This is a genomic window from Streptomyces sp. NPDC046303, from assembly GCF_055588085.1.
In genome coordinates this window covers 1-54,485 of the sequence record NZ_JBVJFA010000041.1, presented here as the reverse complement: position 1 = coordinate 54,485, position 54,485 = coordinate 1, and the positions used below count along the sequence as shown (strand labels likewise).

Genomic DNA, 54,485 nt, shown 5'->3' with positions numbered 1-54,485 from the left:
TCCCCCCCCCCCCCCCCCCCCCCCCCCCCCCCCCCCCCCCCCCCCCCCCCCCCCCCCCCCCCCCCCCCCCCCCCCCCCCCGCCGCGCCGGATCGTAGGGTGGGGCGCATGGAGATCGAGCTGCGCGAGACGCGGGACAGCGACCTGGACGTCTTCTGGGGGCAGTTGACCGACCCGCGGCTCCAGCAGATGACGGCGATCACCCGGACGTACCACTACGACCGGGCGGCCTTCGACACGCAGTGGGCGAAGGTGCGCAACGATCCGGCCGTGACGCTGCGCACGATCCTCGCCGACGGGGTCGTGGCCGGGCACGCCGCCGTGTTCGGACCGCCAGGCGAACGCGAGGTCACGTACGTGATCGACCCCGCCCACTGGGGGCGGGGCACGACGTCGTCCTGCTCACCCTGGGCTGAGGCCGCGGCCGGCGGACTCCCAGCGGATCTCGCCGTCCTGGCGGTACGGGGTCGGGCGCAGCCCGCAGGCCGCCGCGACGGCCGCCGAGGCGGCGTGGTCCGGGTGCACGTGAGCGACCAGCAGGCCCACGGGAAGCCGCGTCAGCCAGTCCGCGAGGGCCCGCGCCGCTTCGGTGGCGAACCCGTGCCCCTGCCAGGGCGTGCCGACGGTCCAGGCCAGCTCGGCCCGGTCCAGCGCCGGGACGATCGTGGCCTGCACGGTGCCCACCAGCCGCCCCTGTGCGCGCAGCCGCAGCGCCCAGTTGGCCCAGACGACCGCGGGATCGGGAGAGCCGGCGGCGAGCCGCTCGTAACGGACGCGCAGCGCGCGGGGCGACAGCGGCGCCCCGCCGGTGAAGGCGTGCAGTCCCGGGTCGGCCAGGACCAGGGCCATCTCGCCGGCGTGCGAAGGGCGCAGCGGGACCAGGTCGAGACGCCGTGCGGGGAGCACGGGCGGCCGCAGGGGGGACCGGCGGACCTTGCCCGCCGCGCCCGGGCGGGGGACGCCGTCCACGGCCAGGCAGATCCCGAACACCCGGTCGTGCCCGGTCCAGCCGTTCACGCGGCCCCGGTTGTTGCTGATCTGCACGCGTCGGCGGGCGCCGTCCACGGCCGACACCAGATGGAGGTACACCGCGCCCGAGACGCGGGCCAGGACGATGTCGCCGGCCTCCAGCAGCACGGGGTCGGCCGGCGCGACCCGGACGAGCTGACGGCTGCGGATCAGGGGCGCCATGGATCCGCCGGTCGGCCGGAACTCCACGGTCTCGCCCCGGCCGATGCGGTCCGCCAGTGCGTCGAGCATGCCCATCCGGAGAGTGTCGCGGTCCCGGGCGGCGCGGACCACCGGATTAACCGGCCGACGGCATCGGGTCAGCCTAGGCACCGGCGGTCAGCGCGGGGGTTCCACCTCGAGGAAGCGGCGCCGGCGCGGGCCCCGGTAGAGGAGGCAGACCCAGCCCAGTCGTTCCAGTACGGCCGCGCACGCCGTCAGCCGCTCCTGTTCCTCCTCGGCGGCGCCGCCGCCCTTGGGGCCGACCCAGGTCACCTCGACCCGCCCCGGCTCCGGGCCGGACGCCACCCGGTAGCCCGTCCGCGTCGGCCGGCCCTCCGCATCCGCCGCCGACGGCGTGATACCCGACGCCTCCAGTACGAGGGCCACGGCGCGCAGCGGCTGCCGTACCTCCCACGGCGCGGGAACCCCCTCGCCCGCCGGGCCGTTGACCAGACGGCGGATCTGGAGCAGCCCCTCGTACGCCGTACGCAGCTCCGCCGCCCGGCCGGCGTCCGGCGCGGCCGGGCCGTCACCCGTCGCGGGCTCGAAGCCCCGGCCGGGAACCGCCATCACCCCACCCCACCATCCCTCCGCGCATCCCGCGTCTGAGTACGTTGTGCCCAACGGCCTGAGTATCCGCGCCGATTCCCCGACGCGCCGCCGCTGGTCGAATGGGACCATGATCTCCGAGGCCCCCCGCACCGCGCCCGCCCGCCCGCGCATGCAGCACGTCACCACCGCCGGTTCGGCCCTGGCCGTCGCCCTGGTCCCGCTCGTCGTCGGGGTGCTGCTCGCCAAGGCCATGGCCGCCGACCCGATGACCCCGGTCAACGCCCTCATCGCGGGCGGCGGCCAGCGGGCCGCGCTGCCCCGCGGCGAATGGCGCCGCCGCGGCCGCAGCACGGTGCACCGGTTGCGCACGGCCCGCCGTGACACGGTCCGCCGGTGCGCCGCCGCGTGCGGCCGCCGCCCCTGAGCCGGTCAGCGGCCGTACTGGCGCAGGCACAGATCGACGATGGACGGCGGAACAGCTCCCTCCGCCGCCGCGCACAGCTCGTCCACGCCGGGGGGCGGGGCAGGCCGCCGCACCGGGTGGGGAAGCGCGGGCTTGGCGGAGCGCGGGCGCCGGGCGGGCGCCGCCGGTTTCGCCGGCCGGGAGGCGGGCGGCCGGGCGGCCCTCGCCGGAGGCCGCGCCCCCAGGGGATCCGGAGCCGGGACGTCCGCCGCGGCCGCCGGCAGCTCACCCAACGGCAACGGCAACGGCAGGGGCGGCGGCAGGGGCGCGAGCGGTGGTGCATCGGGCGCGCCGGCGGGCGGTACGGAACCGCGCGACGGCCCCGGAGCCGAATCCTGCGGGCCGACGGAGACGCAGCCGGCGGTCGCCAGGAGCGCGAGGAGGGAGAGGGGCACGGCCCGGCGTAACTGCATCCGACCACCTTGCCGTACGGGCAGGCCGGCCAGGCCCTCCGCCTCACGCGTCCGGGTGACGGCGGCGCCCGGGAATGAGCGGGGCCGCCGGAGGATTGGAACGGCAGTGCGGGTGACGGAGGAGGCGCGACCTCCGGCGCCCCGCGCCGCCGAGTCCTGCCCGCCGACCAGCCCGTACGGAGAACCGATCCATGAGCTCAGCCGCCGCGCCCGGCACCCCCGCGTCGAACCCCGGCCCCGAAACCGGGCCCCGTCCGTCCCCGGACCTCCGGCCGCCCGGCGGCGGGCCCGCCTGGAAGGGCTGGGCGGCCGTCTGCGCCGTCGCGCTGGGGATCTTCTGCCTGATCACCTCCGAGCTGCTGCCCGTCGGCCTGCTCACCCCCGTCGGCGCCGATCTCGGCGTCTCCGCCGGGACCGCGGGGCTGATGGTCACCGTGCCCGGGCTGGTCGCCGGTTTCTGCGCGCCCCTCGTCACCGTCGGCGCCGGCCGGCTCGACCGGCGGCTCGTGCTCTGCGTGCTCATCGCCCTCATGGCCGCCGCCAACCTCGCCGCCGCCCTCGCCCCCGGCTTCACCGTCGTTCTCGCGGCCCGCGTGCTGGTGGGGGTCGGCGTCGGCGGGTTCTGGGCCATCGCGGGCGGGCTCGCCGTACGGCTCGTCCCCGGGCACCACGTCGGCCGGGCCACCGCGCTGGTCTTCGGCGGCGTCCCCACCGCCTCCGTGCTCGGCGTACCCGCCGGGACCCTGCTCGGGGAGCTCGGTGGATGGCGCACCGCCTTCGCGGCCGTCGGCGCCCTCGGCCTCGTCACCCTGGCCGCACTGATCCTGCTGCTGCCCCCGCTGCCGCCGACCGGGCACCTCACCTTCGCCCGGCTCCCCGCCCTGCTCCGCGCGAACCGCGGGGTCCGCGCCGGGCTCGTCGTGACCTTCCTGGTCGTGACCGGGCAGTTCGCCGCCTACACCTTCGTACGGCCCGTCCTCCAGGACGTCTCCGGCATCGACGCCGCGTACGTGAGCACCCTCCTCCTCGGGTACGGCGTCGCGGGCGTGGCCGGCAACTTCCTGGCCGGGGCCCGCGGGGCGCACCGTACGCTGCTCACGGTCAGCGCCTGCCTCACCGTGATCCTCGCGCTGATCGCCGTCCTCCCGGGAGCCGCCGCCGGGACCGCGCTGCTGCTCGCCTGGGGGCTCGCGTACGGGGGTGTCTCGGTGAGCCTCCAGCGCTGGATGCTCACCTCCGCCCCGGCCTCGGCGGAGGCCGCCACTTCGCTCATGGTGGCCGTGTTCAACCTGGCCATAGCGGCGGGGGCGTTGTTCGGCGGCCTCGCGGTCGACGGGCTCTCCGCCCCCGCCGCCCCGCTCGGCGGAGCCGCCCTGATGCTGCTGGGCGCGTGCACCGTCTGGGCCACGTCGATCCGCCCGCAGTCCGGCAGAAAGGATGCACAGGGGCAGAGCGGACACCAGGCTTGACCTGGGCCGTCGTGGAGGGCGAGAGTGCGCCGATCGGAACCACCGCTCGAGCAGCGTTTCGGAGAGGCCTCAGATGTCCCAGCCGGGCAGACACCACGCCCACGCCTCCGACGAGAGCGCGGGCGGCCCCGATGACCATCTGTTCGTACGCCCGTACGTGATCTCCTCCGGCGGGCCCTCCCCGTCGACGGCGACACCCGCCTGGCCGCAGTCGGGGCCGCTCCCGTTCCCGGCCCCGGCACCGTCCTCCCGCACCGCCGCGCCCGCCGCCCCGCCCGCTCCGGCCCCTGCTCCCCGCGGCGGCGACAGGAGCGGCGGCGGGCGGGTGGCCGCCCTCGGCAGCCTGCTCGTGCTGGCCGCGGCCGGCGGGATGGTCTTCCTGCTGACCGGCTCCGACGAGGAGCCGCCGCCCCGCTCGGGGCGGCCGCCCGAGCTGTCCGTACCGGTGCTCCCGGCACGCAGTCCGGGCGCGGGCGAGCCCGGGCCCGACGCCTCGGCACGGTCCGGCGCGCCCTCGGCCAAGGCCTCGGCGTCCGCCTCGCCCACGGCCTCCGCTCCGTCCGCCGGCCAGAGCACGAAGCCGCCCTCGCCGAGCACCTCGGCGGCGCGGCTGTCGGTCCCCGCGGCGACGCTGCGCATGGGCGACCGCGGGCCCGAGGTGCGGGCCCTGCAGGAACTGCTCTTCGGGCAGGGGTTCACGTACGTCTCGGTCACCGGCGTGTACGACGGCCAGACCAAGCGCGGTGTCAGCCAGCTCCAGCGCGACCGGGACATCAAGGGCGACCCGGCGGGCGTCTACGGCCCGGCCACCCGGGCCGCGCTCGGCTGACGACCCCGGACGGCGCGAACCCGACGACACACCCCGCCCCATGCTGCCTCGGGGAAAACCGCTGGACCAGTGGAAAGGGCGGCGCCGAGAGTAGCGGTCAACGCGACATCCGCACGTCCGAGGGGGACCTTCCATGTCGACTTTGCGCGTCACCGTCGAAGAGCTGACCGTCCACGAGCATCCGAACGCCGATGCGTTGGAGCTGGCCCAAGTGGGCCTCTACCGTGCCGTGGTCGCCAAAGGCGCCTACCGCAGCGGTGACTTCGCCCTCTACATACCCGAGCAGGCGGTGCTGCCCGCCGTGTTGATCGAGGAGCTGGGCCTGACCGGGCGGCTCGCCGGGAGCTCCGCCGACCGCGTCAAGGCGGTCCGGCTGCGCGGGGAGCTCTCGCAGGGGCTGGTGTGCCGGCCGCGCGCGCTCGCCGGCGTCGACCTGGTGCAGGCGGCCAAGGAGGGCAGGGACTTCGCGGAGCTGCTCGGCATCACCAAATGGGCGCCGCCCGTCCCGACCACGATGAACGGCGACGTCGAGTCGGCCCCGGACCTGATGCCGTGGGTGGACATCGAGAACCTCCAGCGCTATCCGCACATCTTCGAGCCCGGCGAGCCCGTCGTCCTCACCGAGAAACTGCACGGCACCGCCTGCCTGTTCACGTACGTCGCCGAGGACGAGCGGGTGCTCGTCTCCTCGAAGGGCTTCGGCGCGAAGGGGCTCGCGCTGACGGAGGACGAGCGCAACGTGTACTGGCGGGCCGTACGCGGTCACGGCGTACCGGCGGTCGCGGCCCGGCTCGCCGCACGGCTGGGCGCGTCGCGAGTCGGGATCTTCGGTGAGGTGTACGGGGCGGGCGTCCAGGACCTGGCGTACGGGACCGACGTGCGCACCGCCGACACACCGCCCGGGTACGCGGTCTTCGACGTGTCCGCGGAGATCGACGGGCAGGTGCGGTGGCTCGACCCGGTGGCGGTGCTCGCGGACGGTGAACTGCCGGTCGTGCCGCGCCTGTACGAGGGCCCCTACGAGCTCGACAAGGTGCTGGAGGTGGCCAGCGGACGCGAGACGGTGTCCGGGCGGGGCCTGCACCTGCGCGAGGGGGTCGTCATCCGCCCGGCGGCGGAGCGCTACAGCCCGGTCGTGGGCGGCCGCGCGATAGCCAAGGCGGTCAGCCCGGCGTACCTGACCCGCAAGGGCGGCACCGAGTACGAGTGACGGCCGCCCGTCGCTCCGTCACTGGAGGTTCAGACGCACCGGGTGGTCCTGGTCCTCGGGACAGCGGAACACCCGGAGCTCTCCGTGCCGTCCCACGCCGAGCCCCGGGTCGCCGCCGCTGTCCACGGTGAGCAGCAGCCGCATCCGGGCCCCGCACGAGCAGTCGAGGGGCGTGAAGTCGGTGAGGTGCCAGCTGGGCCACCCGCCGGCCTTCCAGCCGGGCAGGCAGCCGAGCACCCGGTGGTAGTCGGTCTCCCGCTCCTCGGCCCATTCCTCGACGTGCTCGAACAGCTCCGCCGGCAGCTCGTCCTGTTCGGGCAGGTCGAGCACCTCCACGGGGTCGAGCCGGCACGGCGCGGGGAGGTACACGCCCTTGGCGCCGTCGGGTGCGGACGGCGCCTCGGCCGGGGCGCCGGTCTCCGCGGAATCCCGGTACCGCAGCTCCACCACCGGACCCCAGTACCGGGGCTGCCCCTCCGGTTCGGCGTGATCCTGCGGGCACCACAGGAGCTGCAGCAGGTCGGTCCCGGACGGCCAGGGGAATGCCGGCGCGTCCCGGGCGTAGAGCTGGAGCACCGGAACCATCGGCAATCCGTCGCCGTCCACAGGCCGCGGCACCAGCCGGACCCGTTCCCAGGCGACCGCGTCCAGCGATCCGCCGTCCATGATCCGCGACTGGGCCTCGGCCTCCTCGGCGGTCAGCACGTGGGCGTCCCCCGGCCGGTGGCGCCGCCTGCGGTTCCGCTCGATGCTCTGCCACAGCTCCCGCTCGGCGTCGGTCAGCTTCTCCCGCACGTACACGAGGTGTGGTTGCCGGCACCGCGGCCAGGGCTCGTCGGCGGGCCACAGCGGTGCCCCGCCCACCGAGCTGTCGTACGGGCCGGGGCTTCCGGCAGAGGGCCTGAGGAGGGTCGCGGGGCGTACGTACGACGCCAAAGAGGGGAACCGGTTCAGAAGTTCGGCGACGGTGACGGTCGGTGCGCTCATCCAGGCAGGCTAGGGGGTGTCTGGTGGATCGGGGTCGGAGGGGCCGCCGTGATCCGCCGGACAGGGCCTGGTGGGAACCCTCCAAGCCCGGCCGGACATGATTGTGCCGCTCAAGATCACCGTGTTCCTCCGCACGGCCGCAGACTTGCCGGACGGGGCGGCCGAGGCGGCCGCCGCGCCTTGTCCGTGACGACACCTGGGGCACCACACCGTGAGCGAACGCGTCATCGCACCGAAGAGCCGGGGCTTCCTCTTCCTCGACTCCCACCCCGGCGGCTGCCGACAGCTGGTGGACGACATGTGGCGGGCCGTCCCCGATCCGCTCGCGGCCGGGGGCGATGGGCCGGTGGCCCTGGTCATCGGCTCGTCCGCCGGGTACGGCCTGGCCGCCACGATCGCGGGCCTGGCCCGTGTCGGCATCCGAGGCATCGGCGTGTGCTTCGAGAAGGCGCCCGCGCGGCGCACCGGCACGGCCGGCTGGTACCGCACGGCCGCCACCGCCCGGCTCGCCCGGCAGCACGGCCGGGACATGGTCTTCGTCAACGGCGATGCGTTCAGCGACACGATGAAGGAGCAGGTCGCCGGCCTCCTCGCCGAACGGTTCGGGGGACGGCTCGACTTCCTGATCTACTCGGTGGCCGCGCCTCGCCGCACCGACCCGGACACCGGCAGCGTGTACGCCTCGGTCCTCAAGCCGATCGGCTCGCCGCACACCACCAAGACCCTCGTCTTCGACGAGCACGGCGCCCCGGAGGTCAAGGAGGTCACCTCCGCGCCGGCCGGGGGCGACGACATCGAGCAGACCGTGGCGGTGATGGGCGGCACCGACTGGGAACGGTGGATCACGTTCCTGGCCGACCGGTCCCTGCTCGCCGACGGCTTCGCCACCGCCGCCCTGTCCTACATCGGCTCGCCGCTCACCGCGGCGATCTACCGGCAGGGCACCATCGGTGCGGCGAAGTCCCATCTGGAAGCCACCGCACGCACGCTGGACGAGCGCCTCGGCAAGACCCTGGGCGGCCGGGCCGTGACCTCGGTCAACGCCGCCGCCGTCACCCAGTCCTCCACCGCCGTCCCCGGCATCGCCCTGTACGCCGGGCTGCTGCGCGGCGTCCTCGGCGACGCCATGGTGGCTCCGATCGGTCAGCTGGTGGAGCTGTGGGACCGGCTGACCGGTGCCCGCCCCCTCGACCCCGACGACGAGGGCCGGATCCGCCTGGATACCTGGGAACTCGCCCCGGCCGTGCAGGACGCCGTCGCCGAACGCTGGACCACCGCCACCAGCGAGACCATCGCCGAACTCGCCGACCTCGACTGGTTCGGCGACGAAGTCCGCCGCCTCTACGGCTTCTCCGTCCCCGGCGTCGACTACACCGCCGCCGTCGAAACCGACGTTCCCTGGCCCGCCGACTCCGTCGCGTGAGCCGGGAGCGGGCCGTCGCCCGTCCGCCCGCTTCTGGGACCACGTCCTGCGCGCTCTGCCCGCCGGAACCAGCCCCTGGATCAGCCCCGGAGCCGTCCCGGGCTGCCCTGGTGGCCCGCGCTGCGGACCTCCAGGGCCGTGCGCCAGCCCGGCGGCTCGGTCCGGGGTCCGGGGGCGGCGCGGCGGCCGCCCGTGGCGAAGAAGGCGGACAGGGGGAGGGTGGCGGCGCCGACCGTGACCGCGTCGGGCCCCAGGGAGCCCAGGCCGACGGTGACGCGTCCGGCCGGGTGGCGCAGCGCGTGCCGGGTCGCGTGCTCGCGTACCGCCGGAAGGATGTGGGGGCCCAGCATCACGCCCGCCCAGCCGCCGATCAGGATGCGCTCCGGCTGGAAGAGGTTGATCAGGTCCGACAGCCCGGCGCCCAGGTACTCCGCGGTCTCCTCCAGGACCTCCCGCGCCACCGGATCCCCCGAACCGGCCGCCGCCAGCAGGGCCGAGAGGGCCTCCTCCTCGTCCACGGAGCCCACCGGGCTCCCGTCCGCGACGCCGCCCCGCTCCGCCCACCGCGCCAGCAGGGCCCCGGCCCCCGTGTACGCCTCCAGGCAGCCCAGCGCCCCGCACCGGCAGCGCCGGCCGCGCACGGAGACCGTCAGATGGCCCCACTCCAGCGGGGTTCCCTCCGTCGTCCCGCCCTGCGGCGAGCCGTCGGTGATCAGGCTCGCGCCGACCCCCGAGCCGAGGAGCACGACGACCGCCTCACGGGCCCCGCGCCCCGCCCCGAACCACATCTCCGCCTGGCCGAGCGTCCGCGCGCCGTTGTCGATGATGTACGGGACCTCCGCGGGCAGGGCTCCGGTGGCGCGCAGCAGTCCCTCGAGCGGCACCGCGTTCCAGCCGATGGTCTGACCGTGCACCACGGCCCCGCCGGGCGCGTCGCGGTCCACGATGCCCGGTACGCCGACGCCCGCGCCCAGCAGCCGCTCCGTTCCGACCCCGGCCTCGGCGAGCACGGTGGCGATCCCGTGGCGGACGTGGTCGACGATGGGGCCGACGTCGTAGCAGCGGCGCGGCAGCAACGGCATGTCGGTGCGCGCCAGTTCGGTGAGGGTCAGGTCGAACAGCTCGACGCGGACGCGGGTTTCGCCGACGTCGACGCCGATCATGTGGGCGCTGCCGGGCGCGACGCGCAGCAGGGTGCGGGGGCGGCCGCCGTCGGAGTCGACGATCCCGGCCTCCTCCAGCAGTCCGTCCGCGACGAGTTCGCCGACGACGTTGCTGACGGATCCGGAGCTCAGTCCGGTGACCGGCCCCAGTTCCTGGCGGCTCATCGGCCCCCCGAAGTACAGCCGTTGGAGGACGGCGCTCCGGTTTCCCCGCCGCAGGTCCCGCACCGTTCGTCCGCTACGCCCCGTGGTCATCCGGCCCCTTCCGCAGTGACACCGCCCGCAACATACCCTCGCGCCACCCTTTCCCGAGGCTTGACTCACGTCCTGATTCAAGGTCTGGACGGCCCCGCTTCTCGGGCCGGGCGCGCCCTGCGTGGTGGGATGGCCCCCGGGGGCGGTCCAGCAGCTCACGGAGAGGTCGGGTACATGCCGCAGGACACCATGCGAGCGATGGCGTACGAGACGTACGGCGGAACGGAGGTGCTGAAGGAGACCCGGCTCCCGGTGCCGAAGTTCGGCCCGGGCGAGCTCCTCGTCCGGGTGAAGTACGCGTCGGTCAACCCGGTCGACTGGAAGATCATGGGAGGCGGGCTCGACTCCCTGATGGACGTCGTCTATCCCGTGGTGCCCTGCTGGGACGTCGCCGGGACCGTCGAGCGGGTCGGGATCGACCTCCCCGAGTTCGCCGAGGGCGACGAGGTCATGGCCTACGCCCGCAAGGACTACGTGCACGGCGGGACCTGCGCCGAGTTCGTCACCGTGCCCGTACGGGCCCTCGCGCACAAGCCCGCCTCGCTCGGCTGGGCCGAGGCGGCCGCCCTCCCGCTGGCCGGACTGACCGCCTACCAGGTGCTGACCCGCCTCGGCACCGGCAAGGGCGACACCGTCCTCATCCACGGAGCCGCGGGCGGCGTCGGCTCCTTCGGCGTGCAGATCGCCCGCGCCCTGGGCGCCCGGGTCATCGGCACCGCCTCCCCGCGCAACCACGACCGCGTACGGGAACTCGGCGCCGAGCCCGTCGCGTACGGGGACGGGCTCGCCGAGCGGGTCCTCGACCTCGTCCCCGGCGGTGCGACCGTCGTCGCGGACTTCGTCGGCGGCGTCCTCGACGTCACCCGCGAGGTGCTGCACGACGACGGCCGGCACGCCTCCATCGCCGACCCCACCGTCACCGGCTCGGGCGGCGAGTGGATGTGGGTGCGCCCGGTCGGCAGCGACCTGGCCGAGCTGGGCCGGCTCGCCGATGCGGGGCAGCTCACGGTGCCCGTCGCGCGGACCTACCCGCTGGCCGAGCTGGCGGCGGCCTTCGAGCTCAGCCAGGGCGGACACACGGCGGGCAAGATCGTCATCGAGGTCTGAGCGCCGGGACCGGGCACCAGCCGCACCCTGCGCGGCCGCGCGCCGCCCGGGGAGGAGGGCGACGCGTGGCGCGAGCCAGGGGGATCAGGCGTGGGTCAGGGGAATGAGACGACCGTCGAGGGGATGGTCGAGGTGCCCGAGGTGGGGGCGCCGACGTCGTTGATGACGTGCTCGTACTGGCCGTTGCCGCCGAGCGAGACGACGAGGAGGCCGTGGAACCTCACCCCCGGTTTCACGGGTGCCTGGAAGCCGTGGTCCTGGCGGATCGCCGGGTTCACGTTGTAGTAGCAGTAGCTGCCCAGGCCCCAGCCCTCGTGGGTGGTGACGGAGTCGGCCACCTTGTAGGCCGCGTAGCCCTTGACCGGGCCGTTCTGGATGGCGGCCTGGTCGGGTGCGTCGTACGCCTTCTCGTTCTGGAAGAAGATCGTGCGCCCGCGCTCGCCGTTCCACTCCACGTCGTACTTGTTGAAGTGCTCGACGAACAGCCCGGTGGCCAGGACGTCGTCGCCGTTCACCCGGAACCCGTAGTCGGAGCGGTTGGTCTCCCAGCCCACCCCGTCGCCGTGGTCGGCCCGCCAGATCCAGGTGTGGTCGACGATCGTGTCGTGGTTGTTGACGACCATGCCCAGCGTGGCCTTGCCCGCGCCCGCGCCGCCGACCCGGAGGAACACGTCCTGCACGGTGGTCGGGTTCGCCGCGTGGTCCGCGGAGGCACCGGCCGGGCCGACCTCCAGCAGGGTGGGCGAGTTGACGGCGCCCGCGTCGATCAGGAATCCGGCGAGCCGTACGCCGTCCACGTCGGCGACCCGCATCGCCGTCACCCCGTTGTCCGGCACGAGCGTGGCGAGGCCCAGCCCCAGCACCACGGTGTCCGGGCGGGTGACCTGGATGGTCCGGTCCAGGTGGTAGACGCCGGGGGTGAACAGCAGGTGCAGGCCCTGGGCCAGTGCCTCGTTGATCGTCGCCGCGCTCGCGCCCGGCTTGACCACGTAGAACCGGCTGAGCGGGATCGAGCCGCCCTGCGGTGCGCCGTCGCCCCACGAGGTGCCGCGGGCGTTCGTGCGCCGGGCGGGGACGAACACCTTGTAGTCGCTGCCGTCCAGGTACAGGAAGGGCTTCTCGCGGGAGACGGGCGTGGTGTCCAGGGTGGTGTAGGGCGGGTTCGGGTACGTCTGCGCCGGCGCGCCCAGGGTCCCGGAGAACACCTGGTTCCAGACCGCGTTGGACCAGCCGCCGATCGAGCTGTCACGGGTGTACCACTGCTGCTGCGAGTGGTTGCCGATCTGTCCGTCGATCACGGAGTCGGCGATGTAGCCGCCGGAGGCCCAGCCGTAACCGTTCGGTGCCAGGTTCAGTCCGCCCTTGACGTGCATGCGGCGGAAGGGCGCCGCCTGGGAGACCGCCCAGCGGTTGGTGCCGCTCACCGGGTTCAGCGCCAGGTTCTCCGCCGAGCGCCAGAAGTTCTGGGTCGCGTTGCCGCCGAACCAGCCGGCGTCGACGGTGATGTCACCGTTGATGGTCGTGTCGTCGGGGCTGAGGCCGAGCCCGGACACCGAGGTGTAGAAGCCGATCTGGGCGTTGAGGCCGTGGTACGTGCCCGGCTTGAACAGGAACTGGTAGCGGCCGGACCCGAACTGGGCCGACTCCTGCTGCCGGAAGACCTCGTCCAGCCTGGCCTGGATGTTCGGGGTGGACGGGTCGAAGACGATCACGTTCGGGCCGAGGTCGCCGCCGCCGGGGATGACCGGGCCGGTGCCGGTGGTGCCGTAGACCTGGAACTCCCAGAGGGAGTACCCGTATCCGGTGGTGCGCTGGGTCCCGTACACGCGGACGTGGCGGGCGGTGCCGGTGATCTCGTGGGTGACCGTGCCGCCGGTGCCCGTGGTGGTGGAGTGGGCGGTGGACCAGTGGGTGCCGTCCGTGGACGTTTCGATCCGGTAGGCCTTGGCGGCGGCCGCCTCCCAGCGCAGCACCACCTGGCTCAGCCGGGCCGGGGCGCCGAGGTCGACCTGGATCCACTGCGGGTCGGCGAACTGGCTCGACCAGCGGGTGCCGTTGTCGCCGTCGACGGCCGCGGCGGCCGGTGTCCCGGCGCCTTCCACGCTGGAGGCGGTGGCCGGTTTGCCCTGCGAGAGCAGTACGGGCGCCGCCTGTGCGTCGGTGCCCGGCAGCAGGACGAGGAGGGCCGCGACCAGAGCGGCGGCGAGCGCCGCGACCATGAGCCGCGGCGGGCGATCGGAGAGGAGACGCATGCGGGGTGCTCCTGACGTCATGGATCCGGGGGGATCGAAGCGTGAGTGAACTGCCCGCCGACGGGGACCGTCAAGGGTTCCGGCGTTCATGAAGTGAACACCCAACGGCACGCCAACTCGCCACGAGGGCCCTGAACTTGGGGTTCTTTCAATCCTTGTGAAAAGCATTGACGGAAAAAAGTCGCGCGGCTCTACTGAGGCTCTGACCGGTCCGTCCCGGCCTGCCCGCCGCGCGGGGCGGAGTCCGGTCCGACTTCGGGACGTGTCTCCTCGGGGAGGTGCGCCGCCGCTGTGCGTTCGTTATTCGTCGGAGGCCGGGTGTAGTTCCGGTACCCCCAGATCCGGTACCTCACCGCAGGCCGCCCAGGTGACCTCCACACCCGCCAGACCGTGCGACCAGGGCCCTGTGACGGCCGCCAGGCGCGCCGCGTCCGGCGGGGCCGCACCGAGCCCGACCGCGTACCGGGCGAGGCCCGGGCCCGTCGCGAACGGCCGCGGCCAGGCGTGTGCGTCGGCGCAGCCCGCCTCCTCCAGCGCGCTCAGCAGCGCCCGCATCCGGCCGCGCATCCGTCCCAGCGCGGCGGCGAACTCCCGCTCCGCGGGCGCCCGTACGGTCACCACCGCCCAGGCGGCGTGCCGCCGGTGCAGCGGCGGGGCCGTCAGGACCGCGCCGAAGGCCGCGGGATCGGCGTCCAGCAGTTCCCAGGCCCGGTACAGCTCCCGCCCGAGCAGATCGCGCAGGCCGGGGCCCACTTGGGCGGTGCAGCTGCGGACCGGCTGGGAAGGGGTGAGCACGGTCACCGGGTCGGGCCCCGGCGGTGCGGTCGGCCCGTGCGGCCCGTGCGGCCCGGGCGCCGCGGACGGCGGAGCCGTGCCGAGGCCGACCGGGTCGCGCCAGTCCCAGGCCGCCCAGGTACCGAAGAACTCCGACAGCAGCGCCTGCGGGGACAGATCGGCGGCCGCCCGGACCGTGCGCGCCGCCAGTACCGCCCAGGCCAGCCCCGGCAGTCCGCCGAACGGCGCCGAGTCCAGCCCCCGCACCCGCGCCCAGACCTTGACCTGCCGCGCCAGCCGGGTGAAAGCCGCGTGCTCGGCCCCCGTGAACCGCCGTACCGCGTCGGCGTCGCTCACCGCGCTCAGCGCGACCGCCGCCCGCTCGCCCAGTTCCGCCCGGCGCGCCACCGCCTGCGCGGGGTCCAGCGCGCCGGTGGGGACGACCACCAGGTCCACGTCCAGTCCGGCCGCCCTCAGCCGCAGCCCCGGCACCCGGGCGCCCGTGACCTCGCGCACCCGCACCGCCTCCGGCAGCGCCGCCGCGACCCGCTCCCGCACCTCCGCGATGTCCGCACCGCCCTGCACCGCCGCCACCAGGTCCAGGTCCGCTCCCGGCAGGGCGCAGCCCATGCGGCGGGACCCGGCCTCCCACACCGCCGTCCCGTCGCCCAGCGCCTCCGCGATCCGGGCGGTGATCGAGGCGGCCGGGTCGGTTTCGACAGGATGTGCTGCGACGCCGTGCGGTCCGCGCCCCTCCGGGGAGGAGTACGCGGGCTCCGGCAGCCACCGGACCCGGCCGGTCCCCAGCTCCACGACCGCCCGCGTCCGCATCGGCCCGTCCCCGCGCCGCGACAGCACCGCCAGCTCCCCGACCCGCGCCGGCACTCCGGCGCCAAGGCGCGCCGTGAACTCGGCGAGCGCCCGCTGCGGATCGCGGCTGCGCCCCAGCGTCAGGTGCGGGGTGTAGCCCGCGGCGCGCTCCCGGCAGCCGGGGAACCGCCGTACGAGTGCCTGCCGCAGCTCCTGCCACGGCGCCTCGCCGGCCGCCGCCGGATCCAGCCAGAGGGTCGCGTCCTCGCGGTGCCCGAAGCTGTGCACCCCTTCCAGCCGCACGGTGAACGCCGGGGTGTCCGCCGCGACTCCGGACAGCAGCGGCACGGCCTCCTCGAACGAGGACTCGGGTACGAAGCCGAAGAGCAGGTTGACGTGCGCGGGCCAGCGGCCGGCCTGCGGGTCGTGCTCCCGCCGCACCGCGTGCACCGCTTCCGGAAGGCGGGGCGGCAGCCAGGCCACCGCCGTGCGCGCCGTCGCCGCCGTGGCGAGCTGCGCCGCGGGCCCCGCGCCCCCGAACTCCACCGTGGCCTCCACCCCGTAGTGGTCCGAGATGAACAGCCCGTCCGGGCCGGGTACGTCGCCGCGCAGCGCCGCCCGCGTCACCCGCGCCGGCCCGGACGCCCGCAGCAGGATCCGGTCCAGCCGCCCGGGCCGCCCCGACAGCGAGCCCACGGCGGCCAGCGGATTGGCCACCGGATCGAACGTGGGCGTCGCGTCGGCCGCCCCGTGCACCTCGCTCCACGCGTCGCGCATGCCCAGCGCGGCGGCCGGCCCCTCGGGTCCCGAGCTGCCGTCGTTGAAGTCGCCGAGCAGTGCCACCGCGGCCTCCACCGCGCCCAATCCCTCCGCCAGCCGGGCCAGTTCGGAGCGCCGGTGGACGTCTCCGTTGTCGGTGTGATCGCTCGTCAGGTGGGTGGCGGCGACGACGAGAGGCCCGGCCGCGGTGTCCACCGTCACGGCGGTGACCGCCTTGTGCGGGCCGAACGCGTGCAGCCCCGCCTCCCGCACCGGCAGCCGGCTCAGCACCAGCAGCCCGCACTCGGCGACGTCCCGGCCGCCCGGATCCGTGCCGAGCGTGTACCCGGCCCGGACCCAGTCGGCGGCCAACAGCATCCGGAGCAGCTCGGGTTCGGCCTCCTGGAGTGCGATGACATCGGCGTCGGCGGCCGCCAGGTCGGCCAGCAGCAGCGGCCTGCGCCGCGCGGTGGCGATGCGCGGGCCGTCGTACCGGTCCCAGAGGGTGTTCCAGGTCAGCAGCCGCACCGTGGCGGGGGCCGCGGCCCCGCTGTCGCCCGCGGCGGGTACGGCCCGCACGGGTCGCCAGGCGCCGCCGTCCGCCGGATCCCAGGCGTGCGGGGTGCGGGCGGTGAAGAAGGGCGCCCGCAGCAGGCGCGGATCGCGGACCCGTCCGGCGTCGGTGACGTCGATCCGGTCCACCCCCGTGGCCCGGTCCCACACCAGCTCGCCGTCCGCCTCGACGAACAGCACCCGGTGCCAGGGGATGTCGCCGCCGGGTACGAAGGACGGCAGCGGTACGCGCTTGGGGGCGGCTCCGCGCTGCAGCAGCCCGAGGACGAACCGGGAGGGGTCGAACCGCGGGTCCCAGCGGACCTGGTGGTAGAGCTGCTCACTGGTGCGCATCACAGCTCCCCGCCCCGCGGCCCGGCCAGGGTGCCGGCCGTGTCCTCGACCGTCCCGCCCGCGCCGATGTACCAGGTCCGGTGCGCCTGACCGGGGTACGGGGGGCTGAACCGGTGCAGCTGCGACTCCAGCACGTGCGGCGGAACCGGGTGCGCGCGCACGCCGTTGCGCCGCCCGAGCTCCTCCTCGTCGACCAGTACGACGGCATGGGTGACCAGCGCGTCGTGGCGGCGGGCGACCGATCCGGCCAGTCCGCGCTGCTGATCGGTGAGCGAGGTGGCGTCCCACACGACCGTGCCTCCGCGGGCCAGGGCGGCGTCGAGCCGGTCGAGGCCCTCGCTCAGCACCTCCGCGTTCGCCCGCTGGTCCGCGCGGGAACCCCGGGCGGTACGCAGGTCGTCGAGACTGATACAGACGTCCACACCGGGCAGGGCGCGGCCGAAGGTGCTCTTGCCGCTGCCCGAGGGCCCGCACAGCTGCACCAGCCGGGGAAACGTTCCCTCACGCCACCGCCAGGTCGCCGCCACCGCCTCCTCCGCCGTGGCGATCCTGCCCTGCGCGAAGGCCCGGCGCGCCTCGGCCCAGCAGCGGTCGGCCGCGTCCGGATCGAGCGGGGCCAACGGCTCGCGCAGCTCCGTGCGCAGGGCGCCGAGCGGGTCGGGGCCGAGCAGCCCCGCCTCCTCGGCGCACAGCGCGGACCACTCGACGCATTCGCGGGCCTGCGCGTCCCCGGCTGTCGCGGCGGCGAGTGCGTGCAGCACCCCGGGATCGACCGCGGCGGCCATCCGCACCAGCCCGGCCCGCCGCTCCGCGTCCGGGAACGGCCGCTGGAGGTACGGGTACAGCCCGACCAGGTCCGACACCCGGCGCGCGAGCCCCATTCCGAGCGGCCCCGCCGCGAGCCGCGCCATGATCCGGGCCCGCGGCGCGCGGTGCAGTACGGCGGCCAGTACTCCGGCCAGCCGGTCCTCGCCGGTACGCCCCAGCTCATCGACGCGGGCCGCCATCCGGGCGCAGACCTCGGCCTCGGCTTCGGCTTCGGCCTCGGCCTCGGCCGTGGCTTCGGCGGTTTCGGCCTTCCCGCCGGCCCAGGAGGCATCCGCCACCCCGGCCGCGGTCAGCAGCTCCGCCGCACCGGCCCCGGCCCCCGACCGGACCGCCCACAACGGGGCCGCCGGACCGAGCCCGTTCGGCACCACCGGTGCGAACATCCAGTGCGTGTCCGTCTGTACGTGGCCGCCGCGCACCCACTTGGCCACGCACCGGCCGAAGTCCGCGTACGCGAATCCGTCCACCGTCCGTACCACGTACCCCTCGTGGCGCGTGGTGTCGAGCTTCAGCCTGCGCAGCGCACGCTCGTCGAAGGTGCCCCGCCACAGCACGCGCGGCGTGGGCACGCCGAGCCCCCGCAGGAACCGTACCGTCGGGTCCCAGTCCAGGCAGCGCTCCCCGTCCCACACCGAGAACCCGTAGAACCAGCTGTCGAGGTCCTCATAGGCGAGCGAGTGCCGGGCGTACAGGTTCTCCCCGCACACCCGCACGCCGTCCGGGATGCGCGCGGCGATCCGGCCCTGCAGGCCCTTGACCCACGCCCGGGAGGGATGGTGCGCGGAGTCGAGCGACCGCGCGTGCAGGCCGTCCGCGTACAGGGTGGTGTTCTCCCCGTCGAGCTTCTCGGTCACCACGACCTCACGCCCGGCCAACCCGGCGAACGCCCCGGGCCCGCCCACCCGCACGTCGTCCGCGGCCGCCCCGGGCGACCAGGGCAGATGGGGCGTACGGGGATAGTGCGTGCGCATGATCCGCTCCTGCTCGACGACGTGCTCCCCGTCACTCTAGGTATCCGGCGCGGCCTCCTCCATCGAATAACGGGGCCGGGGCTACCAGGGGCACAGGGCCGCGATGGACGGGGACACCGTGCCGTGGGCCGCCTCGCACAGCGGTGCCATGTCGTACGTGCGCTGCGGTGCGGCGGGTCTGGCCGCGGGTGGTGCCGCGGGGCGCTTGCGGGGCTTGGCCGGTGCGGCGGGGCGAGGCGGACGGGCGGGATGGGCGGGGTGGACGGGGTGAACGGGGCGTGCGGGCTTCGCCGCCCGGGGTGGTCGCACGGGTCGGTCCTGGCGGGCCGCCGCCGGTTCCGGCAGGGGTGGTGCCGCGGGTTCCGGGGTGACCGGGAGGTGGCCTAACGGCAGTGCGGCCGGGGCTGCTTGGCGTGGTTCGGGGTGGACCGCCGCGGGGCGTGGGCGGGGTGTGTCCGGCTGAGCGGCAGGACGTACCGTCACGCATCCGGTGGCCACCGTGAGCGAGGCGAGGATCAGGGTCAGGGCCCGGCGCAGTTGCATCCGCCCACCCTGCCGCACCGCCCCCGCCGAAGCCGCCCCCGTCACCCGTACGGGTGCGCTCGGAGACGGCCCGGGCGGCGTCGCGTCAACGGGTCAGGGAGTGGAGCGCGGCGCCGGCAGGACGGGGCCCCGGCCCGGGCCACCAGCCTGGGTCGCCAGGCGCAGGGCGTGTTCCAGGGGGCCGCGGCGGAGGGGGCTGTCGGCGCAGGCGCGTTGCCAGGCCCAGGTCAGGGCGAGGGCGGCGGCGCTGAAGCCGAGCCAGGCGGACCAGGACGAGGCGCCGTGGGCCGGGCCGGCCAGCACGAGGGCGTGGACCACGTACGCGCTCAGTGCCATGGCCCCCAGCACCGTGAACGGCCGCAGCAGGCGGGCGCCCAGCCGGTGCCGGGCGGCGAGGGCGCACAGGCCGATGAGGGCGCAGCCCACGCCCGCGTTGCCGAGGGTTTCGGGCGGGGTCTGGCTGTACGGGTCGGCCACGAGGAGCCAGTCCCAGGAGGTGCTGGGCACGGCGCCGTACTGTCCGCGCAGCACCTCGCGCACCGGGTCGGCGGCGGACAGGGCTTCGGGGTGGTGGACGGCTATCGCCTCCAGGAGCCGCTCCCGGGCGCCGAACACGTGGGTGGCGAGCCAGGCGGAGCCGTAGCCCGCGGCGGCCGCGGCCGTGCCCCATACCGTCATGCGCAGTGCCGTCGTCTTGTCCCGCACGTCGCACAGGCGGGCCAGCGCCATACCGGCCAGGACGTACGGGAGGTAGGTGGCCAGCGGGTACGCGCCCGTGAGCAGCAGCTCGCACAGCACCGTCCCGAGCCCGGCCCAGCTGGTGAGATCGGCGGCCTCGGGGACCTGGCCCCGCCCGGAGGCCTCGTACCCGAACACCGGCCCCAGCAGGAAGGACAGCAGCGGGCCCGCTGCCACCGAGATCCCCGCGACGGCCGTGAGCACCGGGGTGGAGAGCCGGGTGAACGGCTCGGCGGCGAGGAAGTAGACGGCGAAGAACGCCAGGATGACCAGGATCCCCGGCCACATCGAGGCCAGGAACACGCCGAGCACGGCCAGGACGGCGCAGCGGATCAGCAGCGGACGGTAGCGGGCGGCCCAGCCGGCGGGCCCCGCCGCCGGGTCGAGCCCGCGCTGGGCGAGGACCAGCGAGAAACCGGCGAGGAGGGTGAAGAGCGCCGGGGCGCGTCCGTCGGCCGCGACGATCACGTAGCCGGCGCCTTCGGGCTGGGGGCTGGGGCCGACGTGCACGGCGAACATGCCGAGGACGGCGAGGCCGCGGACGGCGTCGACTCCGGCCAGCCGGCCCGAGCCGGCCTTCACGGGCCCCGCGTCGCCGTGCCCCGGGTTGCCGGGACCTGCCTTCCCGGGACCTGGGTCCCCGCCGGGCGCGTGCCCGTCGGCACCCTTCTCCGAACCGGCCTTCCCCGGAGGCGCGTTCAGCCCCGCGACATGGCCGGGGCCCGTCCGGGTGCCCGTCCGGATGGCGCGTCGCATGAAGGGGTCTCCTCGGTCCGGTCCGGTGACGTGGTCGGACCGGCGGTTTTCATGCCGCCAGTCCGCCCCCGGAACCTAGCAGGGAACGGATAACCAGGTAATAAGGAGGTAGGGGCGCGGCAAAAGCGGAGGGTGCTCCACCGAGGGCTGGGGGCCGCCGTGACGCCGTAACCAGGAGGCCGCGACCGCTGTTGCACAGTCGGCGGGTCCACCCACGGTGAACGGAGTTCCGATGCGGCAGCTGACCGACGAGGCCGCGCCCGACGAGGCCGCGCCCGAGGAGGTCGCGCCCGAGGAGGTCGACTCCGTCGGGTCCGCGCCGGACCGGGACGAGCCGGCGCCCGGGACCTGGATGACCCCGGAGGCGTACGGCGCCTCGCGCGCCGCGCTGTGGACCGGAGCCGTGGTCCTCGTCACCGACACGGACGGCCGGGTCCTCGTACAGAGCGTCGACTACCGGCCCGACCGCCTCCTGCCCGGCGGGGCCGTGGACGCGGGCGAATCGCCGTCCGCGGCGGCGGCCCGCGAGGTGCGCGAGGAACTGGGCGTCGACGGCCGCTACCCGCGCGGTCTCGCCGTGGACTGGATCCCGGCCGACACCCCCGGCATCCCGGCCGGGATGCGGTTCCCCGGCGAGATCCTGCACGTCTACGACGGCGGCACCTGGACACCGGAACGGATCAAGTCCGTCCGCCTGCCCGCCCAGGAGGTCACCGGCATCCACTTCGCCGAGCCTGCCGACCTGCCCTCCCTGATGGACGCGGGCGACGCCCGCCGCGCCCTGTCCGCGCTGCGGGCCCGCATCAACGGCTCCGGAACCGCCCTGCTGGAGGACGGCCGCCCCACCGTGCCCACCGCTCTGGACCGGCTCGGGGTGCTGCGCACTCGCCGGACCGCGCAGCACGGCGCGTGGCACGCGGGCCCGGTCCCGGCGCAGCTGCCGGTACGGGACCACCGGGGCTGGCTGTTCGCTCCCGACGGGCGGGTGCTGCTCCTGATCACCCGCGCCACCGGCGCGGCCCACCTCCCGGCCCCGACGGCCGGACCCACGGCCGGTGCCTTCCCGCTCGGCTACCGGTACGGCGACGGCGGCGACGGGAGCCGCGGCGCGAGCCGCAGCGAAGGCCGCGGCGGCGGGGAACAGGCCGCCCACGCCCGCACCGCGGCTCGCCTGACCGGCCTTCCGGCGGCCGCGGACCCGGCGTACGCCCGCCTGCTCGCCACCCCCGAGCAGGTCCGCGAACTGAGCGACTGGGGCCCGGCCGGCGTCCACGAACTCGCCGCGGTCCACGCCGCCCGCATCCGCCTCTCCCTCCCCGCCCCCACCCGCACTCCGCCCGTCGAACTCCCCGAATCGGCGGTCCGCTGGTAGCCGGCCCTCCCGGCCGCGGCCGCCGCCATGATCGGGAAATCCGGCGTCCGGCGTCCGCGGTCCCGCAGCATGGGGCCATGAGCGACAGTGCGATCACCTACACCCTGTACATCCAGGCCGACCCCGCCCGGGTCTGGCAGGCCCTCACCGAGCCGGCCTTCACCCGCCGGTACTGGGGCCTGAGCTTCGAGACCGACTGGGCGGTGGGCTCGCCGATGGACTGGGTCGAGCGCGGGGCCCGTACCAGCGACCCCGAGCAGGTGGTCCTGGACTGCATCCCGGACCGCCTGCTCTCCTACACCTGGCACACCTTCTCCCCGCAGTGGGCGGCTGCGGTCGGGATCGACGAGGAGTTGCGGGCCCAACTGGCCGGGGAGCGGCGCACGAAGGTGACGTACGAGATCGAGCCGGTCGGTGACACCCTCGCCCGGCTGACCATCCTGCACGAGGGCTTCCAGCCCGGCGGCACCCTGTTCGGCATGTGCGGGCGGGCCTGGCCGATGCTCGCCTCCAGCCTCAAGACCCTCCTGGAGACCGGCGCCCCGCTGCCCGAGCCGGAGGAAGAGCCCCGCGAGACCGACGTCCCCTGACCCCCGCCCCTGACCCCCGCCCCTGACCCCCGCCTCTGCCCCCGCCCCTCCGCCCCCTCACCACCGTCCCCGGAGAGCCGGTCCGCGCCCCGCGCCGCACCGGCTCCCACCGGCCGGCCGAACGCGCGTACCCCGCACCTGAGATCATGTGTCCTACACGTGAATCAGGAGCACCGCCATGTCACTTGAAGAACTCCGCGTCGGCGGCACGCTGGCCGAGATCCTGGAGGGCGCCGCGCACGGGCGGTTCCCGCCGCCCGACGGCGGGACGACGGTGGTGCGCCAGCACAGCCGCCGCGACGCGGGCGTCATCGCCTTCACCGCGCATTCCGTGGTGTTCACCGACGAGGACCCGCAGTGGGTGCGCTCCACCCTCGCGGCCGTGCAGTGCGACGGCCTCGCCGCCACCATGAACGCGCGCTTCCTGGCCGCGCTGCTGGACCGTACCGGGCGCACCACCGACACCATCGACCTGCTCACCGTCGCGGGCCCGCTGCCCGGCGGACCTCCGGTGGAACTCCGCGAGATCGCCGACCCCGAGCATCCCCGGGTACGGCGCGCCCTGGGCCGCCGGGACGACGTACGGGTCTGGAAGGCCGACGGGGGAGTCCTCGTCCTCGGCCGCGGTGTCGCGGGCCGCTGGGAGACGGCCGTCGAGGTGGACGAGGACGCCCGCCACCGGGGCCTGGGCCGGCTCCTGGCGCGCGCCGCCCGCCACCTCGTCCCCGACGGGCAGCCGGTCTGGTCCCAGCAGGCCACCGGCAACGCCCGCAGCGTCCGCGCCTTCCAGGCCGCCGGCTTCCGGCCGGTCGGCGCGGAGGCCCTGCTGCTGGCACCCGCCCGCCACTGACCCTGCCCCCGGCCCCCTGACCGTCCTGGCCGCACCCTGGCCGCCGGCCGCTCAGGGGGGTCGTGTGGAATGGGCGTCATGGGGAGAGGAATGAAGATCCAGCAGGTCCGCGAGGGTGCCGCGCCGCCCGAGCACTGGCGTTACGAACGCCACCTCGAGTCGCTGGCCATGGCGCGGGGGGAGGCCGCCGAGGCCGAGGCCGTGGCCGCCGTGCTGCGCGACCCCGATCCGGTGATGGCCGAGAGCGCGGTGGTCACCCACCTCAACCGCCGGGCGGCGCGGCTGCTGGACGGCGAGGGGTTCCCCCGCTGGGCCCGGGCGATGACCACGGTGCTCGCCGGGCGTGCGTTCCCCGAGCGGCGGCTGCGCGAGTGGACCCTGCTGAAGGCCGTCACCCAGCACGAACCGTGGGCCGCGGCGGAGCTCGCCGCGGCCTCCGACTGGTGCCAGCGCACCGCAGCCCAGCTCCTGACCTCGTCCGAGGCCCTGAGCCTGCTGGCCGCCTCCGCCCGCACCCGCCGGGTCCGCAACGCCGCCGCCGATCGCCTGCGCCGCCGCACCCTGGTGTGACCGGTCAGAGGCCCTTGCGCACCCGGGCCGCGCGGCGGGCCTCGGCGGCCTGCCGGGCCTCCATCGTCTTGCGGGACTCCTTGCCCCGGCCGGGCCGGCCCGGCCGGGTGCCCATCCCGCGGAACCCGAGGTCCGAGCCCGAGGGCCGGCCCTTGGCGTCCGTCGGAGCGGATCCGGACAGCGGCACCCCCGAGGGCGCCTTCGCTCCGGTGATCCGGCTCAGGGCCGCCTCGCCGGACCGGACCTGGGTGATGGTCGGCCGGATCCGGGCGTCCGCCATCAGCCGGACCATGTCCCGGCGCTGGTTCGGGGCGACCAGGGTGACGACCCGGCCGGACTCGCCGGCCCGGGCGGTACGGCCGCCCCGGTGCAGGTAGTCCTTGTGGTCCGCCGGCGGGTCGACGTTGACCACGAGGTCGAGGTCGTCGATGTGGATGCCGCGCGCCGCGACGTTGGTCGCGACCAGGACGGTCACGGCGCCGGTCTTGAACTGGGCCAGGGTCCGGGTGCGCTGCGGCTGCGACTTGCCGCTGTGCAGCCCCTCCGCGCGCACGCCCATGGCCCGCAGGTGCTTCACGAACTGGTCGACGCCGTGCTTGGTGTCGAGGAACATCAGCACGCGGTTGTCGCGGGCCGCGATCTCGGTGGCCGCCGAGATCTTGTCGGCCGCGTGGATGTGCAGCACGTGGTGGTCCATCGTGCTCACCGCGCCCGCCTGCGGGTCGACGGAGTGCGCGACCGGGTCCTTCAGGTAGGTGCGCACCAGCTGGTCCACGTTGCGGTCCAGGGTCGCCGAGAACAGCATCCGCTGCCCCGCGTGGTGCACCTGGTCGAGGATCTCCGTGACCTGCGGCATGAAGCCCATGTCGCACATCTGGTCGGCCTCGTCGAGCACGGTGATCTTCACGCGCTCCAGGTGTACGTCACGCCGTCCGACCAGGTCGCTCAGCCGTCCGGGGGTGGCCACCACGACCTCGGCGCCGGTGCGCAGCGCGCTCACCTGGCGCCCGATGGACAGGCCGCCGACCACCGTGGCCATCCGCAGCGCCAGGGCCTCGGCGTACGGGGTCAGCGCCTCGGTCACCTGCTGCGCCAGCTCGCGCGTCGGTACGAGGACCAGCGCCAGCGGGCGCTTCGGGTCCGCCTTCTGTCCGGCGGTGCGGGCCAGCAGCGCCAGGCCGAAGGCGAGGGTCTTGCCGGAGCCCGTGCGTCCGCGGCCCAGGACGTCCCGGCCGGCCAGTGCGTTCGGGAGCGTCGCCGCCTGGATGGGGAACGGCTCCTTCACCTCCAGCCGGGCCATGGTCGTCATCAGCTCGGCGGGCAGCTCCAGCTCGGAGAACGAGGCGACCGGCGGCAGCCCCGGCACCTTCGGCTCGTGCCGTGTGAACTCACCCTGCGGCCCGGTGCTCCGGGGCGCCTTGGCGGCGGACTTGCCGCCGGGCTTGGCACCGGCCTTCACACCGAATCGGCCATGAGCTGACGGGTTCCTCATGCAGGACCTTTCAAGGGGGAAACAGCGAGACGGAAACGTCGAGAGGGAAAGGAGATGGTCAACCGCCCATGGTACCAGCGGAGGCTAGGCCTCCCCGGTGCCCAGTTCCCCCGACCGCACCTGCGCGCAGTGGGCGCGGACCTCGACCGCGGCGCGCTCGAACCAGTCGGCGATCACGGCGATCTCGTCGGGGGTGTAATCGGCGAACAGGGCGCCGAGCCGGTCGTAGAAGGGCTGGTAGACCGCGACGACCCGGGCGGCGGCAGCGGGATCGGCCACCACCCGTACGCGCCGCCGGTCGGTGGGGTCGGGCTGCCGCCGCGCGTACCCGGCCCGCTCGAGGCGGTTGAGGACCCCGGTGACGGCACCGGTGGTGAGGTCCACCAGCCCGGCGAGGTCACCGGCGGCCAGGGGGGTGTCCCCGGCGCCCAGGATGTGGCCCAGGCACGTCAGGTCGGTGACGTTGATGCCGAGCCGCTGTGCCACCTCCTGCTGGCCGACGATGCCCAGGGCGACGTACTGGTCCATGCGCGACATGGCCTCCGCGGCCGTGGCCGGGGGGCGGGGCTTGCCCTCCACGGACATACTCCTTAGCATCTAAGTTACTTAGCTCGTGAGATAAATGAACCCTTTCTCCGAGCCTACTGCCGACCGCACGACCTGGGAGAATTCATGAGCGCCCACGGGCACGTCGACCTCGGCCACACGGTGGCCGGCTGGACCGGTACCGCTCTGGCCCTGATCGGCTTCACCGGAGCGGGCCTCGCCGTGTGCGCGGCGTGGATGCCCGGGATATGGATGGGCCTCGGCGTCGTCGCCGCCGCCGGGGTCGTCACCTGGCTGCTGCACCTCGCCGGATGGGGCAAGCCGAGCGGCCCCCGCCCCGAGGCGGACTGGGACTGGCGTACCCGCGACACCGCCGCCCGCGCGGGGCACGCCGACTGCCTGGGCTGCCGGGCCAGCGGACCGCGCCGAGCCGCGGCAGCAGCTCCTCGGCCTCGATCCGCCGTGTCGTTGCCCGCTGCGGACAGCAGCGCATGAACATCCGGGTGAAGTGCTCCCCGTAGTGGATCCCCGTGTCGTCGCCCGGGTCCGGCCGCAACGGGCGGATCGGGGCGTCGAAGCGCGGCTCGTGCACACGGGGGTCACGTACGTCCGGCCGATGCGGTCCGCGCCCGCTCTCCGCCAGGGGCCGCGCGAAGAACCGGCGGCCCGCCGTCATCGCCGAAACCGCTCATGTCCCGCCCCTTCTCGAAGGCCCCTGTCAGGGGGCCTTTCCCCCATTTCACGGACGAGGCGGCCAGAAGTTCGAATGTGCGGCACGCCCCGGTTGGCCGCGTCCAGCGTGTGCAGTACGGGACCGTTGGGCAGGATCGGAGACGGCCGCGTGTGCGGCCCGCAGTGGAACGTTGAGAAGGATCAGCCAGATGGCAACAGGCATCGTGAAGTGGTTCAACTCGGAGAAGGGGTTCGGCTTCATTCAGCAGGACGACGGCGGGCCGGACGTGTTCGTGCACTTCTCCGCCATCGAGACCACCGGCTTCAAGTCGCTGGAAGAGAACCAGAAGGTCGAGTACAACGTCACCCAGGGCCCCAAGGGCCCCCAGGCCGAGCGGGTGGTCCCCCTCTCGTAGTACCGCTTCGCGAGCCCCGCTCGTGAGGTGCGCCCCGCCGGCCCAACCCGGCGGGGCTTTTGCACGCCCTCCGGCGCCCCGGGACAGCACGGGCCGATTCCGGCCCGGTGGCGCGCCACCCGATCGCGGCGTTGCTGCGGCCGGGCGTGAGCGGGATGGACAGCGGGCTGCCCCGGCCGGCCGACGGCGAGGTGGACCTTGCTGGTCAGCCCGCCCCGGGACCGGCCGCTCCCGTCCCGGCCGCGTCGTCACAGAACTGGACGTGCCGCTCGCGGACGGTCTGCCAAGGCCCGCAACGCCCCGGCAGGCCGCGCCACGGAGCCCCGGTCCGCAGTCACCGCGTTGCTCCGTCGATCAGCTGCCGGTGATCACGCCACGGACGACACGAACCGACTCAGCCGGTAGGCGGTCGGCAGCGCCAGGCGGCCGCACAGCGTGTCGATCCGGATCATCGACCCGTCGACTCCTGCCTCCCGAAGGCGGCGCACCTGCGCACGCACACGGCCCACGGCGTTTCCTTGGACCACTTCGCGGACCAGAGGGAGACGGCGCGAGGTGGAGGCCGGCGAGCCGTCGAACGGCTCGATCCGCGCCCCCTGCGCACCAGTCGACGACGGCGAGGGCAGTGGACGCCGAACGCGTGGTGGGGCTGAGGCTCAGGCGGGCTGGTCCTTGCCGGACGGGAGCCAGACCGTCATGGTCGCCGGGTCGATCGGGATCGAGACGTGCTCGTGCGTGATCGACCACGCTCCGTTCGTCCGCTGGAGGCAGACGCTCTCCCGTACCCAAATCGACGCCTGGAGCCCGCCCTTACGCTCTCCCGAGTCCAGGTGGAGCATGTGCGCGAACGCCGTGTCCCCGCTGGCCGCGAGCGTGAGGTCGTGCGTCTGCAGGCTGATGGGGCCGACGTACCCGTCGAACCAGCGAAGGAAGTTGCGGCGGATCTCGTCGGTTCCCGTGAACCGCAGCGGCGGGACGACGTCGTAGTAGACGGCGTCGGCGGCGTAGAACGACATGAGCCGGTCGATGTCCTTCGTCTGCTGGGCGTCGGCGCGGTGCGCCAGGAGCGCCCTGATCTCGGACTCGTGGGTGGTCATCGCGTACTCCTTCGGTAGGGGGGCGGTGGGTGCTGCGGGGCGGTGATGACTGCCGCTGTCAGTAGGACGAGGCGGCCCGGCGGAATGTGAGGCGGGGCGCCGATCTCACATTTCGGGGCGCTGTCCCGTCGTAGGAGGGGAGAGAAGATCCGACCGAGGGAGCCGCGACACCATGACGACCAGTTCGACCGCGCAGCAGGACGGCCGTCTCGACCCGATACCGAGCGCGGTCACCGGTGAACGCCGCAAGCTGATCGACCTCGCCTACCGGATGCTGGGCTCCGTGGCCGAGGCCGAGGACGTCGTCCAGGAGACGTACGCCCGCTGGTACGCGATGACCCCGCGGCAGCGGGAGGCGGTGGTGTCCCCCGGCGGCTGGCTGACCAAGGTCGCGGGCCGTATCTGCCTGGACGTGCTCCGCTCGGCACGGGTCCGGCGGGAGAGTTACGTGGGGGAGTGGGTGCCGGAGCCGCTGCCCTCGCGCACCGAGTGGCCCGCCGGCGCGAGGGACGACGGCACGGCTGATCCGGCCGACCGCATCACGCTCGACGAGTCGGTCGGCATGGCCTTCCTCGTCGTACTGGAAGCGATGACCCCGGCGGAGCGCGTGGCGTTCGTCCTCCACGACGTCTTCCGCTACCCCTTCTCCGAAGTGGCCGACATCGTCGGCCGCACCCCGGCGGCCTGCCGAAAGCTGGCGTCTTCGGCCCGCCGCCGCGTCGAGACCTCGCGGGTCCCCTTGTCGCCGACGGCCCAGCAGGCCCGCGTCGTCAGGGAGTTCCGGCTGGCGTGGGAGGCCAAGGACATCAACGCCCTCATCGGCCTGCTCGACGCCGACGCCACCGCCGTCGGAGACGGTGGCGGACTCGTCACGGCCCGGCTCCACCCGATCGAGGGCGCCGAGCGCATCGCCCGCTTCTTCGCCGGCCGGACCCGCCCCGGCCGGTTGGAGATCCGGGAGTGCACCGTCAACGGCCAGCCCGGTCTGGCGGCCCACCTGGACAGCGCCGTGGTGTCGGTGTACGCGTTCGACATCGCGAACGGCAGGATCCGCCGGATCTGGGCCGTGCTCAACCCCGAGAAGCTCCGGCCCTGGAAGACGCACTGACATCCCCCTCGCCGACGGGCCTGCCCTGCGGCCAGGCCCCCAGGTGCCCTAGGCCCGGTGGAGGGCGAGCAGGAGCCGCCACAGGTGGTCCGCCAGGCCGGCCGGGTCGGCCGGGACGGTGCCGTGGAGCCAGTCCGCGAGGACGCCGGTGAACGCGGCGGCCACCGCCGAGGCGACGAGCTCCGGGTGCGGGGCGCCCACGGCCGCGCGCTCGCTGCGGGCCCGCTCGCGCAGCTCCCGGTGGAGGCGGTCGCCGAGCGGGCCCCCGCCGCCGGGGAGGAGCAGGGTGCGGTAGAGCGGCGCGTGCTCGGCCGCCCCGGCGAGGAATCCGGCCAGTGCGGCCGGGGGTCGCACGGGCGGCAGCGCCCCGGGCCCGGTCTGCCAGGCGTGCAGGGCGTCGACCGCGGCGTGCACCACATCGGCGCAGGCGTCCACGGCGAGCGCGGTGAGGTCCTCGTAGTGCAGGTAGAACGTGGCGCGGCCGACCTTCGCCCGGCGGACCACCGCCGAGACGCTGACCTCGGCGAGCGGACCGCCCGCGCATTCCGCGAGCAGGCTCTCGCGCAGCCGCGCCTTCGTCCTGGCCGTACGCGGGTCCGGGGCGCGGGAGTCCTGCGGACTCACGCGGCCAGCAGCGCCGCGCCGAGGGCCAGCGCACCGGGCAGGGCCTGGGCCACGAGGATCCGCCGATTGGCGGTCGCGGCCCCGTACACCCCGGCGACGATCACGCACACCAGGAAGAAGACCTGCGTGGCCAGCGAGTCGATGACCAGGGCCCACACCAGCCCCGCGGCGAGGAACCCGTTGTAGAGGCCCTGGTTGGCGGCGAGAGGTGCGGTCAGGCGGGCGGTGTCCGCGTCGAATCCGGACAGGGCGCGCCCCGGCGGCCGCTGCCACAGGAACATCTCCAGCACCAGGATGTACAGGTGCAGGGCGGCCACGAGGCCGATCAGGATCTGAGCGACCGTGTGCACGGGCCGCCTCCGCTTCTCAGGGGTTCTTCCGGAGTCACGGCGTGTGCCGGGACCGTATTTCCTGGACAACTGTACAGGAAATACGGTCCCGGTCCGGTCACCGGCCGCGTCGGCGCCGGCGTCCTTCCGTCCTCCGCCCCCTCAGTCCTCCCGTACGGAGATGGCCGAGACCGGGCAGGCGCGGGCGGCCTCCCGGACCAGCGCGCTCCCGGCGCCGTCCTCGCGCCCCGGGAGCAGTTCGCCGAAGCCGTCGTCGTCCTGGGTGAACACCCCGGGGGCGGTCAGCGCGCACTGGCCCGCGCCGATGCAGACGCCCGTGTCGATGTCGATGTGCAGACGTGCGGTGGACACGGCCCTCACCACGCCACGGGCAGTTCGACCATGCCCTGGATGGTGTCGCCGGGCTTGAAGGGGATCCGGTCCGGCTCGGCCGCCAGGCGGAGCCCGGGCAGCCGCTCGAACAAGGTGCCCAGCGCGATCTCCATCTCCGCACGGGCCAGGTTCTGCCCGAGGCACTGGTGGATGCCGAAGCCGAAGGCCACGTGGTGCCGGGTGGGGCGGTGCCAGTCCAGCGCGTCCGGGTCCTCGAACGCGGATTCGTCGCGGTTGATGACGGAGGTGGAGAAGACCACCCCGTCGTCCGCGCGGACCGTCACCCCGCCGATCTCGATGTCCTCGGTCGCCACCCGCAGCATCCCGTCCGCGATCGATAGGAACCGCATCAGTTCCTCCACGGCCGACGAGATCAGCGCCGGGTCCGTCCGCAGCTCGGCCAGCTGCTCGGGGTGGCGCAGCAGGGTGAAGGTGCCGAGCGAGATCATGTTGGCGGTGGTCTCGTGCCCGGCGATGAGCAGGATCGCGGCGAGGTCGACCAGTTCCCCGACGCCGATCTCGCCGGTCTCCAGGCGCTCCGCGATCAGCTCGTCGAGCAGGCCGTCCCCGGGCTCCCGGCGCTTGCGCCCGATCAGGTCGGCGAGGTACTCGTCGAGCCGGCGCCGGGCGTCCTCCACGTCGGCGGCCTCCGGGCCGCGCAGCAGCCGCCGCGACTCGCCCTCGAAGAACTCGTGGTCCCCGTACGGGACTCCGAGCAGGGCGCAGATCACCATCGACGGCACGGGCAGGGCGAAGGCGGACACCAGTTCCGCCCGCGGACCGGCGGCGACCATACGGTCGATCAGCCGGTCCACGGTCTGCTGGATGCGCGGCCGCAGGGCCGTGGTCCGCTTCAGGGTGAAGGCCGGGATCAGCATCCGGCGCTGGATGTTGTGCTCGGGGTCGTCGAACCCGAGCAGCGCGGCGCGCCGGCTCTGGAGGCCCTTGAAACGCCGGGTGGGCGTGGGGAAGGCCGCGTTGCGGCGGTCGGTGGAGAGACGTCCGTCGGCGAGCAGGGCGCGGGCCTCGGCGAGGCCGGTGACCACCCATACGGAGCGGCCGTCGAAGAGGGTGACGCGGGAGAGCGGCCGGCTCTTGCGCAGCGGCTCGTACGCGGTCGGCGGGTGGTAGGGGCAGGTTCGGTCCTGGGGGAAGGCAACGGTCTCTGACGTGAAGGACATGAGCACCTCGCGAGCGATGGTTCCGTTGTGCCGGACTCCATTACATGCCTGAGGCACCTATCCGCCCTATGCCACTTTCGGCCAGATCACCCGAGTTCGCCCACAGGGCCCAGCCGGCGGCCCCCGGGCTCACACATGGGCGTCCAGGAAGGCCCGGAACTCCTCGGGGGTCATCGGCCCGGCCTGGCTCGCGACCGCCTCGCCGTCCTTGACGAGCACGGCCGTCGGCGCGCCGGTCACGCCGAAACGCCTCGTCGTCCCCGGACAGCGGGTCATGTCCGTACGGACGGCGGTCAGCCGCGCCGCGTACTCGTCGGCCAGCTCGCCGACGACCGCGTCCATCGCCCGGCACGCCTCGAGGGCCTTCGGCCAGCTCCCGCAGAAATAGGCGAGAACCGGCCCCTGCGCCATGGAGAGGATGAAGTCGAACTCCTGGTCCTCCCGTGGCTGGTGTACCCGACGTGCCATGCTGCCGCTCCTCGCTCCCGTGCCTCCCGGTCAGGGGGCGGCCCCCATCATCGCCGCTGCGGGCGGCGGCCGGTTGTCAGTGGTGCCTGTGAAGCTTGACCGCATGGACGACAGGATGCTCCGGCGCCGGGTCTACGGCGCCGACCACGAAGACCCCGACCCCGGCCCGCGCCCCGGGCACGCCTACGGCGAACTCGTGGGCGGCCCCCTGGACGGGCTCCTCCTCGACATCACCGGCTGGAGCGCCCGTCGGCTCACCGAAGAGGCCCGCCTGCCCACGGAGATAGGGCGCTACGGGGCGGGCGGGCGCGCCCACTACCGCCGCCGGGCGGCGGACCCCGGCCGGTGGGACTGGGTGGGGGACAGCCGCTGACCGCCCCGCCGGCCCCACCCCACCCGTCACCACCTGCCGCCGGAGTCGGCGATCATGGAACTTCGACGTACGGAGGAATGGGGCCATGGGGAACCTGGAGATGAGCACCGGCGACATGCGGGACGTGATCCGGCTGCTGACGGCGGTGGAGCGGACACCCGAGCAGGAGCGCGTCCTCGGCCTCGCGCGGGAGCGGTGCGCGCAGACCGACGCCCGCTTCGAAAACGCGGGCATCACGCTGGACGTGCCGGTCGCACAGGCACTGGAGGAACTGCTGGACGGCAGCCCCGGCGCCGACATGGAACCCGCCTACACGCATGCCTTCCAGTCGCTGGTCGCGGTGAACTTCTCCGACACCTACGACCTCGGCTACTGGCGGCGGCCGTCCTGGTTCCACACCGTCGACGAGGAGATGACCGGGCACGGGGTGCCGGCCGACCTCGCGCCCGCCGCGCTCCTGTTCGGCGGACCGCCGGTCCGGCTCCCGCATCCGGGCGACGCCGTCCCGTCGATGGGCACCTTCCCCGCTTCCCGCGCCGCCGAGGTGGTCGCCGCGTACGAGGCGGTCCTCGACCGGCTCGACCCGGAGGTCCGCGAGACGGCGCAGGTGCTGCTCGAGCCCATGCGGGTGGAGGCCGACGAGTGGGAAGTGACGAAGAAGGCGGGCCGGACCCAGGACACCGTCTTCTTCTGGATGCACTGACCGGCCGGGCGGCCGAGTGACGGCGCCCCGGTGGCCGCTCCCGAAGATTCTTTGAAGAATTCTCCGGAGAGCTGTCGATCCGGGCGCCTCCCGTTCGACGCAAGGGTGAGAGGCAGGGAAAGCCCCCGCCCTCCCGACCGAGGAGTCACCATGCCGCGCTTCCTGACGATGATCCGCATCAACGAGCAGGACCTGCCCCCGGAGAACTTCCCGCCGGAGTTCCAGGAGCGCATGGGCGCCCTGTTCGAGGAGATCACCAAGGCGGGGGTCATGCTCGACACCGCCGGGCTCCTGCCCACCTCCGAAGGGACCCGGCTCAGCTGGTCCGGCGGAAAGATCGGCTACACCGACGGACCCTTCACGGAGACCAAGGAGGTCGTCGGCGGCTACTCGCTGACCCAGTGCAAGGACAAGGCCGAGGCCATCGAGTGGACCAGGCGGTTCCTGGAGATCCACCCGGCGGAGTGGAACGTCAGCGCCGAGGTCCGGGAGATCCAGGAGATGTGATCGCCGCCGCGCTGCGCCGCGTTTGCCCTGCCTCGTCACGGCTGCTCTGATGGGTGGCCGTGACGGCAGTGGATGCGGCCCAGGCGGTCGAAGCGGTGTTCAGGATCGAGTCGGCGCGGATCATCGCCGCTGTCGCCCGTATCGTCCGGGACGTCGGCATCGCCGAGGAACTCGCGCAGGACGCCCTCGTCGCCGCGCTGGAACAGTGGCCCGAGTCGGGTGTCCCGGACCGGCCGGGCGCCTGGCTCACGGCCACCGCCCGACACCGCGCGATCGACCTCGTCCGCCGCAAGGAGACCTACGCGCGCAAACTCGCGGAGGTCGGCCGGGCCCTGGAGGACGTACCGCCGCCCGGCGAACCGGCCGAGCCCGCGGACCCCGAGCACATCGACGACGACCTGCTGCGGCTCATCTTCACCGCCTGCCACCCGGTCCTGGCGACCGAGGCCCGGATCGCGCTCACGCTGCGCCTGATGGGTGGCCTGACGACCCGGGAGATCGCCCGCGCCTTCCTCGCGTCCGAGTCCACCGTCGCCCAGCGCATCGTCCGGGCCAAGCGGACCCTGGCCGCGGCGGGGGTGCCCTTCGAAGTCCCGTACGGCGCCGACCGCGAGGCACGGCTCGAGTCGGTCCTCGAGGTCATCTACCTCATCTTCAACGAGGGTTACTCGGCGACGGCGGGCGAGGACCTGGTCCGCCCCGCCCTGTGCGAGGACGCGCTGCGGCTGGCCCGCGTCCTGGCGGGCCTGATGCCCGGGGAACCCGAGGTGCACGGCCTCGCCGCGCTGCTGGAGTTCCAGGCGTCCCGGATGGCCACCCGCACGGGACCCGACGGGGAACCGGTCCTGCTCGCCGACCAGAACCGGGCGCGCTGGAACCGCCTGCTCATCCACCGGGGCATCGAGGCCCTGCGGCACGCCGGCCAGGGCCCCTACTCGGTACAGGCCGCGATCGCCGGCTGCCACGCGGCGGCCGTGCGCTACGAGGACACCGACTGGACGGCGATCGCCGCCCTGTACGGGCGGCTCGTCACCCTGGTCCCGTCCCCGGTGGTGGAGCTCAACCGGGCGGTCGCCGTGTCGATGGCCCAGGGACCGGAGGCCGCGCTCCCGCTGGTCGACGCCTTGGCGGAGGAACCGGCCCTGCGCGCCTACCACTTGCTGCCGAGCGTACGGGGAGACCTGCTGGAGCGGCTCGGCCGCCCGGCGGAGGCCCGCGCCGAGTTCGAGCGGGCGGCCTCGCTCACCCGCAACGAGCGGGAGCGGACCCTGCTCCGCAGGCGCGCGGAACGTCTCTAGGGTCCGGTTCAGCCGTCGCGGGCTGTCCGGGACCGCACTCTTGTGCCCCCCGGCCGAACCGGGGACTCTGGCGGCGCCCCCACCCGGTCGACGAAAGGTCCAGGTGTACCGGAGATGACCGCCACCAGACGCATGCCGAGGCTGCTGCCGTCCGCCGCCCTGCTCGCCGCCGCGCTCCTGCCGATCGCCCCCCTCGCCGCCGCGGCCCCGGCCGCCGCTGCCGCTCCCGCCGTTCCCGCCGGGAAGTTGGAGCTCGCGGGACCTGCCGAGACGGCGGTCCCGGACAGCTGGATCGTCGTCCTGAAGGAGCCCGCCACGGGTTCCCGCACCCTCCCCGACCTCCTGGCGAAGGCGGGCGGAGCCAGGATCGGCCACGTCTACACCTCCGCGCTCCACGGCTTCTCCGTGCGGATGGACCGCTCCCGCGCGGCCCGGCTCGCCGCCGACCCGCGCGTGGCCCGGGTCCAGCAGGACACCGAGATCACCCTCGCCGCGACCGCCGCGACCGCCGCGACCGCCGCGACCGCCGCGACCGCCGCGACCGCCCCGACCGCCCCGACCGGCCCGACCGGCCCGGCGGCCGTCCAGCCGAACGCCCCCTGGGGACTGGACCGCATAGACCAGCGCAGGCTCCCGCTCTCCACCACCTACACCCACCGGACCACCGCCCCCGGCGTACGCGTGTACGTGATCGACACCGGACTGCGCACCACGCACGCGCAGTTCGGCGGCCGGGCCTCCGTCGGCACCGACACCGTCGGCGACGGCCAGAACGGCAACGACTGCCACGGCCACGGCACCCACGTCGGCGGGGTCGTCGCCGGCTCGACGTACGGCGTGGCGAAGGAGGCCCGGCTGGTCGCCGTACGCGTCCTGAACTGCCAGGGCTCCGCCACCACTTCGGGCGTGATCGCGGGCGTGGACTGGGTCACCGCGCACGCGGTGCGCCCCGCCGTCGCGAACATGAGCCTGGGCGGGGCCGCCAACACCGCGCTCGACGACGCCGTCCGCGCCTCCATCCGCGCCGGGATCACGTACACCGCCGCGGCCGGGGGCGGCGGCCGGCCCGACGGGGCCTGCGCCAATTCGCCCGCCCGGCTGCCCGAGGTCATCACCGTCGGCGCGAGCGACAGCCTCGACCGCCGGGCCGCCTCCTCCAACTACGGCACCTGCGTGTCCCTGTTCGCACCGGGCGTCGCCATCCCCTCGGCCTGGAAGGACGGCGACAGCGCCACGGCCACCCTCAGCGGCACCTCGGCGGCCACCGCCCACACGTCCGGAGCCGCCGCCCTCCATCTCGCCTTCCGGCCGGGCGACACCCCCGCGCAGGTCAAACAGGCCCTCGTCGCGAATGCCACGGCCGGCGTCCTCCAGGGCAGCCCGCCGGTCGTGCCGAACCGGCTCCTCTACACCCTCTACCTGCCGTAGCGCACGGCCACATCGAGCGGCGTCCGCTCGGGCCGGCGCGGCGCGGTCAGCGCGACGGGGCGGCGGAAACCGCCCGAGCGGGCGATCTGCTGGACCGTCAGGCGCAGCGCCTCCTGGAAGTCCCCCATGGTGCGGCGGGCCGCCTGAGTGTCGACGTAGAGGGAGTTCATGTGCAGACCGTCGGCATCCCGCTGGAACCACGAACAGGCACCGTTCGCGCGCGCCGACCACACGTGCGTCGAGGGCCGCCACTCGGCGTGGCGGTCGGCGCCCTGGCACCTGCGCATGTCGATGTACGAGAAGAAGTTCACCGGGTACGGCCAGGAGCGGGCGGCGAACTCCTCGGGCGCGAGCAGTTCCCAGGCCCGTACGAACGGCACGTCGATGTGACCGATCATTTCGGTGAACCCGGCCCGGACCCCTGCCATCACCTGGGCGAAGTCCCGGCCGGGGGAGACGTCGAACTCGATGGGCATGGTGTTCACGAACCAGCCCACCGAGTCCCCCCAGCCCTCCCGGCCGCGCTCGCTCACCGGCATGAACCCCCGGTATACGCCCGGTCCGCCGGCCTCGCGCAGGCAGACGGCCACGGAGGCGAGCACCCCCATGAAGGGCTTCCCGCCGACCGCCAGGCAGGTTTTCTCGAAGACCTCGGTCTCGGCGGCGTCCAGCAGGGTGGAGGCCTCGTTGACGATCGGGTACATCCGGTCCGGCTCCACGCCGAGGTCGAGCGGGAACCGCGGGAAGAACTCGCCGCCGCGCGCGATGAACTCCTTCCAGTAGTCCAGGCGTTCGTCGCGGGCGTCGATGGAGAGGTAGCGGCGGCGCTGCTCGTCGGCGAAGTCGAGATAGCTCGGGGCGACCGGGGGCAGTCCCGTCCCCTCGCCGCGGCACAGGGCCTCGTACGCGGTCAGCACCTCGTGGACGACGATGGGCATCGACATGCCGTCGCACACGATGTGGTCGAAGGCGAGGTAGACCGTCGCGGAGTCCTCGCGCAGCACCGCGCCCATGACGAACAGCGGCCAGGACAGCGTGTCGATGCTCCGCGTGAACCGTTCGACGAGGAAGTCCCGCAGCGCCCCGGACGTGTCGAAGGTGGCCACGGTCTCGGCCTCGAGGGCGAGTTCGGCCGGGTCGAAGGGCTCACAGGACAGCTCCCCGGCCAGCCGTCGGAACGCGCACCTGAGCACCTCGTGCCGCTGGACGAAAGCCAGCAGCGCCTGCGCCAGGGCCGGTTCGTCCAGTGGCCCCGCCACCTCGAAGGTGACCGCGATCCACGACGCGACGGGGTCGTCGGCGGCCCGGCTCTCCTCGGCGACGGTGAAGTGCTTCTCCTGGTTGAAGGACGCCCTCCGGCCCGGCTCGTCATCGGCGCCGCAGGCCTCCGCAACCGCGGACCTGAGGCGCCACTCGACCACCCGACCGGGTGCCAGGTGGTGCATCTCCAGAGGAAATTGCCGCATGCCGTTCATCCCTTCGCCCCCGAGTCAACCCCCAGGCCCTAACGACCCCCGGGCCGCTAAGGTGACGAAATCGGCTTCCGGCGTGCCTCAGCCCGGCTCCCCGTCGGAGTCGTCCCGGCGCACCTCGATGTGGTCGGCGGCCAGGTCGACGGCCACGCGCTGCTCCATGCCGAGGGCCTCCAGGAACTTCTGCGGCAGCTGGACGCGGCCGGTACGGTCCAGCATCACGTACTCGCGTTCGCTCACCGATTCCGCGCCGTGCTCGTCGGTCACGGTGCGGCGCAGCACCTCGCTGCTGGTGCGGCCGTCGCGGATGGCCACCGTACGGCGGACCTCTCCGGCGACGAGCGGATCGTGGGTCACGATGACCACGGTGGCGCCCAGCTCCCGGTTGACCGTGCGGAAGGCCTCGAAGATGGCGGCGCCGGTCTCGGAGTCCAGCTCGCCGGTGGGCTCGTCGGCGAGCAGGACGGCCGGATCGTTGGCCATGGCCACGGCGATGGCCACGCGCTGCTGCTGGCCTCCCGACAGCTCGGCCGGCCGGCGGCCCGCGAGATCGGAGATCTCCAGGGCTTCGAGGAGCTCGCCGACCCGGGCGGCCCGGCGTGCCGCCGCGCCCCGGGCGGCCCGGCCCCTCAGCTGCATGGGGAGGGCGATGTTCTGGGCCGCCGTCAGGAAGGGCAGCAGGTTGCGGGCCGTCTGCTGCCAGACGAATCCCACCGCCTCCCGGCGGTAGCGCAGCCGGTCCTTGGCGGACATCTCCAGCAGGTCGTAGCCGCCGACGGCGGCGGTCCCCGCCGTGGGGACGTCCAGGCCGGCCAGGATGTTCAGCAGGGTGGACTTGCCGCTGCCGGAAGCGCCGACCAGGGCCACCAGATCGCTCTGGGCCACGGTCAGTTCGAGCCCCTGCAAGGCCTGTACCTCGACCCCGTCGGTGCTGAAGATGCGTACGAGGCGGTCGCAGACGATGGCCGTGTCCGCCCCGGTCGTACGGGGTGCGGCGGCGGCCAGGGCCTGCCGGCGCAGCTCTTCGTAGGTCGGCTGCTCGCTGTTCACCGCTGGTCTCCCGCTCTCAGCTCGGTGGAGATCTGTCGTCTGCCGGATATCGCCGCCTCGGCGAGCACGGCGGCCGCGACCAGGGCCGCCAGGCCCAGCGCCTGCGTCAGCACGGGCCGGGCGGTGAGCCGCAGCCCGGCCGGCACCTGTGCGCCGACCAGCGAGGAAAGGTCCACGGCCGGGCCAAGCAGGGCCACGGCCGCCGCCGCGACCAGCCCGCCGCCGAAGGCGGCGACCAGTGCCTGGGGCAGTGCCTCGGCCAGGATCAGCGCCACGCCCTGCCGGGGTCGCAGGCCCATGGTGCGCAGCCGCGCGAGGAGCGCCGCCCGGTCGGGAGCGGCCCGCATCAGCGTCAGCAGAACGGCCAGCAGGGCGAACCCGGCGGCCCCCGCGACCGCCGCCCAGAACAGCCGTCCGGCCGAGTGCTGCAGCGGGTCGGCGCCGAGCACGGCGACGGCGTCCGCACTGGTCCGCACCAGGACGTGCTCGGCGGTCCCGGCCGGAGTCCTGGCGCGGACCAGCTCCTCGAGCCGCTCCGTGTCGAGGGATCCGGTGGCGAACCAGCGGTTGGGGCTGGAGACCCCGGGCGTCAGGGCGACGGTCGGCTCCGCCGGCAGCACGAGCGTGGCGGCTCCGCTGCCCGACAGCGCGGGCGTGCCGTCGACCACGGCGGCTGCTCTGACCTGGAGTTCCTCTCCGCGGACCCGCAGCCGGAAGGCCTGGTCCCCGGCCCGCGCGACCATGTCGCTGCTGAACAGCGCGGGCAGGGGAGTGCCGGCGGCGCCCCCGGCGAGCACTGCCGGGTCGAAGCGGCCGCGTCCGACGGTGCGGGCCAGCGCCGCGTACGCCACCGGGTCGACGACGACCACGGTGACCTGCGGGGAGCCGAGGTCGGTGCCGAAGAGGAACGCGTCCTCCTCCACCCAGGCGGCGACCGCCGTGCGGACCCCGGGCAGTTCGTTCGCGGCGCGCAGCAGCTCCGGCGTCAGGACGGAGCCCGGCGGGGTGGCGATCTGTGCGTCGCCGCCGACGGTCCGGCGCGCCGCCTGGAGCCGCTCGGTGTCCACGGAACCCAGCACCGTGGCCCCGAAACCGCCCGTGGTGACGGCGAGCATCAGGGCGATCAGCGGCAGGACGGAAGGACGCGCGCGGCCCCCGCTGCCCCGGGCGGCCCGCGCCAGGCCGAGGAAACCGACCAGGCCGGGGCGCCGGCCGGCCGCGCGGGCCAGCGCGCCGACGAGGGCCGGCTGGAGCCGGGCCAGCAGCAGCGCCCCGGACAGGGCGAGCAGCAGCGGGGCGGCCACCAGCAGCGGATCGAGTCCGGCGGCGGTCGCGACGCCGCGGCGGCGCACCTCCAGCACGGCCGCGGCGGTGGCGGCGAAGACCAGCATCTCGGCGACGAGGCGGCGCCGCGGGCCGGGCCTGCGCGGCGGGGACAGCAGGACGAAGGCCCGTACGGGGAACGCCAGCAGGGCGAGCAGTGCCACGGCGCACGCGGCGGTCAGCGAGGCCGTCAGCCGGGGGGTCGGCAGCAGCCGCACGGCGAGCCAGGTGGCGAGCGCGGCGGCCGGCAGCACCGTGACGGCGCCCTCCCCGAGCAGGCGGAGCACCAGGGAGCGGCGCGAGCCGCCGCGGGCCAGCATCAGCCGCAGCTCGGCCTCGCGCCGGTCGCCGGTGAGCGCGGCGGCCAGGCAGAAGACCACGGCGGCCACCCCGGCGACGCCGGCCGGGCCGATCGCGGCGAGCGGGGCTGCGCCGTGCTGGCGGGCCTCGGCCCGGGTGAACAGTTCGGGAAGGCGGGAACTGATGCGCAGGTCGGGCCGCTCGACGGCGGCGGACAGCGCGGATGCGGTGGGTCCGGTGACGAACGCGGCGATCTCCTGCGAGACCTGGGGCATGCGGTCGGCGCGCAGGCTCCCGGTGTCCACCGGGAGCCGCCAGAAGAACTCGGTGCCCTCGCCCCAGGCACCGATCCGGTCGAGGGCGTCCGCGCCGACGAGCGCGGCGGTCTGCCAGTACACCTTCGGCAGGGATTTCGAGCTGGGGGTGAGGTGCCGGCAGGCCTTGGTCAGGCACGGCAGGTCGGTCCAGTACACGTCGGCGGGGTCGGCGGCGTCGTACAGACCCACGACCTCGGCCCGGAGCGTTCCGAGGATGCCCGGAGATTCGAGCACGGTGCCGATCGGTGCCTTGAGGGTTTCGGAGGCACTGCGCGACAGGGCCACCTGGAGCGGGGCGTCAGGCCCGCTGCCGCCGGGCCAGCGGCCGGCCACCAGCGAGGTGTGGTCGGCGGCCCCGGGCAGGTGCACCAGGTCGAGCCGGGGGTCGACGCCCTCGGGCCGGTCCAGGCCTGGGTTGGCCAGGTCGCGGGCCTTCACCCCGCGCGCCCCGTGCACGGGACCGCTCGCATCGAGGCGGAACGCGCCGCCGGTGCGTGCACGCAGGGCCGCCAGGACGGTGTCCAGGTCCTGCGCGGTCATCGGCCCGCCGCGGGAGGTGGCGGTGGCGAGCAGGCTCGTCGGTCCGGCGCCCTGCGCGTGCAGGAACGAGCGCAGGGCCTGGTCGGCGCCGCGGTCCACGGCCCGCGGCAGCGCGGCCGCCAGCAGTACGGCGACGAAGGCCAGGGCGGCGCCGAGCAGCACGGTCAGCGGCGCCGCGCGCAGCCGGGTCCGCACCCAGGGCGCGGGGCGGTTCCCGCGGCCGTCGGCGGTGGTCGGGGCCGGGCGGGTCACATCTCCTCCAAGAGGCGCAGCCGTTCGGCGGCGCCCCGGGCGGTCCGGTCGCGGCGGCCGCCGATCAGGGCCGACAGCAGGGGCACCGCGGCGATCGCGGCGGCCATCAGCAGCGTGGGGACGGTCGGCAGGTCCACCAGCACCTCGGGTACGGGCCGCCGCGCCGCCGGTGTCAGGACGACCAGCGGCACCACCAGGTGGACGATGGCTGCGCCCAGCCCCAGCCCGACCGCGGTCCCGATGCCGACCAGGACACCGTTCTCGGCGGCGGCCGTGCGGCCCAGACCCCGGCGGGGCGCGCCCAGTGCCGTCAGCACGGCGAACTCCCGGGCCCGCTCCCGGCCGGCCGCCGCGGCGGAGGCGCCGAAGCCGATCGCGGCCAGCAGGGCGCAGGCCACCGCGAGGGCGGCGAGCGCGCTCTGCGGACCGGCGCTCAGCGGGTCCTCCAGCAGCGCGGCGGCCACCTCCTCGCGCAGCTCCACCTGTTGGCCGCCGGCTGCGGAACGCAGCTCGGCGGCGGCCCGCGCCGGGGCGGGGTCCCCGGCCGAGGCGGCGGGCAGCCACCACTCCGCGGGAGGCGGCAGCTCCCGGCCGGTGTCGGACGCCAGCAGCCGCCCGGTGGTGGCCAGATCGACGGCGAGGGCGGTGTCCCCGGCCACCGGCAGCGAGCCGACGGCGGCGGTGATCCGCACCGGCACACTGGCGCCGCCCAGCGGTACCGGGACCAGGTCGCCGACGGCCGCCCCGACGGCGGCGAGGTAGCCGCGCGTGGCGATCCCGGGCACCTCGGCGGCGGGCGCGGGCCCCGGCAGCAGGCCGAGCTGGACACCACCGAAGGTGTCGGTGCCGCCGCGGTAGCGCAGCCGGAGCAGCGCCGGGCCGCCCGGAGCCTCCTGTGCGGGCAGGAGTTCGGCGGCGGGGCCGGCGCCGGTCAGCGCCGGGGGCTTCAGGGTCCAGCCGGGCGGCGCCGCGGGCAGCGGCACGGGTACCGCCGCGGCGCCCGGGGACGCGGCGACCGCGAGGCGGCGTACGGTCAGCTCGCCGGGGCGGTCGGGCCCGCCGGTCCCGGGCTCGTAGAGGCCCCGGCCCAGACGGTCCTCGAGGCCGTACGAGAGCACGAGCCCGGCCAGGCTCAGCGGCGCGGCCGGGGATCCGAGCGGGGCTCCGGCCAGTGCGTCGAGGTCCACCGAGAGGGTGGCGTCCCCGCTGTCGGGGAGCGGGAGCATGGCGGTGCGGTAGGTCAGGCCGAACCGGTCGCGCAGCAGCAGCCCCAGCCCGGGACGGCCGCCCGCCCGCGGGGTCTGGGCGGTCACCTCCAGGTCGAGCCGGCTGGGCTGTCCCGGCAGTTCGATGTCGAAACCTGCCGAGCCGCTCGTGGAGCCGCTCGCGGCGGCGAGCGGCATGAACAGGTCCCGCAGGGAGCGCCCGTCCCGCAGGTCGGCCCGCAGCGGCACCCGGTCGGCGACCCCGGCGGCGTCCAGGGCGAGCACCTGCCCGGGGCGCCCGCCGGGCAGTTCCTGCTTCACGCGGATCACCGGGACGACCCGTTCGCCGCCGGGCAGCGAGGCGTACCGGCCGCCCCGGCCCAGCGGCGCCAGCTCACTGCCGGAGATCCGCAGGCCGCCGGCGGTGGCGAACGCGGCCTGGTCGCGCTGGGAGGCGGTCCAGGCGGTGTGCTGGCCGAGCGCCAGCACCCCGCTGGACACGGCGAGGACCAGCAGCAGGACGGGGCCGGTGGCCCGCTTCGGCCGGCGGGCGAGCTGCCAGCCGACCAGCGCCGGACCGAGCCCGCGGCCGCGCGCCGCCAGCCGGCCGCCGAAGCGCGCGGCGAACGGCAGCAGCCGCAGCACCAGCAGGGTGCCCGCGCACAGGGCAAGCGTCGGGGCGGCGACCAGCACCGGGTCGACGCCGAGTTCGCCGGACGCCCCGGCCGGGGCGGGCCCGTGTCCGGCGCCGCTGTACTGGGCGAGCTGCTGGTAGGCGAGGACGGCGAGTGCCACGAGCGCCAGGTCCGCGCCGGACCGGGCGGCCCCGGCGACGAGGGCCTGGCGGCGGCCGCTGCGGCGCAGGGCGGCGGCCCCCGCGCCGCGCAGCGCGGCGGGCAGCGCGGTCAGCGCCACGCACCCCAGGGCGCAGGCGGCCGCGACGGGCCACAGCAGCCAGGTCCCGGAGGTGTCCAGGGGGACCCGGGACAGCGGGCCGAAGCCGCTGAGGAGGTCGAGCAGGGGCGGGGTGAGGAGGGGGGCCAGGACGGCGGCGGGCAGGGCCAGGAGCAGCGATCCCCCCGCGCCGAGGGCGCCGAGCCGGACGCGCGAGGCGCCGCGCGCGGTGAGCAGCACCCGTTCCGGCTCCTGGCGGTCCGTCAGCAGCTGGGCGACCAGCAGCAGCGCGGCCGCGGCGAGGACGGCCAGCTGGAGCGCCCCGACCAGCAGGGAGGACCGGGCGACGACCTGACCCGACTCCAACTCGGCCAGCAGCGAGGGAAGTTCGGATTTGACCTGGAATCCGGCGGGGGGCTCTGTGCCCGCTTCCGCGGGGCCGGCGCCCGCCAGTCCCGCCGCGCGCTCGCGCAGCGCCCGGGCCTCGGCGCCGCGTACGGAGGAGAAATCGGCGGTCAGCAGCGAGGCGCGGCTGTTCTGGGGGATCCCGCCCGTCGTGAAGGCGGTGTCGTCGACGAGCAGCGGGCCGTACGTGGTGAAACTGCCGACGTGGAGTTCGCGGCCGCCGAGCGGGTCGAGCCGCCAGTAAGGGTCCGTCGGATCGGCCGCCCGGTACACCCCGGTGACCCGCACGGTGAGCGGAGCGGCGCCGCCGTACCGGTCGGCCAGGCGCATGTCGGCGGGGAGCGCGGACTCGGTCAGCCCGAGCCGTGCCAGCGCGGCCCGGGGCACGGCCACCGCGAGCGGCGAGGGGGCGCCCGCCGGCGGCGGCCACTGGCCCGCGAGCAGGTGGACGCGCTCCCGGTCGAAGGAGGCCAGCAGGGTCAGATCGGCCTCCTTGCCGGGGGTGGCGGCGCCCGGCAGGCCGTACGGCCGGCTGCGCGCCAGGCTTTCGACGCCGACCGGGAGCCGGCCGAACAGTTCGCCCGCGAACTCCCGTACGGCCGCGTCGTCCTGGGCGCGCGCCGGCACCGCGTGCTCGGCCGTGACCAGCACGCCGGCCCGGTCCCGGCCCGGTCCCTGGAGTGCCTGGCGCAGCCCGGCCTCGTCCACGCCGCGCGTGAAGGCGAACAGCGCCGTCAGGACGGTCGTGGTGATCAACACGGTGAGCAGTACGGCGGCGGCGAGCGGCAGTCGCCCGCTCAGCCGGCGCACGACGAAGCCGAGCATGTGCCTGTCCCTCCCCCGTCCGGACCGCTGGCACCGGATAGCGGACGATGCTGTCAGATTCGAACGTGCAGCGGAAGGTACTTGCGCGAAGGATGTGACGGATGAGCAAATTCGGACAGGAGGGGTCGCGGGTGGCTCCTCCACCCGGCCGATCCGAGTCCCAGGGGGAAGCGACACCATGACGCAGCATCAGGACGGCGCGGCCTCGGCACCACCCATGGTCGTGGTGGACGACGTACACCGGAGCTTCGGCAGCGGCCCGCGGACCGTACACGCCCTGCGCGGCGTCTCGTTCGAGGTGCGCCGCGGCGAACTCACCGCGCTCAAGGGCCGCTCCGGATCCGGCAAGACCACCCTGCTGAACCTGGTCGGCGGCCTGGACGCGCCGACCACGGGAGCCGTCCTGCTCGACGGCACCCCGCTGGCCGGCCTCGACGAGCCGGGGCTGCTGGCACTGCGCCGCGACCGGATCGGCTTCGTGTTCCAGTCCTTCGGCCTGATCCCCGTCCTCACCGCCGCCGAGAACGTCGGGGTCCCCTTGCGGATGCGCAAGGTCCCCGCCCAGCAGCGGGAGGAACGCGCCCGGACCCTGCTCGCCCTGGTGGGCCTGGCCGAGCACGCGGACCAGCGCCCCGGCGAACTCTCGGGAGGCCAGCAGCAGCGCGTGGCGGTGGCCCGCGCCCTCGCCAACGAACCCGACCTGATCATCGCGGACGAGCCGACCGGCCAGCTCGACTCGGAGACCGGGCGCTCGATCATGCGGCTGCTGCGCGCGGTCGTGCGCAGCGAGGGCGTCACCGCGCTGGTCGCCACCCACGACCCGGCCCTGATCGAACTGGCCGACCGGGTGGTGGAGCTGCGCGACGGCCGCATCGTCGACGAGCACCGGCCGCAGAACCCCTGAGGGACTGGGGCGGCGCGCGGAGGCGTCGCGGTCCGCCGTCCGAGGGCGGCCATGGCGGACAGTGGGCCACGTGGATGTGGAAGAGATCATCGACACGCTGTACGCACTGCCCCCGGCGCGGTTCACCGCGGCGCGGGACGAGGCCGCGGCCCGCGCGAAACGGGCCGGGGACCCGGCGGCGGCCAAGCGGATCGCGGGCCTGCGCCGCCCCACGCTCGCGGCCTGGACGTCGAACACGCTCGTCCGGGCGAAGCCGGACGAGGTCGAGCAGTTCCGCCAGCTCGGGCAGGCGCTGCGGGCGGCGCACCGGTCCCTGGACGGGGAGCAGTTGCGGGACCTGTCCCACCAGCAGCACGTGGTGATCGGGGCCCTGGCCCGGGAGGCGCTCCGCCTGGCGGAGGAGGCCGGAACGGCCGTTTCGGAGACGGTGCTGCGGGAGGTCGAGCAGATCCTGTACGCCGCCCTCGCGGACCCGGAGGCGGCCGAGGCCTGGGCCTCCGGCAGGCTGACGAAGGCCCCGGCCCTGTCGACGGAGTTCCCCGGCGTGGACCCCGATGCCCTACCGCCCGCGCCGCCCGCGCCGCCGGCTTCGCCCGAGCCGCCCGCGCCGTCTCCGGAGGTGACCGCCGAGCGGCCGCCCGACCCCCGGCTGGCCGCCGCCCGCGCCGCGGCCCAGGACGCGCAGTGGGCCGCCGTGGCCCGCGAGGACGAACTGCGGCTGTCCGAGGAGGCGCGGCAGCGGGCCGTCGCGCAGGCGGCGGCCGCCGACGCGGAGCTCGAGCGTGCCCAAACCGCGCGGGACCACGCGTATGCCGCCGTCGCCGAGACCGAGGAACGCCACCGCGAGGCCGACCGGGCCGCCAGGAAGGCCCGCCGCACCGCGGAGACCGCCGCCCGCCGCCTGCGCGCCCTGTCGGACGGGGCACGCGGGGAGGACGACGGCTGACCGCCGGGCCGGGCACGGCCGGGGCCCGCCCGCCGGGGCCCCGGCCGGGGCAGTGCCCCGAGGACGCCGATCGCCGCCTCCGCCGGCAGCGTCGCGGCCGGGCTGCGGCGCGCGCCGCACGTCGTTCGTCGTTCGGTCGATCCGGGGAAACGCCCGCGCGTCGGGCCCGGTCAGCTCCGGCTCGCCGTGACCAACTCCTCCATCACGGACGGCGGGAGCGCGGGGTTCGCGGCCGCGGCCCGGGCGACCTGTTCGTCCGCGGCGGTCAGCAGGCCGAGGAGGACCGGAGGCGCGAGCGCCGGGTGGGCGGCGGCGTCCCGGGCCGTCTTCGGATCGGCCAGACAGGGCTGGAGTGCTTCGGCCGTCGCGTTCGGGTGGACGGCGATCGCCCGCAGGGCCTTGCGTACGGGCGGCTCGTGGCGGGCCAGTTCCGCCAGCAGGGCCCCCGGCGCGTCCGGGTTGGCGGCGACCCGCGCGAGGACCCGTACGCCGTGTCGCGCGACCATGCCGCGCAGCCGTTCCTCGGACAGGCCCGGGTGCGGGGCGACGGCCCGGATGACCGCCGCGTCCGGATCCGCGGCCAGCGCGTCGCGCACCTCGGGCGGCAGGTCGTGCCGCTCCGCCACGAGCATCCGTACGGCCGCGTGCGGAGCCCTGGCCAGCTCCGCGAGCTCGTCCGGCGTCGCGGAGGCGATCCGCGGCAGCAGCGTCGGCCCGATCCGGGCCACTCCCGCCAGGTGCCTCAGCAGGTCGAGCGGCACGCGCGGATGGTGCGCCAGGCTCCGCTGCACGTCGTAGCCGTGGTCGTCGGCCAGGACGCGCATCAGCTCCTCCCCGATTCCCGGGTTGCGCGCGAGCGCCGCCCGGACACCCGGCAGCGGGTCGGCCGACAGCCTTTCGTACACGGCCCGCGGCAAATCGGTCCGCTCGGCGAGCACCCAGTTCAGGGACAGCTCGGGATCCTCGGCCAGGACGACCACGGCCTCGGCCGGCGTCGCCGGATTGACCGCCGTCGCGCGGCGGACCCGGGGATCCGGGTGGCGAGTGAGCCGGGTCGCGACGGGCGACGTCGTCCACCTCGCGAGCTCCGCGACCACCTCCACGTCCGGGTCCGCGGACAGGGCGTCCGTGACCTCCGGGGGCAGCCCGGGACACGAGGCCAGCTTCCAGCGGATGTGCGGGTCCGGGTCCGCCGCGAGGAGGCGGGCCCACTGCGGACGCCCACGGCCCTCGTCGAGGAGGGCGAGGGCGGCGTACGGGCGCACCGACGGGTCGACGTCGCCGGCCGACAACCGACCGTCGTACGCGAGCCGGACGGCGGTGTGCTCGTGGAGCGCGGCCAAGGCCCGCACCTGGGCAGGGCCGAGGCCGGCGCGGTCGGCGAGGCTCGCGAGCATCTCCTCGACGAGGTCGTCCGACGGATCGGGACGGGCCCCGGCCCACGCGATCAGCCGGTCCACGAGGTGCGGCGGCAGCGCAGGGTTGGCGGCGAGTCCGGGCAGCAGGCGGTTCACGGGCGGGCGACCTGTCCGGCGGCCGTCGCCGTCAGGGCCTCGGCCAGCGCCTTCGCGTACGGGTGTGGACGGCGACGCCGGGGGAGCAGGAGGCCGATGTGGCGGGCGGGTCGCGGGGGTTCGACGTGGATCACCGTCACCTCCGGGGAGGGGGCCGGGGCCAGGGAGACGTGCGGGACCAGGGAGACGCCGACGCCCGCCGCGACCAGGGTCTGCGCGAAGAAGTAGTCGGTGGTGGACGCCGCCACCCGGAGGTCGAAGCCGGCGAGCTCCGCGTAACGGCGCAGGAACACCTCGGTCTTGAGGCAGCCGATCACCCAGCGTTCCGCGGAGAGCTCGGCCAGGCCCAGCGAGGACCGGTCCGCGAGCCGGTGACCGCGCGGCAGGACCAGCCGGAGCGGGTCCTCCATCAGCGGGACCCAGTCGAGCGCCGGGCGCTCGCCCGGCCGTACGGGCGGCGGTCCGTCGAAGTGGTAGCTGAGGGCGAGGTCGGCCGCGCCGCCGCGCACCATCGGTACGGCGGCCTCCGGCTCGCTCTCCAGCACCGTCAGCTCCACCTCCGGATGCGCGGCCACGAACCGGGCGAGCGCGGCGGGCAGCAGGTGGCGGCCGCCGCTGGTGAAAGTGGCCACGGTCAGCCGCGGCCGCGGCGCGGTGAGCCGGCCGATCTCGTGGCGGACCTGGTCCAGTTCGGCGGAGATCGCCTCCGCCGCCTCCACCAGCAGCCGTCCGGGCTCCGTCAGGGTGACCCCGCGGGTGCTGCGCACGGCAACCGGATGCCCCAGGCTGCGTTCCAGTGCGGCGATGTGCTGGGAGACGGCCGACGGGGTCAGCAGCAGGGCGCCGGCGGCCCTGTTGAAGCTGCCGTGCTCCGCCACGGCCCGCAGGACGCGCAGCCGCTGCACATCGATCATCAGTATTCCTTCATGCCGATTCAGTGGATCACCAGTTCCGCTGGGGACCCTAGCGCGGCAGAGTCGAGCGCATGAACACGATTCTTGTCATCGGCGGAAGCCGGTACTTCGGGAAGTCCCTGGTCACCAAGGCGCGGGACGCGGGGCATGAGGTCACCGTCCTCAACCGGGGCTCCAGCGCCCCGCCCGCCGGCGTCGGACACCTCGTCGCCGACCGCGACGACGAGGACGGGCTGCGGGCGGCGCTGGGCTCGCGGAGCTTCGACACCGTCATCGACCAGGTCTGCTACACCCCCCGGCAGGCCGCCATCGCCCGGCGCGTCTTCGCCGGGCGGACCGGCCGGTACGTCATGACCTCCACGATGGAGGTGTACGACCCCGCCACCCTCCCCACGACCGCCGTGACGCCCGGGATCCCCGTCGCCGAGGACTCCCTCGACCTGGCGCACACCGCGCCCGAGGTGCCGTACGCGGACCCCGCCCACGCCCACCCCTACGCCGAGGGGAAGCGGCGGGCCGAGGCCGTCTTCCTGCGCGAGCCGGCCTTCCCGTTCGTCTCCGTACGGACCGCCCACGTCCTCGGCGGCGGCCGGGAGGAGTTCACCGAGCGGCTGGCGCACTACGTGCAGCGGATCGCCGCCGGGACCCCGGTCGACGTGCACGAAGCCCCGTACGGCACCTCGTTCATCCATCACCGGGAGATCGCGGACCTGCTGTACTGGGCGGCCGGCCAGAGCTTCACGGGTCCGGTGAACGCGGCCTCCCACGGGGCGCTGGACGTGACCGGGCTCTGCGCGCTGATCGCCGCGCAGCTCGGGCGCAGCCCGCGGTACCGGCTGGTCGAGCAGGGCGCCGTCCGCCTCGCCGTTCTCCTTCGACCGCCCCTACGCCATGGACAACGGCCGCGCCGCCGCCCTGGGTTTCCGCTTCGGCCGGGTCACCGACTGGCTGCCGGCCGCGATCGCCGAGACCGCGGCGCTCTAGGGGGTGTCTGACGGAGGTCCGCCGCGACCCAGTCCGCGAACGCCGTCCGCTCCACCATGAACCGGCTGCCCGGAAAGCTCCCCGGCTCCGGGCTGGTGCCGGTGGCGGTGGCGGTGTCGGTGGCGGGCGTCCGGCTGCCGGTGGACGGGCCCGTCCCGCCGGCCCCCGACGTGGAGGTCCCGTGCGCCCCGAGAACGTCACGGCGACCGCCGACGCCGGGGCCCTGGTGCCGGGCGCGCGGGCCGCCGCCCGGCCGGCCGAGCGGCCCGTCCTCGTCGTGGCCAGGACCGCGTGAGTGCCCCCGGCCGGGGCCCGGGCGGCCTCGGCGCGGTCCTGTTCGACATGGACGGCACCCTCGTCGACACCGAGGTGCTGTGGTGGCGGACCACCGAGGAGGTCGCCGGCGGCCTCGGCCACCGGCTCACCCCGCGGACGCCCCGGAGGTGGTCGGCCGCGCCGTCGAGGACACCGCGGCGCACCTGGTACGGGACACGGGCGGCGGAGACCCGGCCGGGATCGCGGCCGCACTCACCGAGCGGTTCTTCCGCCGGGTCGACGCCGGAGCGCCCATGCGGCCCGGCGCCCAGCGGCTGCTCACCGCCCTGGAGGCGGAGGGCGCGCCCTTCGCCTTCACGATGTCCGCCGACGACACCGAGCGCACCCAGCCGCACCCGGACCCCCACCGGGCGGCCGCCGGCCGCCTCGGCCTCGCACCGGGCGCCTGCGGCGGCGGTCGAGGACTCGCCCGACGGCGCGGCCCCGGCGGAGGCCGCCGGATGCGGCGTCCTCGTCGTCCCCTCGCTGCTGCCGGTCCCGCCGACACCGCGGCGGACCTTCGCGCGCTCCCTGGAGGAGGTCACTCCCGCCCTGCTGCGGAGCCGGGCGGGGTGACCGCGTCACTCCAGGCCGCGCGGGTTGGGTAGGGTGCCGGTCGTCGGGAGAGATCTGCGTGGGAGACGTGAGTTGATGAGTGGTCAGCAGCCGGGCCGGGACAGTTCGCCTCAGGTCTTCCAGCCGCTAGCCGGAGACGACCCGACCACCATCGCCGGATACCGGCTGGCCGCCAAGCTCGGCGCGGGCGGCATGGGCAAGGTGTACCTCTCGTACACCCCCGGCGGCCGGCCCGTGGCGATCAAGGTGATCCGCCCGGAGTTCGGCGAAGACGCCGAATTCCGCCGCCGGTTCACACAGGAAGTGCAGTCCGCGCAGCGGGTGCAGGGGCTGTTCACCGCCCCCGTCATCGACGCCGACACCGACAGTGCCCAGCCCTGGCTGGCCACCGCGTACGTGCCGGGACCCTCCCTCGCCGACGCGGTGGCCGCGCACGGGGCGCTGCCCGTCGAGGCGGTGCTCCTGCTCGTCGCCGGCATGGCCGAGGCCCTGCACGTCATCCACGGCGCGGGCATCGTCCACCGCGACCTCAAGCCGTCCAACGTGCTGCTCGCCGCGGACGGGCCCCGCGTCATCGACTTCGGCATCGCCTACGCCGCCGACGCCACCTCCCTCACCGGCAGCGGAGTCACCATCGGCACGCCCTCCTTCATGGCCCCGGAGCAGGCCGCGGGACGCAAGGTGACCCCGGCCACCGACATCTTCGCGCTCGGCCAGGTCGCCGCGTACGCCGCCACCGGAACCCCGGCGTTCGGCGAGGGCACCTCGCACGGCGTGCTCTACCGCATCGTCCACGAGGAGCCCGACCTCAGCGGGGTCCCGGAGCGGCTGACCGAACTGGTCACCCGGTGCCTCGCCAAGGACCCCGAGGCACGGCCGTCCCTGGCCGAGATCATCGCGCTCTGCCAGGCCGCCAACGCGGAGACCGTGCTGCGCCGTCCCGAGGACTGGCTCCCGGCCCCGGTCGCCGCCGACATCACGGTGCGCGCAGCCGCCCCCGCCCCGGTGCAGACCCCGCCGCCCTCGGCGGCGGCCCCGGCCGTGCCCGCGTACGCGCCCACCACGCCGGTGGCTCCGGCCACCCCGCCCCCGGGCTTCGGCCCCGCCCCGCACCAGCAGGCCACGCAGCAGCAGCCCCAGCAGCCCCAGCAGCCCCAGCAGCCCCCGCAGTCGTACCCCACGCCCCCGCCCGTGCCCGGCCCCACCGCGCCGCAGACCCACGCACAGGCGCACGCCTACGCCCCGACGCAGTTCCCGGGGCAGCAGCAGCACATGCAGCCGCAGCCGCACCAGCCCCACCCGTACCCCGGAGGCTTCACGCCGCCGCCGGCCCAGCCCCCGAAGAAATCGGGCAAGAAGGGCGTGCTCATCGCCTTGGCGGCCGTGCTGGTCTTCGCCGTGGCAGGCAGCGCCACCGCCTACGCCCTCCTCAAGGACAAGGACAAGGGCGGACAGGCACAGGGCGGCAGCTCCTCGCAGGACAAGGGCCAGGAGACGGAGCAGGCAGGGGGAGGCCAGAGCGGCTCGGGCAAGCCCAGTGCCAAGCCGAGTTCCAAGCCGAGCGCCAAGGCCGATCCCAAGCCCACCGAGCACAAGGGCATCAACCTCACCGCCGGATACCACCTGACCCTCGGGGACGAGGACATCCGTCCCCAGGACGGCGAGGACGGCGGGTACGAACTCTCCTACGACACCGGCGGATACCTGGACGCGGAGACCTCGGACGGGAACATGGTCCTGCTCGACCCCGGGCAGGAGGGAACCCTCGCCGTCTGCCGCGCCGAGACCCGCTTCGCCAAGAACATCTACCTCACGAAGCTCGCGAAGGGGCGGCAGATCTGCGTCACCACCGGTACCGGGCACCTGGCCCTCGTGACGGTGCAGGGCTTCTCGCCGGAGAACTCGCCCAGCAAGTACATGACGCTGGACCTGACGGTCTGGCGCAACGCCGTCAGCTCCGGCGCGGGCAGCTGAGCCGCGGGCCGACCCCGTGCGCGGTGCAGCACCGCGCCGGACCGGCGTCGACGTGACCGCCGGCCTCCGGCGGCCTCCGTGATCTCCGGTGACCCCCGCCCGGGGGCGCCGGAACCGGATCTTGCCGGCCGTCGTCTGAAACCCCGTGTGGATGAGAAGAAGAATCGCCGCCCTGCTGATAGCCCTGCTCGCAACTCAGGTGGGCGCTCTGGTCAACCCCGCCTACGCGTGCGGATGCGGGGCGATGGTCCCCGAGGGGCAGTCGCGGATCGGAGTGGACCGGGAGACGTCCGTCGTGCGCTGGGACGGCCGTACGGAACAGATCGTCATGCGCTTCACCGTCGGAGGGGACGCGCACCGGGCCGCCTGGATCATGCCCGTGCCGGGACGGGCGACGGTGGAACTGGGCGACCGGAACGTCTTCGGCGACCTCGCCTGGCTCACCCGGCCCGAACGTAAGACCCGGAGCTACTTCTGGCCCCGCGAAGGCGACTGGCCCTTCTCCTCCGGGATGCGGGACGGCGCGGGCGCCGCACTGCCCGGCAGCGGGGACCCGGGTGTCGGCGTCGTCGGCCGCGAGCAGCTCGGCGACTTCGACGTCGCGCGCCTGACCGCCACCGACCCGGACGCCCTGAAGAACTGGCTGGAGTCCAACGGCTTCCAGCTCCCCGACCGGCTCACCACCGAGGTCAAGCCCTACGTCGACCAGAAGTGGGAGTACGTGGCGGTACGCCTGGCCCCCCGGCAGCAGGGCAAGCCGCTGCGGGGGGACCTGGACCCGCTGAAGATCCGCTTCGAGAGCCCGACGCTCGTCTACCCGATGCGGCTCTCCCGGATGGCGAAGACCCCTCAGTCCCTGGGCCTGTACGTACTGGCCGACCACCGTATGGAGCCCACCTCGACGATCGGCGGATCCGCACCCGAGGTGACCTTCGCGGGGAAGATCTCCCCCGAGAACGGAGCGCTCGCCGAACTCACCGGCGGTGAACCGGTGTTCCTGACGGCGATCGACCAGCGGTTCCCGGAACCGGGCCGCATCGATGCCGACCACAAACTGCGGGCCACCGCCAAGGACACCCCGTTCCGCAGGGTCGTCTTCCGCAACGAGCTGCTCACGGTGGGGGACGGCGTCCCGGTCTGGCTCCTGACGGTGTCCGCCACCCTCGTCGCACTGGCGGCATCGGCCTTCGTGGTACTGCGGCGCCGCCGCCGCGCGGCCGCGTGACTTAGGGGGTGTCTGACGGAGGTCCGCGGCGTCGCGATGCCCGGCACGCACTCTCGCCGCACCGGCCGAAAGCCCACGTACGTCCAGTACGCGGGC

At 74.9% G+C, this 54,485-nt stretch carries 49 protein-coding genes and 1 pseudogene; 24 read left to right on the top strand and 26 right to left on the bottom strand.

Annotation, left to right across the window (positions count from 1 at the left end):
- Nucleotides 1-401: 401 nt before the first annotated feature.
- Both ACZ6I1_RS30685 and ACZ6I1_RS30680 read right to left on the bottom strand, forming a co-directional pair.
- Nucleotides 402-917 carry a GNAT family N-acetyltransferase gene (locus tag ACZ6I1_RS30685; RefSeq protein ID WP_469292160.1) on the bottom strand — a complete coding sequence of 172 codons (516 nt, stop codon included), beginning with the start codon at nt 915-917 and terminating at the stop codon, nt 402-404.
- Nucleotides 918-1,346: 429 nt separating this feature from the next.
- Nucleotides 1,347-1,799, bottom strand: coding sequence for a hypothetical protein (locus ACZ6I1_RS30680; protein WP_469292157.1), 453 nt, complete (start codon nt 1,797-1,799; stop codon nt 1,347-1,349).
- A gap of 109 nt (nt 1,800-1,908) precedes the next feature.
- Here ACZ6I1_RS30680 and ACZ6I1_RS30675 point away from each other — a divergent pair, with 109 nt between their 5' ends.
- Nucleotides 1,909-2,205 (top strand): hypothetical protein, encoded by a 297-nt coding sequence (locus ACZ6I1_RS30675; protein WP_469292156.1) that lies wholly within the window; start codon nt 1,909-1,911, stop codon nt 2,203-2,205.
- A 5-nt stretch (nt 2,206-2,210) separates the two neighbouring features.
- On the opposite strand, the gene ACZ6I1_RS30670 is transcribed toward ACZ6I1_RS30675, so the two are convergent.
- Entirely contained in the window at nt 2,211-2,657 is a 447-nt protein-coding gene (locus tag ACZ6I1_RS30670) for a hypothetical protein (protein ID WP_469292155.1), read from the bottom strand.
- A 191-nt stretch (nt 2,658-2,848) separates the two neighbouring features.
- On the opposite strand from ACZ6I1_RS30670, the gene ACZ6I1_RS30665 reads away from it, so the two are divergent.
- The 3 genes from ACZ6I1_RS30665 to ACZ6I1_RS30655 all read left to right on the top strand — a co-directional run bounded on the left by ACZ6I1_RS30665 (nt 2,849) and on the right by ACZ6I1_RS30655 (nt 6,165).
- Complete coding sequence (locus tag ACZ6I1_RS30665; protein ID WP_469292154.1) at nt 2,849-4,126, top strand: MFS transporter; 1,278 nt, start codon at nt 2,849-2,851, stop codon at nt 4,124-4,126.
- Between the two features lie 73 nt (nt 4,127-4,199).
- Nucleotides 4,200-4,955 (top strand): peptidoglycan-binding domain-containing protein, encoded by a 756-nt coding sequence (locus tag ACZ6I1_RS30660; protein ID WP_469292153.1) that lies wholly within the window; start codon nt 4,200-4,202, stop codon nt 4,953-4,955.
- A gap of 133 nt (nt 4,956-5,088) precedes the next feature.
- Nucleotides 5,089-6,165, top strand: coding sequence for an RNA ligase (ATP) (locus ACZ6I1_RS30655; RefSeq protein WP_469292152.1), 1,077 nt, complete (start codon nt 5,089-5,091; stop codon nt 6,163-6,165).
- Nucleotides 6,166-6,183: 18 nt separating this feature from the next.
- Here the strand turns inward: ACZ6I1_RS30655 and ACZ6I1_RS30650 are convergent, their stop codons facing one another.
- A complete protein-coding gene (locus tag ACZ6I1_RS30650) occupies nt 6,184-7,152 on the bottom strand; it encodes a hypothetical protein (RefSeq protein WP_469292151.1) in 969 nt (322 codons plus the stop codon).
- 211 nt (nt 7,153-7,363) lie between these two features.
- Between ACZ6I1_RS30650 and fabV the strand changes: the two genes are divergently transcribed.
- A complete protein-coding gene (gene fabV, locus ACZ6I1_RS30645) occupies nt 7,364-8,575 on the top strand; it encodes an enoyl-[acyl-carrier-protein] reductase FabV (protein ID WP_469292150.1) in 1,212 nt (403 codons plus the stop codon).
- A gap of 80 nt (nt 8,576-8,655) precedes the next feature.
- Here fabV and ACZ6I1_RS30640 read toward each other — a convergent pair whose 3' ends face one another.
- Nucleotides 8,656-9,993 carry an ROK family transcriptional regulator gene (locus tag ACZ6I1_RS30640; protein ID WP_469292149.1) on the bottom strand — a complete coding sequence of 446 codons (1,338 nt, stop codon included), beginning with the start codon at nt 9,991-9,993 and terminating at the stop codon, nt 8,656-8,658.
- A 189-nt stretch (nt 9,994-10,182) separates the two neighbouring features.
- On the opposite strand from ACZ6I1_RS30640, the gene ACZ6I1_RS30635 reads away from it, so the two are divergent.
- On the top strand, nt 10,183-11,100 hold the full coding sequence (locus ACZ6I1_RS30635; RefSeq protein WP_469292159.1) for an NADP-dependent oxidoreductase: 918 nt from the start codon (nt 10,183-10,185) through the stop codon (nt 11,098-11,100).
- Nucleotides 11,101-11,195: 95 nt separating this feature from the next.
- Here ACZ6I1_RS30635 and ACZ6I1_RS30630 read toward each other — a convergent pair whose 3' ends face one another.
- The 5 genes from ACZ6I1_RS30630 to ACZ6I1_RS30610 form a co-directional block, all read right to left on the bottom strand.
- Nucleotides 11,196-13,352, bottom strand: a complete 2,157-nt coding sequence (locus ACZ6I1_RS30630) for a discoidin domain-containing protein (protein ID WP_469292148.1) — start codon at nt 13,350-13,352, stop codon at nt 11,196-11,198.
- A 300-nt stretch (nt 13,353-13,652) separates the two neighbouring features.
- Entirely contained in the window at nt 13,653-16,601 is a 2,949-nt protein-coding gene (locus ACZ6I1_RS30625; RefSeq protein ID WP_469292147.1) for a poly(A) polymerase, read from the bottom strand.
- Nucleotides 16,601-18,400 carry an RNA ligase family protein gene (locus tag ACZ6I1_RS30620; RefSeq protein WP_469292146.1) on the bottom strand — a complete coding sequence of 600 codons (1,800 nt, stop codon included), beginning with the start codon at nt 18,398-18,400 and terminating at the stop codon, nt 16,601-16,603. The genes ACZ6I1_RS30625 and ACZ6I1_RS30620 overlap by 1 nt, the downstream gene beginning before the upstream one ends.
- A gap of 81 nt (nt 18,401-18,481) precedes the next feature.
- A complete protein-coding gene (locus ACZ6I1_RS30615) occupies nt 18,482-18,709 on the bottom strand; it encodes a hypothetical protein (protein ID WP_469292145.1) in 228 nt (75 codons plus the stop codon).
- 327 nt (nt 18,710-19,036) lie between these two features.
- The gene (locus tag ACZ6I1_RS30610) at nt 19,037-20,437 is read right to left on the bottom strand and encodes a DUF418 domain-containing protein (protein WP_469292144.1); all 1,401 of its coding nucleotides are present in this window, start codon (nt 20,435-20,437) and stop codon (nt 19,037-19,039) included.
- A gap of 232 nt (nt 20,438-20,669) precedes the next feature.
- Between ACZ6I1_RS30610 and ACZ6I1_RS30605 the strand changes: the two genes are divergently transcribed.
- The 4 genes from ACZ6I1_RS30605 (at nt 20,670) to ACZ6I1_RS30590 (ending at nt 23,819) form a co-directional block, all read left to right on the top strand.
- Nucleotides 20,670-21,809 (top strand): NUDIX domain-containing protein, encoded by a 1,140-nt coding sequence (locus tag ACZ6I1_RS30605; protein ID WP_469292143.1) that lies wholly within the window; start codon nt 20,670-20,672, stop codon nt 21,807-21,809.
- A gap of 77 nt (nt 21,810-21,886) precedes the next feature.
- Nucleotides 21,887-22,399, top strand: coding sequence for an SRPBCC family protein (locus ACZ6I1_RS30600; protein ID WP_469292142.1), 513 nt, complete (start codon nt 21,887-21,889; stop codon nt 22,397-22,399).
- 178 nt (nt 22,400-22,577) lie between these two features.
- On the top strand, nt 22,578-23,249 hold the full coding sequence (locus tag ACZ6I1_RS30595; protein ID WP_469292141.1) for a GNAT family N-acetyltransferase: 672 nt from the start codon (nt 22,578-22,580) through the stop codon (nt 23,247-23,249).
- A 90-nt stretch (nt 23,250-23,339) separates the two neighbouring features.
- Nucleotides 23,340-23,819 (top strand): hypothetical protein, encoded by a 480-nt coding sequence (locus tag ACZ6I1_RS30590; protein ID WP_469292140.1) that lies wholly within the window; start codon nt 23,340-23,342, stop codon nt 23,817-23,819.
- Nucleotides 23,820-23,823: 4 nt separating this feature from the next.
- Here ACZ6I1_RS30590 and ACZ6I1_RS30585 read toward each other — a convergent pair whose 3' ends face one another.
- Together ACZ6I1_RS30585 and ACZ6I1_RS30580 are read right to left on the bottom strand one after the other, a co-directional pair.
- A complete protein-coding gene (locus ACZ6I1_RS30585; RefSeq protein ID WP_469292139.1) occupies nt 23,824-25,311 on the bottom strand; it encodes a DEAD/DEAH box helicase in 1,488 nt (495 codons plus the stop codon).
- Nucleotides 25,312-25,395: 84 nt separating this feature from the next.
- On the bottom strand, nt 25,396-25,890 hold the full coding sequence (locus tag ACZ6I1_RS30580) for a MarR family winged helix-turn-helix transcriptional regulator (RefSeq protein ID WP_469292138.1): 495 nt from the start codon (nt 25,888-25,890) through the stop codon (nt 25,396-25,398).
- A 93-nt stretch (nt 25,891-25,983) separates the two neighbouring features.
- Here ACZ6I1_RS30580 and ACZ6I1_RS30575 point away from each other — a divergent pair, with 93 nt between their 5' ends.
- Both ACZ6I1_RS30575 and ACZ6I1_RS30570 read left to right on the top strand, forming a co-directional pair.
- Nucleotides 25,984-26,352, top strand: a complete 369-nt coding sequence (locus tag ACZ6I1_RS30575) for an HGxxPAAW family protein (protein WP_469292137.1) — start codon at nt 25,984-25,986, stop codon at nt 26,350-26,352.
- Nucleotides 26,353-26,738: 386 nt separating this feature from the next.
- Nucleotides 26,739-26,945 carry a cold-shock protein gene (locus ACZ6I1_RS30570; protein ID WP_069918825.1) on the top strand — a complete coding sequence of 69 codons (207 nt, stop codon included), beginning with the start codon at nt 26,739-26,741 and terminating at the stop codon, nt 26,943-26,945.
- 130 nt (nt 26,946-27,075) lie between these two features.
- Here the strand turns inward: ACZ6I1_RS30570 and ACZ6I1_RS30565 are convergent.
- The 3 genes and pseudogenes from ACZ6I1_RS30565 to ACZ6I1_RS30555 all read right to left on the bottom strand — a co-directional run.
- Nucleotides 27,076-27,336 (bottom strand): annotated as a pseudogene (locus tag ACZ6I1_RS30565) (transposase); the annotation flags it as partial.
- The gene (locus ACZ6I1_RS30560) at nt 27,314-27,454 is read right to left on the bottom strand and encodes a hypothetical protein (RefSeq protein WP_469292136.1); all 141 of its coding nucleotides are present in this window, start codon (nt 27,452-27,454) and stop codon (nt 27,314-27,316) included. The gene ACZ6I1_RS30560 and the pseudogene ACZ6I1_RS30565, both read right to left, overlap by 23 nt.
- A gap of 147 nt (nt 27,455-27,601) precedes the next feature.
- Nucleotides 27,602-28,042 (bottom strand): YybH family protein, encoded by a 441-nt coding sequence (locus tag ACZ6I1_RS30555; protein ID WP_469292135.1) that lies wholly within the window; start codon nt 28,040-28,042, stop codon nt 27,602-27,604.
- Between the two features lie 172 nt (nt 28,043-28,214).
- Between ACZ6I1_RS30555 and sigJ the strand changes: the two genes are divergently transcribed.
- The gene (gene sigJ, locus ACZ6I1_RS30550) at nt 28,215-29,150 is read left to right on the top strand and encodes an RNA polymerase sigma factor SigJ (protein ID WP_469292134.1); all 936 of its coding nucleotides are present in this window, start codon (nt 28,215-28,217) and stop codon (nt 29,148-29,150) included.
- 48 nt (nt 29,151-29,198) lie between these two features.
- On the opposite strand, the gene ACZ6I1_RS30545 is transcribed toward sigJ, so the two are convergent.
- The 5 genes from ACZ6I1_RS30545 to ACZ6I1_RS30525 all read right to left on the bottom strand — a co-directional run bounded on the left by ACZ6I1_RS30545 (nt 29,199) and on the right by ACZ6I1_RS30525 (nt 32,145).
- Complete coding sequence (locus ACZ6I1_RS30545) at nt 29,199-29,774, bottom strand: TetR/AcrR family transcriptional regulator (RefSeq protein WP_469292133.1); 576 nt, start codon at nt 29,772-29,774, stop codon at nt 29,199-29,201.
- Complete coding sequence (locus ACZ6I1_RS30540) at nt 29,771-30,124, bottom strand: DUF1304 domain-containing protein (RefSeq protein WP_469292132.1); 354 nt, start codon at nt 30,122-30,124, stop codon at nt 29,771-29,773. Before ACZ6I1_RS30540 ends, ACZ6I1_RS30545 begins: the two co-directional genes overlap by 4 nt.
- A 141-nt stretch (nt 30,125-30,265) precedes the next feature.
- On the bottom strand, nt 30,266-30,460 hold the full coding sequence (locus ACZ6I1_RS30535) for a ferredoxin (protein WP_257559557.1): 195 nt from the start codon (nt 30,458-30,460) through the stop codon (nt 30,266-30,268).
- Between the two features lie 20 nt (nt 30,461-30,480).
- On the bottom strand, nt 30,481-31,677 hold the full coding sequence (locus tag ACZ6I1_RS30530; protein WP_469292131.1) for a cytochrome P450: 1,197 nt from the start codon (nt 31,675-31,677) through the stop codon (nt 30,481-30,483).
- A gap of 129 nt (nt 31,678-31,806) precedes the next feature.
- Entirely contained in the window at nt 31,807-32,145 is a 339-nt protein-coding gene (locus tag ACZ6I1_RS30525) for a thioredoxin family protein (RefSeq protein ID WP_469292130.1), read from the bottom strand.
- Between the two features lie 103 nt (nt 32,146-32,248).
- On the opposite strand from ACZ6I1_RS30525, the gene ACZ6I1_RS30520 reads away from it, so the two are divergent.
- The 5 genes from ACZ6I1_RS30520 to ACZ6I1_RS30500 all read left to right on the top strand — a co-directional run bounded on the left by ACZ6I1_RS30520 (nt 32,249) and on the right by ACZ6I1_RS30500 (nt 36,454).
- Nucleotides 32,249-32,518 carry a hypothetical protein gene (locus ACZ6I1_RS30520; protein WP_469292129.1) on the top strand — a complete coding sequence of 90 codons (270 nt, stop codon included), beginning with the start codon at nt 32,249-32,251 and terminating at the stop codon, nt 32,516-32,518.
- 85 nt (nt 32,519-32,603) lie between these two features.
- Entirely contained in the window at nt 32,604-33,221 is a 618-nt protein-coding gene (locus ACZ6I1_RS30515) for a DUF7691 family protein (RefSeq protein WP_469292128.1), read from the top strand.
- A 150-nt stretch (nt 33,222-33,371) separates the two neighbouring features.
- Nucleotides 33,372-33,728, top strand: coding sequence for a YciI family protein (locus tag ACZ6I1_RS30510; RefSeq protein ID WP_469292127.1), 357 nt, complete (start codon nt 33,372-33,374; stop codon nt 33,726-33,728).
- Nucleotides 33,729-33,796: 68 nt separating this feature from the next.
- Nucleotides 33,797-35,026 (top strand): RNA polymerase sigma factor, encoded by a 1,230-nt coding sequence (locus ACZ6I1_RS30505; protein ID WP_469292158.1) that lies wholly within the window; start codon nt 33,797-33,799, stop codon nt 35,024-35,026.
- A gap of 114 nt (nt 35,027-35,140) precedes the next feature.
- The gene (locus ACZ6I1_RS30500) at nt 35,141-36,454 is read left to right on the top strand and encodes a S8 family peptidase (RefSeq protein WP_469292126.1); all 1,314 of its coding nucleotides are present in this window, start codon (nt 35,141-35,143) and stop codon (nt 36,452-36,454) included.
- Here ACZ6I1_RS30500 and ACZ6I1_RS30495 read toward each other — a convergent pair.
- The 4 genes from ACZ6I1_RS30495 to ACZ6I1_RS30480 all read right to left on the bottom strand — a co-directional run bounded on the left by ACZ6I1_RS30495 (nt 36,442) and on the right by ACZ6I1_RS30480 (nt 45,037).
- Nucleotides 36,442-37,920, bottom strand: a complete 1,479-nt coding sequence (locus tag ACZ6I1_RS30495) for a condensation domain-containing protein (protein WP_469292125.1) — start codon at nt 37,918-37,920, stop codon at nt 36,442-36,444. The genes ACZ6I1_RS30500 and ACZ6I1_RS30495 overlap by 13 nt on opposite strands.
- An 87-nt stretch (nt 37,921-38,007) precedes the next feature.
- Nucleotides 38,008-38,976, bottom strand: a complete 969-nt coding sequence (locus ACZ6I1_RS30490) for an ABC transporter ATP-binding protein (protein WP_469292124.1) — start codon at nt 38,974-38,976, stop codon at nt 38,008-38,010.
- The gene (locus ACZ6I1_RS30485) at nt 38,973-41,708 is read right to left on the bottom strand and encodes a hypothetical protein (RefSeq protein ID WP_469292123.1); all 2,736 of its coding nucleotides are present in this window, start codon (nt 41,706-41,708) and stop codon (nt 38,973-38,975) included. The genes ACZ6I1_RS30490 and ACZ6I1_RS30485 overlap by 4 nt, the downstream gene beginning before the upstream one ends.
- Nucleotides 41,705-45,037, bottom strand: coding sequence for an FtsX-like permease family protein (locus ACZ6I1_RS30480; RefSeq protein ID WP_469292122.1), 3,333 nt, complete (start codon nt 45,035-45,037; stop codon nt 41,705-41,707). Before ACZ6I1_RS30480 ends, ACZ6I1_RS30485 begins: the two co-directional genes overlap by 4 nt.
- Nucleotides 45,038-45,215: 178 nt before the next feature.
- On the opposite strand from ACZ6I1_RS30480, the gene ACZ6I1_RS30475 reads away from it, so the two are divergent.
- The gene (locus tag ACZ6I1_RS30475; protein ID WP_469292121.1) at nt 45,216-45,941 is read left to right on the top strand and encodes an ABC transporter ATP-binding protein; all 726 of its coding nucleotides are present in this window, start codon (nt 45,216-45,218) and stop codon (nt 45,939-45,941) included.
- Nucleotides 45,942-46,011: 70 nt separating this feature from the next.
- On the top strand, nt 46,012-46,887 hold the full coding sequence (locus tag ACZ6I1_RS30470) for a hypothetical protein (protein WP_469292120.1): 876 nt from the start codon (nt 46,012-46,014) through the stop codon (nt 46,885-46,887).
- A 170-nt stretch (nt 46,888-47,057) separates the two neighbouring features.
- Here the strand turns inward: ACZ6I1_RS30470 and ACZ6I1_RS30465 are convergent, their stop codons facing one another.
- Together ACZ6I1_RS30465 and ACZ6I1_RS30460 are read right to left on the bottom strand one after the other, a co-directional pair.
- Nucleotides 47,058-48,401: a hypothetical protein gene (locus tag ACZ6I1_RS30465; protein ID WP_469292119.1), complete on the bottom strand. Its 1,344-nt coding sequence runs from the start codon at nt 48,399-48,401 to the stop codon at nt 47,058-47,060.
- On the bottom strand, nt 48,398-49,315 hold the full coding sequence (locus ACZ6I1_RS30460) for a LysR family transcriptional regulator (protein WP_469292118.1): 918 nt from the start codon (nt 49,313-49,315) through the stop codon (nt 48,398-48,400). Before ACZ6I1_RS30460 ends, ACZ6I1_RS30465 begins: the two co-directional genes overlap by 4 nt.
- Before the next feature lie 71 nt (nt 49,316-49,386).
- Between ACZ6I1_RS30460 and ACZ6I1_RS30455 the strand changes: the two genes are divergently transcribed.
- From ACZ6I1_RS30455 to ACZ6I1_RS30440, 4 genes are all read left to right on the top strand, one after another.
- Nucleotides 49,387-50,310, top strand: a complete 924-nt coding sequence (locus tag ACZ6I1_RS30455; RefSeq protein WP_469292117.1) for an NAD-dependent epimerase/dehydratase family protein — start codon at nt 49,387-49,389, stop codon at nt 50,308-50,310.
- A gap of 432 nt (nt 50,311-50,742) precedes the next feature.
- Nucleotides 50,743-51,222 (top strand): HAD family hydrolase, encoded by a 480-nt coding sequence (locus ACZ6I1_RS30450; RefSeq protein WP_469292116.1) that lies wholly within the window; start codon nt 50,743-50,745, stop codon nt 51,220-51,222.
- A gap of 43 nt (nt 51,223-51,265) precedes the next feature.
- Nucleotides 51,266-53,164, top strand: a complete 1,899-nt coding sequence (locus ACZ6I1_RS30445; protein WP_469292115.1) for a serine/threonine-protein kinase — start codon at nt 51,266-51,268, stop codon at nt 53,162-53,164.
- Nucleotides 53,165-53,315: 151 nt separating this feature from the next.
- Entirely contained in the window at nt 53,316-54,389 is a 1,074-nt protein-coding gene (locus ACZ6I1_RS30440) for a DUF2330 domain-containing protein (protein WP_469292114.1), read from the top strand.
- Nucleotides 54,390-54,485: the final 96 nt, after the last annotated feature.

What these genes read in the sequence shown, in the direction of transcription:
- ACZ6I1_RS30655 (WP_469292152.1), top strand. Translation starts at nt 5,089, where the DNA reads ATGTCGACTTTGCGCGTCACCGTCGAAGAGCTGACCGTCCACGAGCAT.
- ACZ6I1_RS30510 (WP_469292127.1), top strand. Translation starts at nt 33,372, where the DNA reads ATGCCGCGCTTCCTGACGATGATCCGCATCAACGAGCAGGACCTGCCC.
- ACZ6I1_RS30570 (WP_069918825.1), top strand. Translation starts at nt 26,739, where the DNA reads ATGGCAACAGGCATCGTGAAGTGGTTCAACTCGGAGAAGGGGTTCGGC.
- ACZ6I1_RS30665 (WP_469292154.1), top strand. Translation starts at nt 2,849, where the DNA reads ATGAGCTCAGCCGCCGCGCCCGGCACCCCCGCGTCGAACCCCGGCCCC.
- ACZ6I1_RS30670 (WP_469292155.1), bottom strand. Translation starts at nt 2,657, where the DNA reads ATGCAGTTACGCCGGGCCGTGCCCCTCTCCCTCCTCGCGCTCCTGGCG.
- ACZ6I1_RS30460 (WP_469292118.1), bottom strand. Translation starts at nt 49,315, where the DNA reads ATGATCGATGTGCAGCGGCTGCGCGTCCTGCGGGCCGTGGCGGAGCAC.
- ACZ6I1_RS30610 (WP_469292144.1), bottom strand. Translation starts at nt 20,437, where the DNA reads ATGCGACGCGCCATCCGGACGGGCACCCGGACGGGCCCCGGCCATGTC.
- ACZ6I1_RS30630 (WP_469292148.1), bottom strand. Translation starts at nt 13,352, where the DNA reads ATGCGTCTCCTCTCCGATCGCCCGCCGCGGCTCATGGTCGCGGCGCTC.
- ACZ6I1_RS30640 (WP_469292149.1), bottom strand. Translation starts at nt 9,993, where the DNA reads ATGACCACGGGGCGTAGCGGACGAACGGTGCGGGACCTGCGGCGGGGA.
- sigJ (WP_469292134.1), top strand. Translation starts at nt 28,215, where the DNA reads ATGACGACCAGTTCGACCGCGCAGCAGGACGGCCGTCTCGACCCGATA.
- ACZ6I1_RS30635 (WP_469292159.1), top strand. Translation starts at nt 10,183, where the DNA reads ATGCGAGCGATGGCGTACGAGACGTACGGCGGAACGGAGGTGCTGAAG.
- ACZ6I1_RS30605 (WP_469292143.1), top strand. Translation starts at nt 20,670, where the DNA reads ATGCGGCAGCTGACCGACGAGGCCGCGCCCGACGAGGCCGCGCCCGAG.
- ACZ6I1_RS30480 (WP_469292122.1), bottom strand. Translation starts at nt 45,037, where the DNA reads ATGCTCGGCTTCGTCGTGCGCCGGCTGAGCGGGCGACTGCCGCTCGCC.
- ACZ6I1_RS30525 (WP_469292130.1), bottom strand. Translation starts at nt 32,145, where the DNA reads ATGGCACGTCGGGTACACCAGCCACGGGAGGACCAGGAGTTCGACTTC.
- ACZ6I1_RS30575 (WP_469292137.1), top strand. Translation starts at nt 25,984, where the DNA reads ATGAGCGCCCACGGGCACGTCGACCTCGGCCACACGGTGGCCGGCTGG.
- ACZ6I1_RS30495 (WP_469292125.1), bottom strand. Translation starts at nt 37,920, where the DNA reads ATGCGGCAATTTCCTCTGGAGATGCACCACCTGGCACCCGGTCGGGTG.
- ACZ6I1_RS30445 (WP_469292115.1), top strand. Translation starts at nt 51,266, where the DNA reads ATGAGTGGTCAGCAGCCGGGCCGGGACAGTTCGCCTCAGGTCTTCCAG.
- ACZ6I1_RS30675 (WP_469292156.1), top strand. Translation starts at nt 1,909, where the DNA reads ATGATCTCCGAGGCCCCCCGCACCGCGCCCGCCCGCCCGCGCATGCAG.
- ACZ6I1_RS30600 (WP_469292142.1), top strand. Translation starts at nt 21,887, where the DNA reads ATGAGCGACAGTGCGATCACCTACACCCTGTACATCCAGGCCGACCCC.
- ACZ6I1_RS30555 (WP_469292135.1), bottom strand. Translation starts at nt 28,042, where the DNA reads ATGACCACCCACGAGTCCGAGATCAGGGCGCTCCTGGCGCACCGCGCC.
- ACZ6I1_RS30680 (WP_469292157.1), bottom strand. Translation starts at nt 1,799, where the DNA reads ATGGCGGTTCCCGGCCGGGGCTTCGAGCCCGCGACGGGTGACGGCCCG.
- ACZ6I1_RS30620 (WP_469292146.1), bottom strand. Translation starts at nt 18,400, where the DNA reads ATGCGCACGCACTATCCCCGTACGCCCCATCTGCCCTGGTCGCCCGGG.
- ACZ6I1_RS30500 (WP_469292126.1), top strand. Translation starts at nt 35,141, where the DNA reads ATGACCGCCACCAGACGCATGCCGAGGCTGCTGCCGTCCGCCGCCCTG.
- ACZ6I1_RS30590 (WP_469292140.1), top strand. Translation starts at nt 23,340, where the DNA reads ATGAAGATCCAGCAGGTCCGCGAGGGTGCCGCGCCGCCCGAGCACTGG.
- ACZ6I1_RS30520 (WP_469292129.1), top strand. Translation starts at nt 32,249, where the DNA reads ATGGACGACAGGATGCTCCGGCGCCGGGTCTACGGCGCCGACCACGAA.
- ACZ6I1_RS30530 (WP_469292131.1), bottom strand. Translation starts at nt 31,677, where the DNA reads ATGTCCTTCACGTCAGAGACCGTTGCCTTCCCCCAGGACCGAACCTGC.
- ACZ6I1_RS30455 (WP_469292117.1), top strand. Translation starts at nt 49,387, where the DNA reads ATGAACACGATTCTTGTCATCGGCGGAAGCCGGTACTTCGGGAAGTCC.
- ACZ6I1_RS30440 (WP_469292114.1), top strand. Translation starts at nt 53,316, where the DNA reads ATGAGAAGAAGAATCGCCGCCCTGCTGATAGCCCTGCTCGCAACTCAG.
- ACZ6I1_RS30625 (WP_469292147.1), bottom strand. Translation starts at nt 16,601, where the DNA reads ATGCGCACCAGTGAGCAGCTCTACCACCAGGTCCGCTGGGACCCGCGG.
- ACZ6I1_RS30585 (WP_469292139.1), bottom strand. Translation starts at nt 25,311, where the DNA reads ATGAGGAACCCGTCAGCTCATGGCCGATTCGGTGTGAAGGCCGGTGCC.
- ACZ6I1_RS30650 (WP_469292151.1), bottom strand. Translation starts at nt 7,152, where the DNA reads ATGAGCGCACCGACCGTCACCGTCGCCGAACTTCTGAACCGGTTCCCC.
- ACZ6I1_RS30475 (WP_469292121.1), top strand. Translation starts at nt 45,216, where the DNA reads ATGACGCAGCATCAGGACGGCGCGGCCTCGGCACCACCCATGGTCGTG.
- ACZ6I1_RS30660 (WP_469292153.1), top strand. Translation starts at nt 4,200, where the DNA reads ATGTCCCAGCCGGGCAGACACCACGCCCACGCCTCCGACGAGAGCGCG.
- ACZ6I1_RS30515 (WP_469292128.1), top strand. Translation starts at nt 32,604, where the DNA reads ATGGGGAACCTGGAGATGAGCACCGGCGACATGCGGGACGTGATCCGG.
- ACZ6I1_RS30595 (WP_469292141.1), top strand. Translation starts at nt 22,578, where the DNA reads ATGTCACTTGAAGAACTCCGCGTCGGCGGCACGCTGGCCGAGATCCTG.